This is a genomic window from Deltaproteobacteria bacterium (genome assembly GCA_016933965.1).
Classification (GTDB): domain Bacteria; phylum Desulfobacterota; class Syntrophia; order Syntrophales; family UBA2210; genus JAFGTS01.
Map to the genome: position 1 here is coordinate 1 of JAFGTS010000053.1, position 57,428 is coordinate 57,428.

Below are 57,428 nucleotides of genomic sequence, written 5' to 3' on the forward strand. Positions count from 1 at the left end.
AATAAATGGTCGGGATGGCGCGATTCGAACGCGCGACCCCTGCGTCCCGAACGCAGTGCCCTACCAGACTGGGCCACATCCCGACACTGCTTTCCCTATTAAATTTGGGTGAAAATGTCCACAGAAAAATGGGGGGTACCGAATATTGATCCGGGTTTTTTGCGAAATAGCAAAATGTATTGATAATTGGGCATCACACTGCTATATTTTTCGCCGCTTGAGTGAGGATGAAGAAAACGTGAAGAAATCCAGGGAGCAGGACCGGTGATCATATACGATCTCAGATGCAGGAAAGATCATACCTTTGAAGGATGGTTCAAGGACAGGGCAGCCTTTGAGGCACAGAAGAAAAAAAGGCTGATCGTCTGCCCTGTCTGCGGAAGTCTGGATATCGAGATGGTTCCCTCGACCATCGCCGTCATGGGGAGGGATTCACGGGACAGTGACAAGGAAGGGACAGCCCCGGTGACGCCCGCCAGAGCCCTTGAGCTGTTTAATGAATTCGTCACGAAAAATTTTGAGGATGTGGGGAACCGTTTTGCCGAAGTAGCCCTCAATATTCACCGGGGTAAGGAAAACGAAAGGAATATCAAGGGTGTTACGACTCGCGAGGAAGATGAACTGCTGCGGGATGAGGGCGTAAAGTTTTTCAAGATTCCAATTCCGAAATTCGATAGTTGAAGCGGCCCGGACCATCGCGTGGCGGACCGGTATATTCGCGGAGAAGGGTCGGAGACCGGCCCTTTTTTTATCGGCGGAACAGGGTGCATATGCGGTACGACTCCATTCTCGACATGATAGGGAACACCCCCCTCGTTGAAATCAGGAAGCTGAATCCCAACGAACATGTGAAGATCTACGCCAAGCTGGAATCATGCAATCCCGGCGGGTCCATAAAGGACCGGGCCGCACTGAACATGATCGAGCAGGCGGAGAAGAAAGGACTGCTCACACCGGGGAAGATAATCCTCGAGGCCACCAGCGGCAACACGGGGATCGGCCTTGCCCTTGTCGCCGCCGCGAAGGGGTACCAGGTCACTCTGGTCATGTCCGAAGGGGCGAGCGAAGAGCGGAAAAAGATCACGGCGGCGCTGGGTGCCGAGCTCATTTTTACGCCGGCGCACCTTGGTACCGACGGGGCCATCGAGGTGGTGTACGAGATGCTCCGCGAAAACCCGGAAAAATATTTCGTGCCTGACCAGTACAACAACGAAGATAATCTCATGGCTCATTATTACGGCACGGCCCCGGAAATATGGGAACAGACCCGGGGCGCCGTCACAATGGTCGTCGCCACCCTGGGAACGTCCGGAACGGCCATGGGGCTTTCCCAACGACTCAAGGAATTCAAAAGTGATATCAGGATCATAGGAGTTGAGCCCTATCTGCGTCACAAGATACAGGGGCTGAAGAACATGAAGGAATCCTATCGCCCCGGTATCTTTGATAGAGGACGTCTTGATGAAAAGGTAAACATCCTCGACGAGCATGCCTTTGAGACGGCACGGGAACTGGCGCGTGTTGAAGGCCTGCTCGTGGGCATGAGTTCCGGTGCCGCCCTGTATGTGGCCCTGCAAAAGGCCCGTGAATTGCAGGACGGCGTTATCGTGGTTATTTTCCCCGACAGCGGGGAACGATACCTCAGTACGGAGCTCTTTGCCGGCAAAGAAGAGACCACAGTGCGCCTGTACAACACCCTGGTGCGGAAGAAGGAATTTTTCAAACCCCGCGATTCGGAGAACGTTCTCATACATTCCTGCGGTCCCACGGTCCATGAAATTCCTCATGTCGGGACCTACCGGAGATTCGTCGTGACCGACCTGCTCGTCCGGTATTTGACGTACCGCGGTTACCGGGTCAGGCAGGTGACCAATGTCATCGACATGGCGGACCGGTCCATCAGCGGTGCCGAGCGCTCAGGCATGGAGCTGAAGGATTTCACGGGTCGCAACATGGCCGTTTTCTTCAGTGATGTCGGGAAGCTGAGCATTTCAAACGATACCCTCTACCCCCGGGCAAGTGAACACGTGAACGACATGGTCGCCCTGGCTGAGAAGCTTGTTGAAAAGGGATATGCCTATGAGAAGTTGCGGTCCCTCTATTTCGACATATCACGGCTCGAGGATTACGGTATGCTGTCGAACATCGATCTGAAACAGGTCCGGCACGCAAGTACGACCGACCAGGATGATTATGAAAAGGAAAGTCCCGTTGACTTTACCCTTCTCAAGCGGTCGACGCTGGCGGAACTGAAGAAAGGGATCTATTTCAAGACCCGATGGGGGAATGTCCGGCCGAGCTGGCATCTTGAGTGCGCCGCCATATCCATGAAATATCTCAATGAATCTTTCGATGTTTTCCTCAGCGGAACCGATATCATATTTCCTCACTGTGAAAATGTCCTTGCCATCGGGAAGGCGGCCACGGGAAAGAATATCGCCCGGTATTGGCTGAACAGCGAGCTGGTCATGGTGGACGGGAAGAAAATGTCACGTTCTCTGAAAAACGCCTATACTATCGAGGACCTGGAAAAAATGGGCTATACCGGCAGAGAGCTCCGCTATTTTCTTCTCAGCTCCCATTACCGCAAGCCGCTGAATTTTTCCTTCGGCGCTCTCGACACGGCCCGGAATACCATCAGGAGACTGGATCACTTCATCCAGCGGCTGAGCCACTATTCGCCGGGAAGCGGGCATGCCGATGTGGACCAGCACATCTACGATGTGCGTCAGGGATTCAGGGAAGCAATGGACGACGACCTCAACGTGTCAGGTGCCCTTGCGGCGATCTCCGAGTTCGTTCGTGTCGTAAATATCCCCCTTACCGAGCGTCGACTCGGCGGAGAGCAGGCTGATGAAATCCTCAGGACCCTGGGGCGGATGGACGCCGTTCTGGGGATAATGGATTTCGGGGTACGGAAGATCGGCAGTGATATCGTGAAACTCATCGAGGAACGGGAGGATGCGCGCAAAGACCGCAGGTGGGATGAGGCGGACAGGATCAGGCGTGAGCTCGCCCGAAAGGGGGTCATGGTTCACGATACGCCGGACGGACCCTTCTGGACGCTCCAATAGGATACCCCGCGGCGGGAGAGGGTTCTTTTTCTTCCGGGATACGGTCAGCGTTGCCATGAACGGTTACAGTCACTATAAAACGGCCGCTGTGGCGGCCTGCCTGGTTGTATTCATGACTGCATTCGCGCGGCCGGCCAGCGCGGACATCTTCATGCGTGTCGACGAGCAGGGGACCATCTGCCTGACCAATCTTCCCGGGTCTCCCGATTACCGGTTGCTGATAAAGGAACGGCGTCCCCGGAGTAATGCGTTGCCCGGCACCTATGACGTCATTATTAAGGAAGCTGCAGAGGCTTACCGTGTCGAAGCCCCTCTCCTGAAGGCGATGGTAAAGGTTGAATCCGATTTTGATCCCCGGGCCGTTTCCGCCAAGGGTGCCCGGGGACTCATGCAGCTCATGCCGCAAAATTTTGATATGCTGGGTGTGAAAAACCCCTTTGATCCCCGCGAGAACATCATGGCCGGGACCCGGTATCTGAAAGGCCTGCTCGATCGTTACGAAGGTGATATCGATCTGGCCCTGGCCGCTTATAATGCGGGTCCTGACGCGGTCGACCGGTTCGGAAGGATTCCCCCCATAGAGGAAACGCAGAAATATGTTCAGCGGGTACTGGAATACTACCACCTTTTAAAATAGATGACTTCGCAAAACTGTATCAGGGGATCTGAAATCAGGGATCAGGGATACAAGGGGTCTGCAGGATCAATGATCGGATCATTTGCATACTCACACTTAACGCTTTCAGATATCCTTTTTTAAGCGGCTATTGAAACGGTTTATGGTTTTTCTCCTCCCTTTGTAAAGGGAGGCCGGGAGGGATTTTCGTATGTAAAATCCCCCCAAACCCCCTTTTATCAAAGGGGGGCTTTTCACTTTGTCGCTCTGTCGCTTTGCCCCTCTGCCACTGCTTTCGGGCCGGCGAAAAAGGGATTCGGAACCTGGATTAGAGATTCGAAATTCGGATCTTTCGCTGAACCCTTCACGTCTCTTTTTCAGCGGCTCCTGCCGACGCCGACCCGTTCACAGAATGCCTCCAACGGACACCGGCTGCACAGAGGTGAGAGGGGAAGACAGGTGTTCCTCCCGAAAGCGACCATCAGTGTGTTGTAATCGATCCAGTATTCCTTCGGAAGCTTTGACCTGAGGACATGTTCGGTCTCCTCGGGGGTCTTTGTCCTCACGTATCCCAGGCGGTTCGATATCCGGTGGACATGGGTGTCCACGCAGATACCCGCCCCTCCATAACCGAGTGTGACGACGAGGTTCGCCGTCTTTCTTCCAACACCTTTCAGCGTGAGGAGTTCTTCAAGACTGTCCGGTACCCGGGAGTCGTACTTCTCCATGAGCTCATGGCTGATGTGAAGAATGGTTTTTGCCTTGTTACGGTAAAAACCCACGGGATAGATGGCCTCGATGATCTGCTCTTCCGAAAGTTCCAGCATTTTTCGGGGGGACCGGGCCAACGAGAAAAGGCGGTGCGCTGCTTCCGCCGTTACCTCGTCCTTGGTACGAAGGCTGAGAATGGTGGAGATCAGGATTTCATAAGGCGTTCGCTTCCGTTCGGCGAGGTCGGTGACGATGGGAAGCGTTTTTGACCGCAGGTGTTCTCTCAGGAGGGATATGACAGTGGAAATGTCTGTGTCGTGCATGACTTAAAAAAAGTGCCTGAGTGCCTGAGTTCCTGAGTTCCTGAGTGTGATCGTAATCCGTAATCCCCGTTTCACTCATACCCTTCTTCGTCGGCGAGGATATCCAGGTGCAGGGTGGCGATGTCCTCCACGTCGAGGTTCGGTTCTTCCTGGGTGTCCCTGAAGTCAACGATTTTCAGGTAGCGGTTGCAGACGTTGCAGACATCGACGCGGTAATTCTCCTCACCTTCGATGGTGAAATAGGCCAGGGTCTGCTGGTCTTCGTTCCCGCAGAAGGGACACTTCACCCGCTGGAAATGCCATTCGATCCCGCACTGGCTGCAGAAAAGATAGCGCCACCCCTCTTCGTGTTTGAGTTCCCCTATCTTCGGCTCCCGGCCGCAGATCGGGCAGTATCCTTCCGACCACTGCGCCTTTTTCACGGCCTTGCCGTATTTTTCGGAGAGGTGCTCCAGGTAGGGCCGCAGGCTCTCCTCGATGAGAAACCCGAGGAGATCGAAAAGGGTGGATTCTCCATCATTCTCGTCTTCCTCTTCGACCTCGCAGAGGAAGGACGTGCGGACAAGTTCCGAGAAATCGAGCGATCCCTTCTCGATCCCGTCTATTATCTCCCTGGCTTCTTCCGGGGTGCGCTTCTTGGCAATGTCGAGAAGGGCGAAAAAGTAGTCCTTCGGGCCACTCAGGTCGAACTTTTCCCCGGCAAAATCGACAAGGGGAAGCCCCCCCTTCAGTTTTGCATCAACCAGTTCGTCCTTGACGTTGAAAATGTCGCCGGTGATCTTCCGGCGGTATTCCTCGCGGAGGATAAGGATCTCCTCAAGTATATCCAGCAATTCCACGTAGTGCGGGCTTGAGTTCTTATATCGCTCGATAGTTTTCAATGTTTCCTTCAATATGTGTTTCATTCTTCTACCCCCACGGGTGTGGTTTACGAAAACGAGTCTTCCTCTATATATCCTTTTGCCGGCAACTTCAAGAAAATATCAGAAATGTTTTCATGAAGTAATATTGCAGTGAGAACAGGAAGTTATATCTTTCCGGAGGGTTGTTTCCGAACCGGTTCGTCCTGTGGCAGGCCGGGCATATAAAAAAGGCCTGCCGGATAGCCGGCAGGCCTTTCCGTCAAATGCTCATTGGCTTATCATCAATGATGAGCCGCTCCTTCCCTTTCTTCTCCGAAGACTTCCAGTTTTCCTGACTCTTCCATTTCTCTGAGCCACTTGGGGCACTGCTTTTCACACCATGTACGGGTGACATAACCGGTGAATATCGCCGGCGCGGAGCCGGGAACACCGATGGTGCCGAGGTACAGGTGAATGAAAAAGAAGGGAAAGATGACCAGCATGCCCAGGGCATGGAGGGGATACATCCAGCTCACCAGGATGCGGGGCAGGCTCAGGGGAAACCACATGATCAATCCCGATATGACCATGAGGATGCCAAAAACCGCCACGGCCAGGAAGAACGCCTTCTGCCCTGGGTTGTATTTTCCCGTTTCCGGTGGATTTTCCACGTGCCAGAGGTATCCGCCGGCGCACATGATCCACTCCAGGTCCTCGGGGAATTCAAAGATGCCCGCTTCGCGCCACCATTTGAGGATGGCGAAGAACAGGGCTGGAATGAAGAAGAGTCCCGTGAAGTTATGGACCAGTTTCAGGTTCTTCAATCCTCCCAGGGGAATCGCCAGAAAGTTGAAGGAATGGAACATCATGCCCAGACCCGTTATGATGAGGATCAGGCAGGTGATGGCCAGCCACCAGTGTATGATCCGCTCAAAGCCGTCGCTTACTTTTATCATTCCTTTTTTGGGTATCATCTTATTCACCTCCTCCCTGGCCTGCCTGGTCCCCGCTCGTGTCTTTCGGCCCGTGCAGGATGTAATGCAGGAAGGCGCCGAGAAGGACGCCGCCCGTAGCCAGCAGACTGAGCGGTTTCAGCAGATCTTTCCAGGCAAGAACTGAAAGGGGTACTCTCGGTTTTTCCGGCAGACCCTCGTACAGACCGGCCTTTTCCGGCAGGACATAGATCATGTGAGTTCCCTTCACGTACTTATCGCCGTACACCGACGCATCACCGCCCAGTTCCTTTACTCTCTGGTAGGCGAGTTTGATCATTTCATCCTTGTCGCCGAACTGCAGGGCGCCGGTCGGGCAGGCCTTCACACAGGCGGGTTCCAAGCCGTTGTCGATACGCGAGAAGCACATGTCGCACTTTGCCACCTTATCCGTCGCCGGGTCGTAGCGGGGAATGTTGAAGGGACAGGCGAAGATGCATTCCTTGCAGCCGATGCATTTCTTCTCGTCGAGAGCGACGGTGCCGTACTTCGTATAGTGAAGGGCCCCGCTCGGACAGACCTTTACGCAGGCCGCGTCGGTGCAATGCATGCAGGCTTCCTTCCGGAAGAGCCATTTCACATCGCCGTTGCCGTTGGATACTTCCTGAAAGCGGATCAGCATCCACGTGTTTGGCTGGAGGTCCGGGGGGTTCTGATATGTCCCTCTGTTATAGGTCTGCTTTGCGGGCAGCTGATTCCATTGCTTGCAGGCAAGCTGGCATCCTCTGCATCCGGTACATTTTGAAAGATCGTAGAGTTTGACTTTTTCGGACATGGCTTACACCCCCTTCCTTTCGATATTCACCATGAACGATTTGCTCTCCGGTATCATGGTGTTCGGGTCACCGATGAAAGGCGTGAGCAGGTTGGCCGCGTCGCCCGTGGTAAATATCTCGGGTTTCTTGTCGCCATGGACATATTTTCTCATGGCCGTCGTTACCCAGCCATAGTGCCAGGGGATGCCGACCTGATGAATGACCTGTCCGCCAATGTTGAAGGGTTTGAACCGCTCCGTGACGATGGCCGTGCATTCCACTTCGCCCCGCACCGATCTGACGACGATCAGGTCACCGTTCTTAACGCTTTTCAATTTCGCCAGTTCCGTGCCCATTTCAACGAACATGCCGGGCTGCATTTCGGCGAGCCATGGTGTCCAGCGCGTCATGACGCCCGTCTGCCAGTGTTCACTCACGCGATACGTCGAACAGACAAAGGGAAAACGGGGATCACAGGAGGCCCGTGACGCCGCTTCATCGCCCTTGAGGTCGAACCGGAATATAGTGGGGTTGATGAACTGCGGTGAGAGCAGGTTTTTCTCGATGGGACACTCAAGCGGTTCGTAGTGCTCAGGGAAAGGACCGTCCTTGAGCCCCGGACCGAAGATACTTCCCACACCGTGGGGTTTCATGATGAAGGGCGGCCGGCCGGAACCGGGTGCGCCGACACCGTCGGGGACATCGCCGACCCAGGTGGAACCGTTCCACATGATGACGGGATGTTCCTTGTCCCAGGGTTCGCCTGTTTCAGGATCAACGGAGGCTCCATTGTAGATGATCCTCCTGTTCAGAGGCCAGCACCAGGACCACTCGGAATAGAGACCGACACCGGAACGATCCTTGCCGCCGCGGCGTGCCGCGTTGTTGCCGTCCGCATTGTAGGACTGGCAGTAGAGCCAGTTGCCTGATGAGGTCGAGCCGTCGGCCTGAAGGAAAGTAAAATTAGGAACCAGGTCGCCCTTCTTGAACTGCTGGCCCTTGACCTCCCTGTCCTCCAGGAAGTAGCCGTTGATCTCCCTGGCGATGTAATTCGTATCGAGATGGCGTATCCTTCCGTCGGCGCCCATGGGACCGTAAGGCCAGGTCATCTTGGTGAATGCCTCGGCCAGGGGACCGCCTTCTTTCTCATAGAGTTCCTTTACCTTGAAGTAGAGCTCCGTGATGATCTCGCCGTCGGGAAGTGCGTCTCCTGGCGGTTCGACCGCTTTGTACCGCCACTGCATCCAGCGTCCGCTGTTGGTGATGCTTCCCTCTTTCTCAATGGAAGCCGCGCAGGGGAGACTGAATACCTCGGTCTTGATCTTTGCCGGGTCCATGCCGGGACCCCGCCAGAAATTACCCGTCTCCGTGTCGAATATGTTGACGTTGACCATCCAGTCCAGCTTGGTCATGGCCTGCCTTGTCTTGTTGGAACTGGCACCGCTGCAGGCGGGGTTCTGCCCCCAGGAGAAGAAGCCCGTGAATTTCCCGACGCCCATTTCATCAAAGATATTCAACCATGTATAGGTCTTACCGTCATCCAGCTTGGGAAGGTAGCCGTAAGCCTCTTCCAGTGCTGCGTTCGTTCCGTAATGTGCCCGCAGCAGGCTGGCCATGTACACGGGTGTGTTCTTCCACCAGTTCAGGCTCTTCGGCTCCTTTGTGACCGGGGTGACGGCCTTCAGGTATTCTTCCAACGTTGTCTGCGATCCCGTCGGTGTTTTCAAATAGCCGGGGAGAATGTGGAAAAGCAGGCACTGGTCTGTTGACCCCTGGACGTTTGATTCGCCCCGGAGCGCGTTCACGCCCCCGCCGGTGACCCCCATGTTGCCCAGGAGCAGCTGAATAATTGACATGGTCCGGATATTCTGCACGCCCACCGTATGCTGGGTCCAGCCCATGGCATACATGATGGTGCCCGCTTTGCCCCTCTCGCCGGTCTTGGCGTATTCCTTGTAAACTTCAAGCAGCTTGTCCTTGGGCGTTCCCGTGATGTTCGATACCATGTCCACGTCGTACCGCGAATAGTGTTTTTTCAGGAGCTGAAATACACAGTTCGGGGCCGTGAGGGACGTGTCCTTTACGACGACGCCCTCCGGGTCCGTCACGAAGGACCAGGTGGACTTGTTATACGCCGCTCCCTCGAGGCCCGAGAAGACACCGTTGTTATCGCCGGGCATCCTGAAATCGGGATTTACCAGGAACGATGCGTTTGTGTAATATTTGACGTATCTTTCGTTATAGAGGCCGTTATCCAGGATGTACTTGATCATACCTCCCAGAAAAGCGATGTCCGTGCCGGACCTGAGAGGCGCGTAAAGATCGGCCTTTGCCGATGTCTGCGTGAATCTCGGGTCGACACTGATCAGTTTTGACCCCTTTTCCATTGCTTTAGTGACGTACTTGAAGGAGATGGGGTGGTTCGAGGCGGGGTTGCTCCCCATTGCCAGGATACAATCACTGTATTGAATGTCAATCCAGTGATTGGTCATCGCGCCGCGTCCGAACGACTCTGCCAGAGCCGCAACAGTCGCGGAGTGTCAGATACGGGCCTGATGTTCAATATAAACCAGACCCAACCCCCTCAGAAATTTTTGGTACACGAAACATTCTTCGTTGTCCATGGCGGCGCTGCCCACCGATGCCAGCCCTTCGGTGCGGTTCACCACCTGGCCTTTGTCGTTTTTGAAAACGAAGCTCTCATCCCGACTTTTCTTGATGTTACGCGCAATTTTCTCCAGAGCCCATTCCCAGGTGACTTCCTTCCATTCCGTGGCATAGGGTGCCCGGTAGAGAACCTTGTCAAGCCTGTTTTTGTTCTGGGAAAGCTGGTAGATAGAACCGCCTTTGCTGCAAAGCGATCCTCTGTTGATAGGATGATCCGGATCCCCTTCGGTATTGATTACTTTGCCGTCCCGGCTGGATACGATAATACCGCATCCGACGGAACAATAGGGGCAGATCGTGGTAGTCTCTTTCGCGTACTTTATCTTCAACGGCTGCGCAAAAGCGGAAACGGGCTTCAAGTTGATGCCGATGCCGCCGGCCATCAAAGCAGTACCAGAGATCTTTAGGAACCCTCGTCTGCTGACATCCATAACAACGCTCTCCTTTCTTCAAAATGTTGAACAGAAACTTTTCGTGATTCGCTATTCTTACAAAACGGATTTCGTAATTTTTTTATGAAGATTACAATCCGCGTAACGCGCACCGGGTTACTGTGTTACATGATTTGCAGACGATACTCAGGATAATCGAGAACTATGTACAACATGTGACCGGTAATCATGCCTTTTCACTCCGCAATAGCTTCCCGTGTCCGATGAGCACTGACTTCAATTGCTGACCACTGGTCATAAGTTCATTTTTTCTAGCAACGACGAGGTTCAATGTCAAGACAAATTTCAAATATCAACAGTAATTTCTACCCTTTGTGTCATAATTGACATATGAAGCTATTGAAATGATTATTACCTCGTACTGAGTGTCATTACTGTTTAGGATATCACTATTGCAATATCAATATTAAAGTGATACTTCATCACTATTATTGGTTGGAAGGTAGTGCAACAGAGCAGGCTGACAGCTTGGCTTGTTACAAACGATGGATGTGTTTTTCAGGTCTTTATCGGGGAGAATCGGCTATCAAAATTCATTATAAAGTATGGCTTGAAAAAGACGGTCGTGTTCTTTTCGGCAGGGGACGCGAGGAACTTCTACGAGCCATTGATGAATGTGAAAGCCTCAACGCAGCGGCGAAGAAACTGAATATGTCCTACCGGGCAGCATGGGGTCGTCTAAGGGCGTCCGAAGAACGTCTTGGAGTGAAATTGGTTGAGCATTCGAGAGGAAAGAGCATGAGCTTAACGCCGCTGGCCCGTGAACTTCTGGCTCGGTTCGACCGCCTTGAGAGAGAAATTGAAAGGCTTATAGAGAAAAACGAGGGCGGATTCTTCCAAAAAACTGAAAAGAGCGATCCTCCCGACACCTCGAATACCATATAAATTCCAAGGAATCCTGTAAACCAGGACGGAATCCCTCAATTTTCTTTTTTTCCACCTGTATGTTTTGATACACAGTACAGGGCGATGCCGAAAAGCCCGAATATGTATCCGATGCCGCCCATGATCTCCGTCCAGGAAGGACCGCTTTGACGCGATTCGAGCATGGCGGCGATCAGGGGCTTGAGCCGCGCGTCCAGGGCCTCATCTACGATCGCCCGGATTTCTTCGGGGCCGGCGCAGACACAGGGTCCTTCAGCCGGGCCCTCGCGGGGCGATGCCGTTTCCCCCGCCGTGCCGGCCGGAGACAGACCGGGTTCCTGGACGGTGTCCACTGAGGCCGGGGAAGTGTCATCCCCGGCTGATACGGTACATTCCGCCCGATGACCCATGGATGCGTGGAGGACGATCCGAAGATCGCCCCGTTTCGGCAGCTCGAACACGAATTGTCCTCCGTCGTCGGTCGTACCCTCCAGGATCTTGACGCCCTTTTCGTCAAAAACCTCTACCCGTCCGTTCTGCACTTTCTTTCCGTCTCCGAAGTACCCTTCGGTGTAAACGGTGTTGTTTTCAACGTAGGCGAAGAGGTTGACCTTGTGCGCGAGGGCGGGTGAAAGCGCGAACAGGAAGAACCACACAACGGCGATGATGGTGGCTTGGCAGCCTCGTGTCAGGGATTTGTTCCGTTCCATGTCACATCTCCAGAAGTTCCGGTTTCACCCGCTTCAGAAAGACTAGGCAGAAGGCGGTGATGATCCCCTCAATGACCATTACCGGCAGGTGGGCGATCAGGATGATCTTCGCGGGGGTCAGGAACGCCCGGTCGATGCAGGCAAGGGAGAGCGCGACGAGCAGGGCGCTCACGGCGATGGAGAGAAAACCGCAGAAAAAACCCGCGGCCATGACCGCCCGGGTGCTTCGGGTCCTCACGATCCTCCTGAAAAGGTAGAAACAGAGAACAGCGGGAAGCGCCATATTGACGGTATTGATGCCGAGGGTCGTTATGCCGCCGAACTGGAACATCAGTGCCTGCATGGCCAGGGCCACGGCGATGGCGGGGAATGCCGTCCATCCCAATATGATACCGGTCAGGCCGTTGAGCACGAGGTGCACGCTTGAGGGACCGATTGGAACGTGGATCAGGGATGCTATGAAAAATGACGCCGAAAGAACGGCGATCTTCGGCATATTGTGGGCATCCATTTTCTTGATTCCCACGGCAAGTCCCGCTGCGGTCGCTGCAAACCCCGCCACCAGAACGGGCGCGTTCAGAACTCCTTCGGATATATGCATTCGCCTTATCTCATGTTTTCAAACTTGACCCAGATGACGGCGCCGATCTCAACATCCTTGCCCTTTATCTGGGTATCATCCATTCCCAGCGCGGCGAATCCCCACCATCCGGCGCACGGGGCGGCGTAGGTGAACACCCCGTTCTGATCGGCCTTGATGACCTGGGTTATCAGGGACTCGTTCGGCGCTGTATAGCTCACGCCATCGCTGCCGTTATAGAGCTCCACCTCTACTTCCGCGTACGGCACGGGCTTTCCCTTGATCTTGACGATACCCTGAAAGACATTGCCCGCATAGAGGCCGAAGGGCCTTGTCAGAGGAACGATTTCCGTTTTCAGCCCGATTTCCTCGTCCCAGCCGTCTTCAAGACCGAAGGCACTGAGTATGACCTTTGTATAATGCACGATATAGCAGTCCTCGGCGGGTTCCCAGTAGGGCTTTGGTACCATGAAGAACTGGTACACGCCGGGACGCTTCACGGGGTACGTGACGCTCCAGGATTTTCCACCCATGAACGTCGCGGGCTTCAGGTCATCGAGAATATCCGTCGTTTGGCCGTTGAAGAACACACCAAAGCGGGCCGGCTTCTCAAGGTTCATGCCGGATTGCTCGAAGGGGTGAGCGAACATGGCATGGATCTGGACATTTTTTGCGTCCTCCGATGACAAAACCTGCTTCGTGGGAATAAGCATGCCGAAGTGGGCCGTCGCGCCCGAGACCATGACGAACATCAACGCGGCCGTTAAGAGAATAATGCTGAACATTTTTTTCATGAGAACCTGCTCCTGTTTTTTTTACTCAATGGCATGAAAGTAATATTCGTAACACCATTGAACACAAAAAAAGGGGTCGCTGTCGGTTACCCCTTTTTATTCGTTCTACTCCGACTCTTTTCCGAGACTTGACATGCTCAGCGTTCCATATTTGACACCCTTTACCGAGCGCAAACGGTCCGCAACTTCCTCCACATTCCGAGCCTTCCCCCTGACGACGACCACTTCCAGGCAGTTGTCGTGGTCGAGGTGGATGTGCTGGGTGGAGACGATGATGTTCTGATAGTCATGCTGAATACTGACGAGACGGTTGAGAAGTTCCCGCTTGTGGTGATCATAGACATAGGTGATGGCCCCCGCGACCTCGCTGTCCCCGGCCCATTCCTTCCGGACCAGTTCCGCCCGTATCAGGTCGCGCAATGCCTCCGAGCGGTTCGTGTAATTCTTGTTCCTGATGAGACGATCGAACCGGTCGAGGAGCTTTTTTTCAAGGGAGACACCAAATCGAACCAATTCAGACATAGACACCAGCCGTGTTATGAATATCAGATTTGTAACACATGTTCTTCTTGTGTCAAGAAATAAATAAGACGGCTTCGCCGTTTCCCCTCGATCCCTGATCCCGTAATCCACTAATCCGTAATCCGTAATCCCTTAATCCCGACGCCTACCAGGTGCGCCGGTGGCAGGTGAGGCAGGGTTCGTCCTTCTTCGTGAAGATGCTCCGGCTGACTGATGCCGGGTGCCTTTCCGGGAGCGGTTTCATTTCCGGCGCAAGGACCGTTTTGTTCGCCGCTGCTTCGCCGTCGCGCAGGTCCGTTATGCTCAGGAAGAGCGAGCCGTTACCGTGGCATGCCGTGCACCGGGCGTTCTGCGGTGTTCTGCGGCGTATGGAGTGGGGGGTCGCCGGTTTCCAGGTGGGGGCCCGGTCGAAGTTCTTCAGGCCATCGGGACCGTAAAAATCGAAGGTTCCCTGAGTGACCGGCACGTGCCGGAGGGTCACATAGCGTTCAGGCCGCTCCCTGCATCGCTGAGGGTTCAGGCCGATCTTGAGATCCATCGAAGGGGGGTGGCTTGTGAAGACCGGCATGCCTGAGGGATCCTTGCCTACATGGCAGTTGAAACAATTTTTATAGGGAAGGGCGTGGCATACCTGGCAGCTGACCCTGTTTCTGTGGATGGCATGACAGGTCAGGGCGAAGGGTTCCTGCGAGCTCTTCGGGTCATGACAGGCGGTACACCGCGGGCGGGTTGAGACCCCGTAGCGGTCGACCGTCCCCTGTCCCTTTCCGTGCATTTCGCCGGCGCCATGACAGTCTACGCAGGGCATTCCCGCCCGTTCACTGTGGACGTCCGGCTCCATTCCCGGATTGCGGCCACGGTATTCATCCCCCACCCTCGTTCCATGACAGGCGATGCAGCTCTCATCATCGGACGGTCGCTTCAGGAATCGGTGACCCGCCGCAAGGCCGCCGCCGACCTGGGCGGGACGGCTCACATGGCAGCCGCCGCACGTCGCGTGACAGCTCATGCAGTGCTGCTGAACGGCACCGTCCACGAAGGAAGCCTTTTCGGGGAGCTCATGTTTCCTGATGTCTATTTTCTTTTGGATCCCGGCGAGCGTTGTATGAAGACTTCCGATGCCGAGCCGCGTTATCTCCGCGTGACAGGTGCCGCATCGTTTCGATGGAGCGGGATGGGAAGGGTCCTCGATGAGGCCTTCGTGTGCTTCCCGTGGATCTTGGGTATCGGGATCACCCCCGTGGCAGGTTGCGCAGGAGATTTTTCCGTGGACGTCCTTTTTCAGGAAATCCGTGTCGATCAGGTATTTTCTAAAAGGCTCCACCGGAGCCGCTTCCCCGCCTCACCCCTCTCTGTCGTCATCTGCGGACCGGCAGCCGGTGCCGGCCGATCCATCGGTCTGGACACCAGTCAGGCCCTTCAGCCCCTCCTCGCTGGTGTGGCAGGTGATGCAGCCATCGGAAGCAATGGATACGGACGGTATGGTCATTACGAAAAGAAACAGCAACAACGGCAGTATTATGATGTATGAAGCATCAGGGATGCGGTGTCTCCTTCGTTTCATGCCCCGATCCTTTATGATGATCATCGGTAACCCCCGTCATCCGTCACATGTAGCTGTGCAGGCCGGCAAGAATATAATTGACGCCGAGATATGTGAATATCACGGCGGCGAATCCGATTATCGCCAGAAGGGACATCCTGAGTCCCCGCCACCCCCGGGTGACCCGCGCATGCAGATAGGTACCGTAAATAAGCCAGGTTATGAAAGACCAGGTCTCCTTCGGGTCCCATCCCCAGTAACGACCCCAGGCCATGTCGGCCCATGCCGCGCCCGTCACGATCCCCAGGGTGAGGAGGACGAAGCCGATGGAGATCATTCGATAGGTCACTTCATCAAGGAGTTCCTTGTCGGGGAGCAATGAAACGAAACGGCCGACCTCTTGACGCTTTACAAGATACATGATGCTGGTGGCGAAAGAGATGGCGAAACAGGCATAGGCGAGAAAGGAACTCATTACGTGACTGATCAGCCAGTTGCTTTGCAGTGCCGGGATCAGGGGCTCTATTTCACCGGCGACCCTCCCCGACAGCGACGCGTAGGCAAGAAGCAGAAAGGCAAAGAAACAGGAGACGGCGCCGATCAGACTGCCGCGGTACCGTTTTCTCATGAAAAGAAGCATGACCGTGATGGACCATGAAAAGAATACCAGCGATTCGTAGAAATTTGCCAGAGGGGCGTGGCCGTATCCGATATGGTAGGAATGGACCCACCTGAGAATTATGGCGGCAGTCTGTGTAATAAAACCGATGACGGTGATGACCGCCGCGCCCCTGTTTGTTCTATCGCTCCGGAATATGAAGGCCGTCAGGAACAGGAATGCTGAAAAGAAATACACAAAGGTGACGATGCTGATCAGGTAGGTATCCTTCATGAGATTATGCCAGACCCGCCTTCCGCGCCTTTTCCCGGATCCGCTCCTCAAAGGCGGCCGCGTTTCTGTCCGCCTGTGCCGCCACGGTTATCCGTGATCCTCCTTCACCCGTTTCGACGCGCACCCACATACGCTGCCGGCTCACCATGAGGCTCAACGCAACGCCCACGACGATGAGAATGAAGCCCGCCCTGACGATGTTGACACCGGGATCTTTCCGTATCTGCAGGCCCGAATAGTACAGGCCGTCAAAATCTTCGAAGGTGAAGATGAAATCCCCCGTCGCGCCGGCCTGTGATGGTCTGTTGCGCGGAAGCCAGAAGATCTGGTGGGGGGTTCCGGGTTCGATATACACGGCCAGGACCGCCGGGCCCTGTCCCTCGAAATTGGGAACGAACCGGCCCACCGCGATACTGGCGTCGACGCCGGGAAGAGAGGCCTTCTTCATGGGAAGTACCGTGAGCCGATGGTTCTCGCCGGTCCTCTGATCCCGGGCGTCGATGGTGAAATCTTTGACGGCGGCGAGCTCGTAAGTGGATTGATGGAACTTCAGGCCGCGATAGAAGAGCGGGTGGTTGACCTGAATCGAATCCGAGAGAACGGGCTTTTCATTTTCAAGTATCGTCACGTCCGTTTTGAACACCCGGGGCATTCCCGACGGATAGAAATCCACGGTGAAACGGTCGCAGCGCACGCTGAAATCAAGGGTCACGCCGTCGTCATCACCGGAACGGAAGATCATATTCGATTCCTGCCCCTCGATGAGCGTCATCGAGCCGGTGAAGCCCCAGATCGTTCCGATCAGGGCCCCTCCAAGGATAAGCAGGACACTCAGGTGAACCAGCGGCATTCCCAGCTTCGCCCACCGCCATCGCTCACAGAAGAAGTACATTTTCCCGTCCCTCCGGGTGATCCGGGGAGACGGGCCGAAGGCTTTCAGAAAAGAGATCGTCCGCTCTTCGATTACCGGAAGAGGGTCATCGCTGTGAATGGCGATTCTGGTCCGGGAGTCGGTGAATACCGAGTCGTCCGCCTCGCGTGCTTCACGCGCGATCTGCCGCCGAATCGCCGGGATGCGCTGGATCGTGCAGGCTGTTATGTTCATGGCGAGCAGCACCAGGAGAGAGATGAACCACCATGAATGGTACATGTCGAAGAGATCGAAGAACTCAAGAATGGAGAACATCCGGGGGCTGTACAACGTTTCATACCGTTCAAGCGGCAGGCCCTGTTGGATGATGGTTCCGAAGATGGATGCGACGGCCAGCGTGAGAAAGAGGACGATGGTCAGTCTCACTGAAGCCAGAAAGTTGTAAATGCTCTTACCCATTCCATCCGTTCCCCCGAGTGTTGTGGTGATAATATCCATTTCACACCCTCTGTCAAGGCAATAACAAGAGCGGCGATGATGATCCCTCCGGGAAACCGTTCCGCCACGAACAGGATTGACCGTCCGGGGACAATCATGTAAGAAGCAGATAAAAATGAGGATAGTATATATGTTGCAGACAGGACATATAGCTTCCGCTCTTTTCGATCTCCTTTCTGAACGGGCGGAGAACACGACGATACAGGATGTACGCATCGGGCTTGGGTATGCGGGCGTCAGGATTGCGGAGGGGAGACTGGGGCTGGCGGCGATCCTGAGGAACGAGTTACGAAGGGGATGCTCCCTGCTGGACCGGGCGGGGACTCTTGCCGGGAGCGGCGCGGTGGAGTTGCTGCGTCTGGTCGTCGACGGCCGGAACCCCCTGGAAAAGGCCCTGGGCCTGGCAACGGCCAACGCCCTGTCCGGGCCGGTCGAGGAACCGGAGAGTGATGCCCTGGAGGAAATGAACCTGTCACCCGATGACCGGGTAGCAATGGTGGGATTTTTCGGTCCCCTTCTGGGACGGATACGGAAGCGTGGCGCGTCCCTGGACATTATCGAGAAGGACCCGTCCATGGGGCCTTCATCACCGGTACAGGAACGGCGGAAAATACTCGGTGACTGTACGATCGCCATTATAACGGCAACATCGATACTGAATGATTCCATCGAGGAGATCCTCAACGAGTTGAATTCCCCCCGTCATGCAGTGATCCTGGGGCCCTCGACGCCGCTGTGCCCGGAAGCTTTTCTGGGGACCCCCGTAACGTATCTCGGGGGGTCGGTTCCCCGGGATCCCGAAAAGGTTCTCACGATCATTTCCGAGGGCGGAGGAACGCCCGCCATGCGTCCCTGCCTCAAGTTCGTCAACCTTCGTCTGCAAGGAAGTGATGGGTCGCCGTGAAGGGAACGATTCCGATCCTGTCCATTGTCGGCAGGTCAAATTCGGGCAAGACCACCCTGATCGAAAAACTGGTCAGGCGGCTGGTGGGAGAAGGGTACCGGGTGGCGACCATCAAGCACAACCGGGGTGGTTTCGATATCGATCACGAAGGAAAGGACAGCTGGCGCCACAAACAGGCGGGGGCGAGAATGACCGTGCTCGCGTCACCCGGCAGGGTCGCCGTTATTGAAGATGTGGGACGGGACCTTTCGATCGGTGAACTGCGGGAGCGGTATGTTCATGACGTGGATATCATCATTGTGGAAGGATTCAAGGCGAACCCCTATCCAAAAATAGAGGTGTCCCGTTCGGTGACGGGACAGGAACTGCTCTGTTCCGTCGACGACAACCTCATCGGCGTGGCGACCGACCGGCCCGTTGTTCCGGGGATGACCCGTTTTGATATTGATGACATTGAACCCCTGTTCGAGCATATCGTGGATCTTTTTCTGACGGAGTGAGGTCGGCGGATCGATCATGAGAGAAATAGACTGGATGGAGGTTTTCAAATGGGTGTTCATCGTTCTCCTGGCCGGTTTTATCGGCCAGTTCGGGAAACGGTTGGCCGATCATCTGGTGAAACGGGGAACCCGCCTGAAAAAGGGCTCACAGAAGGAGGGGGGCGAAGCACCAGCTGCTGAGGGTGGGACCATCGAGCCGGCGGAGCAACTCTCTTCACCATCAAAAGCGGTAGAGGGAATATCCCCGGAAGAAGATGTGAAGGCCCGGGCAAAACGGGAGAAAAAGGAAGCAAAGGCCCGGTTGAAGCTCATGAAAAAAGAAGGGGGAAAGACGGATTAGCGGATTACGGATTAAGAGATCGTTATTCGTGATTCGGGAATCGTACTTTGGGAATCGGATAACGAGATCACTCATTGTGTCATTCCCGCGCAGGCGGGGATCCATTGAGTCGATCACCCTCGTCTTTTATGGAATAATAGTCATTCCCGCGCAGGCGGGGATCCATTTTTGTTAAGATTCTGCAGAGATCCCTGGATTCTGGAATGACGGACGTACCATTGGGAAAGGTGAAAGGTTGTTTTTCCGGGCGACGGCCTCGAGGAAAAAGCTACGAATGAGCAGTATGGAAGACAGGAACGGCAGGAAGGAACGGGATATCATCCTTGATTCGATCACCGATGGCGTCTTTACCGTCGATCACCGGTGGCGGATCACCTCTTTCAACCGGGCGGCCGAGGAGATCACCGGTGTGTCCCGGGAGGATGCTGTGGGGCAGCTCTGCAAGGACGTGCTGAAGGCCGACGTCTGTGAAGGGGAGTGCGTTCTGCGACAGACCCTGGAAACGGGGGAGCCCATCGTCGACCGTACCGTTCATATCGTCAATGCCGAGGGAGAGCAGATCCCGATCAGCATTTCAACGGCGCTGCTGCGGGATGCCGACGGTACCGTGATCGGTGCCGTCGAGACCTTCCGGGATATCACCGACGTCGAAAAGCTGCGCAAGAAGATCGAGCAGAAGTATACCTTTGAAGACATCATATCGAAGAACCACCGGATGTTTCAGCTTTTCAGCATGCTTCCCGATATCGCCGAGAGTGAGAGCACCGTATTGATCGAGGGAGAAAGCGGAACGGGAAAGGAGCTCTTCGCACGGGCGGTCCATAATCTGAGCCCTCGAAGGAACGGTCCCTTTGTGACGGTCAATTGCGGTGCCATCCCCGATACCCTCCTTGAATCGGAACTCTTCGGATACAAGGCCGGTGCCTTCACCGATGCAAAGCGGGACAAACCGGGACGGTTCAGGCGGGCCCAGGGCGGGACCATTTTTCTTGATGAAATAGGAGATATTTCGCCGGCCCTGCAGGTTCGCCTTCTGCAGGTCCTTCAGGACAGGACCTATGAACCGCTGGGTTCCGTGGCAAGCGAAACGGCCGATGTCCGGATCATCGCCGCGACGAACAGAAACCTCCAGGAACTGGTGAAAAAAGGGACCTTCAGGGAGGACCTGTTCTACCGGATCCATGTGATCGCCCTGTCATTGCCGCCGCTGCGCGATAGAAAGGAAGACATCCCTCTTCTGATCGATCATTTCATCAAAACCTTCAATTCACTGCAGAACAAGAGGATCGCCGGCATCACCGACGAGGCGCTTGCATGCCTGATGTCTTATGATTATCCGGGCAATGTCAGGGAACTGGAGAACATCATCGAGCGGTCCTTTGTCCTGTGCAAATCAACTCATATACAGCGGGAGCACCTGCCCGAACCGATCTGCAGCACCGGTGAGATCAGCTATGCCGACCATTCCGAGGCCATGTCGCTCGGAGAAATGGAGGCTGTGTTCCTCACGAACGCGCTGCGGAGGAACAACTGGAACCGCTTGAAGACCGCCCGGGAACTGGGCATGCACAAGAGCACCCTCTACAGGAAAATAAGATCGCTGGGCATCACCATACCGGGAAGAAAAATTAAGTGACGAAGGTGGTACTTCACGTGGGGGATACGAATTCGGGGACATACATGGGTTGAGATGGGCGTAATGAATTGATGGCTCATAGTGTGGGATAAAGGTCCATTATGCCCCCGTCATCGCTTTCGGATCAGCGGTTTCCCGCCGCCTCCGACCGTATCGGCCGTCATTCCGGCCGGCCTTTTTCCGGGAGAGCGTTTGGGCTCCGCCTCCCGGGACAGGGATTACATAAGGCAAACCACGAGTGCTGTTAATCAGGGAATCCCTGATTCAAGGGGTGGAAAAACCTGATTGCTGGTGCGGGGCAGGAGGATTCTCGAACATCATATCGAGCAGGCCGGGGCTCAGGTAGAGACCGCCGCACATGCACCGCCGGATCCCCGTTGCCAGTTCCCGGCAGGCGCAGTCCTTCAGGATGTAAGCTGACGCCCCCGCCTCAAGCAGCCGGGACACCAGTTGCCGGTCGTTGAAAAGTGATAGGATCATGACCTTCGTTTCCGGCGACGCTCTGAGAATTCCCCGTACCATTGCAAGCCCGCTCATGTCCGGCATGCTGATATCCATGACAACCGCGTCGGGAAGGTATTCTCCGGCCCGCTGGACCGTCGTCCGCCCGTCCACGGCTTCCGCGACGACGTTCATGTCACTCTCGCGGGTGACAAGCGTCCGAATGCCGTCGCGAACCATCTTCCGGCTGTCCGCTATGAGCAGTGAGATCATAGGGTACATGCTCCGTCCTGTCAGTGCACTTTTCGCGAAGTTCTCATCTATTGGGCTTTTCGATTGCTTCTCTTCCATATCTTCATTTCTTCCGCCCGGCGGATGAGTTCTTCCCTGAACCGCGGATGGGCGATATTGATCAAGGATTCGGCCCGTTCCCAGGTCGACTTTCCCTTGAGCAGGGCGATGCCGTATTCCGTGACGACGTAATGTACGATCGACCGGGGGACGGTGACGATCGAACCGGGCCTCAGGGTCGGTGTGATGCGGGAATGAACCGTTCCGTCACGATCGGTATGGGTCGAGCTGAGGCAGATGAATCCTTTGCCGCCATGGGACTGAAAGGCGCCGAAGATAAAATCGAGCTGTCCTCCCGTTCCGGACTTGTGAGCCGGCCCGATGGATTCGGAACAGACCTGGCTGAAGAGGTCTACCTCTATGGCGTTATTGACGGCAATCACCTTGTCGTTCACGGCAATCACCCGGGGATCGTTCACGTAATTGACCGGATAGGACGCACATGATGGATTATGATCAAGGAAATCATAGAGTTTTCTGGTTCCCATGGCAAAGGTGTAGGTCATCTTGTAGGTGTCTATCTTTTTCCGTGCCCCCGTCGCCCTGCCGGCGCTATACAGATCGACGCAGGAGTCGACCAGCATTTCCGTGTGAATGCCGATATCCCTCAGATCACTCTCGGCGATCATCCGGCCGATCACGTTGGGGAGACCTCCGATGCCGAGCTGTATGCACGCCCCGTCCTCGATCTCAGTCATGATGTGCCGCGCTATGGCATTATCAACATCCGTCGGCTTCGGGGCGGCGATCTCACGCAGGGGCTCGTTTTTACCCTCAACAATATGATCGACACGGGATATGTGTATCGATTCCTGGTTCCCTCCGAGGCAGTATGGCACGGAGTCGCTGACCTCCACCACGATGGTCTTCGCCTTGCTCAGGACGGAGCAGGTCAGGGAATTGCAGACGCCGAAGTTGAAGTACCCCCGGGCATCCATAGGGGCCACCGTCAGAAAGACCACGTCGTAGTCGTGGTATTTTCTGATGATCCGTGGTGCCTGGTGATAGGTCAGAGGCACGTAATAACAGAGATTTTGGTCGTGAAGGCGTCTCGATACGGTCCCGAAGTGCCAGTCTCCCAGGCTCACATGCTCCTGGTGAGGATCGGCCTCGGCGACCTTCGGAGTTTCCGTGAAACAGGTTCCCCGGATTTCGACATCGTGAAGCTCTGCCATACGACGGGCAAGGGCCTCATCGATGGTTTTCGGGAAGAGGATGAATTCACCGTAGAAGATCCGGTTTCCCGAGTGCACCAGGCGTGCCGCCTGTTCCGGTGTAATCAGCTTTTCGCGGTACTGCCCCGTTTCGGCCGTTCGGGTTCCCGGCACCAGTTTCAGAACAGGGGATGCCCCGCCGGGGACCGGTGCCGGGATGTTTCCGAGGTTATTGTTTGTGGTGATGCGTCGCGCCCGTGGGCTGGTTTTCATGACAGGATCTCCTTTCATGCTACCGCGCGATCTCCATGGGAGTGACCATCGTTACCCGGGTGCCGACGTTTGTGATCGATTCAACATCCAGGTGACCGCCGGCATAGGTGATCTCCCTTCGGATCCTGCCAATGCCGGTCCCGCGGGCGAACTGAACGAGGGCTTCTTCATCGCCGGCATCGAATCCCCTGCCCCTGTCTTCCACAACAACCGTCACGTTCCGTCCGTTTGTCCCGGCGGTGACCACGGCCTTCCCCGAGCCTGCATGCTGGGCGACGTTTTTCAGAAGTTCCCCTGTACTCAGGAAGAGCAGATATCCGATCCGCTTGTCCACCGGTATGCGTTCCGTTTCTTTTTTGAATTGCACTGTAATGTTCATGTTCTTTTCACATTCCGCCGCCAGCCACTCGAGGGCCGTTCCCAGTTCCTTGTACACGCAGGATGCCCGCCCCAATTTCCGGATGAAGGCGTTCCTGTCCTCTGTATGGTAGGTGCCCGTGTCGGCCATTTTTTTCATTCTGTCGATCTGGGGCTTCATCTTCATCGGTGTCACCACGGGCAGGTCATCTTCCGCCAGCAGTGTGACCAGTTGCCAGGCGATGTTGAGTGCCTTTCCACTTCCGTTTGCCGGTGTATGCCGTGGTGTTTCGAGGATCGTCTCGAGCCGTTCAACCATTTCCAACGCTTCATTTCTCATCATTGTTCCGTACCTCCTGTTTCCTTTCTTTCAGGGGTGTTGCTGTTTCCTGAAGTCGAGTTGAAGATAGGTCAGGAAGGAAGTTTTTGGTATCGGGACAAACCCGATTCAGGGAGGTGGAAACCCTGAAAGGAAATGGGGAAAATAAAAAGAAGAGGGTGCAGAATGGATGAGACGAAGGTGGGGAAACTGGAAATATCAGGTCTCCAGCGTGGTCAGCCCCTCGCGAATGGCGTATTTCACGAGTTCAGAGAGGGAATGTATGTCCAGCTTTTCCATGATGTTCGCCCGGTGTGTCTCCACCGTCTTGACGCTCAGGTTCAGCCGGGCGGCGATATCTTTCGTGCTGACACCCTCGGCGATCAGCTGCAGCACCTCGCGCTCACGTTTGGTCAATTCCGTAAAGGCCGACCGCTCCGTGCTTGCTGACTTGCTGACAAAGCGCCGTACCACGATATCGGCGATTTTGGGACTCAGGTATATCTGATTATCGACGACGGCTCGGACGGCCCGGGCGAGCTCGTCAAAGGCGCTGTCTTTCAGCAGGTACCCCGATGCGCCGGCCTCGAGCATGCCCGATACGAAACGCCGGTCCGAATGCATCGACAGGGCGATCACCTTTACCCCGGGGGCTTCTTCTATGATCGCCCGGGTGGCGTCAATACCGTTCAGATCAGGCATGGTAATGTCCATAATGATGATATTCGGGTTCAATTTCTTTGCGAGCTTGACGGCCATGCGGCCGTCCTCGGCCTCGGCCACTACTTCCATGTCCCGCTCGTTCTCGATCAGGGTCCTGAGTCCGTCCCTCACTATTTTATGGTCATCTGCCAGGAGAATCGTTATGCTCATCCGCTTTATATCCTTTCTCTTTCGATGCTCTGAACAAGGGGGGAACGACCATGGTCACCCGGGTCCCCTCCCCCTTTTTTGATTCGATGCAGCACTGGCCTCCCAGGTAATCGAGCCGCTCCCGGATGCTGAAAAGACCGAAGCCGCGTGACCAGTCCCGCGAAAAGTCAAGATCAGATTCGTCGAATCCCTTGCCGTCATCCTCAACGCTGAGGATTATGGTGTCTCCCCTTTTTTCCATGGTGATCAGGGCATTCCCGGTTTGAGCATGCTTGACGACGTTCATCAGCAGTTCCTGGGTGCTGCGGAACAGAAAAAAGGAAATATCCTTGTCAATCTCCGATTCGATCTCGCCCAATTCAAGCTGGACGTGGATAGTATACTTTTCCTGGAACAATTCGGCAAGCCATTCCAGCGCTGCTTCCAGGCCCAGGACGTAAAGGACGGGCGGGCTGAGATCGAGCGTCAGCGTCCGGGTGTCGTATATCAACTGGTCCATCAGTTTGATTATGTCCTTGAGAGGTTCCGCGAGGTATGACGAGGCCGCCTGCTTTTCCAGGCTTTCCAGCTTGATCTTCGCCACTGCCATGGTCTGGCTGATACCGTCGTGAAGCGCCGTCGCGATGAACTGACGCTCCCGTTCTTCCGTCAGTGACAGTTCCGATGCCAGGGACCGGAGGTTTTCATGGTATTCAAGAAGCTTTTCGCGGGCCTTCTTTCGTTCCGTTATGTCTTCATATACGACGACGACCCGTTTGTCCTTGATGCTGTCGCCGATGATGGATGCGCTCATCATGCAGATTATGTCGTGGCCGTTTTTATGCCGGCAGGGGAATTCCTCCGTGTGGGTCCTTACCCCGTCACGGATGTTGTAGAACTTTTCTCCCACTTCCTCATACTCGGCGTCGGTTCGATAGAGGCGGCTGCTCTTTTCCCCGATCAGTTCCTCCGGTTTCCAGCCGAATACCGATTGAACGGCATGATTGGCGAATATTATCCGGCGGTCGGCAAGGCCGATGACGGCGTGGGGGATGGCATCAAGAATAGATGCCTCCAGTTCCTCCAGTTCTTCCATGCGCTGCCGGGCCTCACGGATTTCCGTCACGTCCATGACGTTTCCCAGCACCAGGCGTTTCCCGGAATAGGTGATGGGTGTTACCGTTTCCATCATCCACTTGATGTCACCCTTTTTGGTAACGATCCGGTAGGTATAGGGGAGGGACCGCTTGTTTTCCAATGCCCGCTTGAGATTTTCGCTGATCTTCTTTCTGTCTTTCCTGTGGACGCAGAAGAGACTGTCTTTCCCGACCAGTTCGTGGGGCAGGTATCCCGCGTATCGTGCCGCGTTCTGATTCAGGTAGATGAATTTCCGGTTCTCGACGACATAGACGCCTGCCTGCGTCTCTTCGGCGATGGTCTTGTACAGTTCTTCCGCTTGCTTGCGCTCCGCCACGTCACGGAGGGACACGACCCTCTGCATGCGGCCCATGAAAGCGATGTTCTTTCCCCTGATCTCCACCGGAAGGGTTGAACCGTCTTTTCTCAGACACACTGCCTCATAGCACTGTTCGGAGGCGGTCTCGATGTTGTACAGGACGAAATCGCGCCATTCCGGCGCAAAGATGCTCAGAATGTTCATTCCGATCAGTTCCTGGGTCTGGTATCCGGTAATGTCGGTCATGGCCCTGTTCGCCTCCCGGATCACGCCCTCTTCACAGACACTGATACCTTCAAAGGCCGATTCCTGGAGACGGCAGCAGCTGGTCTCGCTCTCACAGAGGATATCCTTTACATCCTCGTATGATTTCACCCGTTTCTCCAGTATCTGTATCCGTTCTTCCAGTTCCTCGTATGTCGGTTTCCCTTTCATCAAAAATCCTCTTCTCCTACTGAGTATGCCTCGTATTCAGTAAGCAAACTTTGTGCCAGGGGGGATAGGATTACGGATTAACGGATTACGGATTACGGAATAGCGGATTAGCGGATTACGGGTTACGAATCCCGATTTTCCGCACTCAGGCACTCAGGCACTCAGGTACTCAGGTACTCAGGTACTTTTTTTTCTCACAGATCCTTCAGCAACAGGTTGGACGGTGATTTTTCGATGGTTTCGCTGAATGAGCGGAGGGTTTCCGACAGAGCCGTGAATTCCCTGGTCTGGGCAAAGGGGATGGTTTCGATCCCCCGGTGCTGCAGCGCGCTGGAAACGGCATGGATGGACAGGGTACTGATATCGAGGGCGGGCTGATAGGCCGGTTCACGGTTGTCGTCCCGATTCGTGCCTGACAGGATATGAGCCTGTTCGAGATCGAAGATGATCTCGTTCACCAGGCGGATCGGTATTTCAAGCTCATGGGATAGTTCGCCGGCCGTCCGGGGTGGCTTCCCCCCGGCGAAATTCTTCACAATCAGATGGGTGATCTGCAGGGTGAGAAGCAATTTCAGGTGTGGGCTGACTTTCAGAGAGTCCGGTTCGAATTCGTAGGTGTCGACATTCTGATGGGCGAATGACAGCTCGGCGCCGATGAGCATGATGAGCCAGCTCAGTTGCAGCCAGACAAGGAAGAGGGGGAGGGCGGCGAAGCTTCCGTATATGGCGTTGTATCGGGCCGCACCGATCTGGAAGGTGATATAGACCCACTGGACGATTTGAAAGGCCGTTCCGGCTGCGATACCTGCCAGAAGGCCCGAGGTGAAACGCACCCTGGTGTTCGGCATGAATATATAGAGGAAGGTGAAGAAGCCCCATACTAGGCAGTAGGGGAGAATTTTGAAAAGGCAGGACAGAACGGGACTGATGTAGCCGAGCAGTTCGAACTTTTCGGTTATCGTCGTGAGCTGCGTTGAAATAAATACGTTGACGCTGCTTGACAGGATGATGATGACGGGACCGATCAACATGAGGGAAAGATAATCGCTGAATCGCCTGCCCATGGATCTGTGCTCTTTTATCCCCCAGATATCATTGAAGGAATCTTCTATCTGCCCCAGCACTTTGATGACGGCCCAGAAGAGTATGATGATACCGATACCCGCAAGGAGACCGCCCCGGGTGCTTTCCAGCAGCGAATGGGAAAAGGTTATGACCTTTTCGAAGATCTCCTCGTGACCGACCAGTTGTTCCCGAAGCTGCTTTTCCAGTATTTTATCAAAACCGAACCCCTTGGCGATGCCGAAGGCCATGGCGGCTACGGGGACGATGGAAATCAGTGAATAAAAGGTAAGTGCCGATGCCCGGAGCTGGCATTTGTCTTCGTCGAACCCCCGAATGGAAAGAATAATGATCCGCAACGTGCGGAGCACGAGGGACCGTTCCCGTGGAAGGCTGGTGAGCTTGATGCTCCAGATGTCATTTTTAAGAAAATCGATCCATGCCTTGATTTCTTTCCACAGTTTCATTGGAGCGAATCCTTTCATGAGGCCTGTTTCGGGCGATTTCAAAACCCGCCTGCGGCTCGGTGGTCTCAGTGGCAGGGGGGCAAAGCGACAGAGTGACATAGTGGAAAATCACAAAACGTGAAACGGAAAAATATCGACGCAACAATAAAGCGATACTGATTTTCCGAATCACGATTCTCGAATCCCGCCCGAACGATGTTGAATGAATGCTGTAAAGTATATCCGTATGTATCAATGAAAGCAAGGGACAATGAACCGGTGGGGAATTATGGAAAAGGAAACGGGGCTGAATGAATATAAAGGGGTCGCATTTGCGCAACCTTCTATGGTAAAAACTGAAGCAGTTGTGCATACCTGTAATACAACGACAGAGGAAAGGATAATTCATAACAAGCTGTATATATTATAAAAAGTTACATTGTGCCGGTAAGTGGAACGGCTGGCACGCATCTTGTTAGAGTGTCATCAGGAGTGTACCGATGAAAATCGCCATACCGGTCTGGAACGATTGTGTCTCAACCGTCCTGGATTTCTCGACGATTCTTGAGGTCATCGACGTTGAGAAAGGCATCCCCCTTCGTCGTGACAGGTTTTCCTTTGTGGAAACGACGGTCATGTCGAAGATCGCGCGCCTGAAAGATCTGAAGGTCGACACGATCCTCTGTGGTGCCGTTTCCCGGCCGCTCTATCACATGGCGGTGGCAGCCGGTATTCGAGTGGTGCCCTTCCTGCGGGGGGCGGTCGATGAGATCCTTCAGGCCTACCTGGCCGATCGTCTGACCGACGCGCAATTGATCCTGCCCGGCTGCGGCTGGGGAAGGCGCCAGGGCGGAAGAGGAGGCATGGGCCGCTGGGGCGGATCAGGCCGGGGAAAAATGAGAAGGGGATGGCTATGAAGATCGTTGTTACTTCCTATGGTGAGGGGCTCTCGGCGAAATTTGACCGCAGCTTTGGTCGTGCCCGCTGGTTTGTCTGTGTTGATACCGATACCGGTGCCGTTGAGGCCCGTTCGAACGTGCAAAATATCGACGCACCCCAGGGGGCCGGGATCCAGGCGGCGAAAAATGTGTCCGAGATGGGCGCCGGGGCGATTCTGACGGGAAATGTCGGACCTAACGCATACAGAACGATGAAAGCGGCCGGGATCGAGGTGTTTGTCGTCGGAAAGGAATGTGAAACGGTAGAGGATGCTCTCGCGGCGTGGAAGGCCGGGAAAGCGGAGGTCATATCGGAACCGACCGTTGAGGGGCATTGGGTTTAGAGACATCGATTATGGTTGCAATAATGCGATCCATCAGGTGGGTGATTGATTCAATAATGCGACCTTTTGCTGCCGAGCGATAGAGGTTGATCTTCTTATTGCATTGTAATAACTGTGTTTTATGGTGTCATCAATCTTGAATGGTAACTGGCATGATTATTGCCGTTACGATGGATATATCCCGTAGGACACACCGGGAATGATGGGTGTTCGTCACAGGGGAAATAATGAAACAAAGGAGGTATGATCCATGCCTTGGGGAGATGGAACAGGACCATGGGGCGGTGGTCCCATGACAGGAAGAGCAGCCGGTTTCTGCGCCGGATACCCTGTTCCGGGATACGCGAACTCTATTCCCGGAAGAGGTTTCCGGGGTGGTGCATATTTTGCGGCTCCCGCGATGAGCTATCCGGCAGCTGGCAATCCTTACGGGGCGGCGGCTTACTATGGTGGATCTCGAAGCCCCTATGGATTTGGTCCTTTTTATGGATTCGGCCGAAGGTTCGGATTCGGTAGAGGCTTCGGCAGGGGCCGGTTTGGCAGAGGCTCCGGATTCGGACGTGGCTGGTGGTGAATTGAGGTGTGTGAAGCTGTCAAATAATGAAGGAGGTACATGACATGCCAGGTGGAGATAGAACGGGTCCCGCGGGAATGGGACCCATGACGGGAAGAGCAGCGGGATTCTGTGCCGGTTTTCCCGTGCCGGGGTATATGAATCCTGTTTTTGGCCGGGGTTTTGGTCGTGGTCGCGGTGGCGGCTGGGGCCGCCGGAACTGGTTTTATGCGACGGGCTTGACCGCCTGGCAGCGGGGTGCTTACGGGTATGCGCCGTATGGCGCCGGACTGCAATTTGGAATGCCCTATCCCCACGCTTCTTACTCACCGTATGCAGCGGGATTTTCCAAAGAGGACGAACTGAACGCGCTGAAGTGCCAGGCGGAATATCTGGAGGATGCCCTGGAGGGTATTAAGAAACGAATGACTGAACTGGAAGAAGAAAACGTGGAAGGATAAAAAAGCAGGAAAAGCGCCGGTACCGTGTACATTCCCGCCTATGCCGGCGCTTTCATGTTCTCAGCGATCGCGAGTACGCATGATTCGAGCATGGATTCATTTGTAAGAGCGGTTTTTTTGTTTTAAAGTGTTCGCGACGGATATACATATAATGGAAAAATGAGGTTATTCACATGAAAATAGCGGTAACAACAGTAGGACCATCCCTTGATGACCAGGTTGAGGCTCGTTTTGGACGGGCGCCGTATTATCTTTTTGTTGACCTGGATACAATGGATTATGAGGCGGTACCGAATCCCAATGTGGCAGCGGGCGGCGGTGCCGGTATCCAGTCCGCCCAATTGATGTCGGAACGAGGTGTAGAGTATGTCCTGACAGGAAACTGCGGGCCGAATGCCTTTCAGGTTTTTTCGGCGGCTGGTGTTCAGGTCGTGGTCGGTGTGAGAGGAAGCGCGCGCGAGGCGGTTGATGCGTTCAGGAAAGGAGTATATTCCGCATCGAATCAGCCGAGCGTGGAGAGTCACTTCGGTATGGGCGGCGGACCCGGCACCGGCATGGACATGGGTGGCGGCCGTGGCATGGACATGGGCGGTGGTCGCGGTATGGGCATGGGTGGCGGCCGTGGCATGGGCATGGGCGGTGGTCGCGGCATGGGCATGGGCGGCGGCCGTGGCATGGGTATGGGAAAAGGCCAGGGAATGGGGCGTGGCATTGGAGGCGGTCAGCCCGGTTTTCCCGATACAGCGGCCGGCCGTTCGGGAACACTGGAAAAAAATGGTGCGCGCTCACTTCAGGAAGAAGCCCGCATTCTCGAGGAACGGCTTGCTGATATCAGGCAGCGGATCGATGCGATACAGAAAGATACAGGTACCGGGATCGCCCGTGTTGATACGCAGAAATGTAATGGCTGCGGTATATGTGTCGAATATTGTCCCGTCGAAGCGATCACGATGAACGACGTGGCGGTGATCGATGAGAAAAAATGCACGGGATGTGAAATGTGCATTGATGCCTGTCCCCTTGCCGCCATTACCATGATATAGAACTTGGATTTACGGGGGAGAAGATAGTCGTTGTCCTTACTTAACGAAGTGGAAAGAGGCATGACAGTGCCTGTGTAGAAGGGAGCAGGGAATCTTGAAGATAGCCGTTGCCAGCGGAAAGGGCGGTACGGGAAAGACCACGATCGCGACCAATCTGGCCCTTGTTCTTGCCGAGGAGGACAGGCGCGTCGAGGTGCTTGATTGTGACGTGGAAGAACCGAACTGTCATATATTCCTGAACCCGGAGATAAAAAGCTCATGGCCCGCGTCGGTCCTGATGCCCGAGATCATCGATGAGCACTGCACGGGATGCGGGGTCTGCGCCGATGTGTGCGAGTACAACGCCCTCGTTGTCGTTAAGGGCTCGGTCCTGGTATTTCCTGAATTGTGCCACAGTTGCGGCGCTTGCTCGCTTCTGTGCCCCGAACAGGCGATCAGGGAGGTCACGCGGGAGGTGGGTGTCATCGAGAGCGGAACATCAATGGATATTTCATTTGTTCAGGGAAAACTGAACATCGGTGAGCTGATGTCTCCCGCTGTCATAAAAGCGGTGAAAGAAACCGCCGGTGACAGTGACGTGGCGATTTACGATTCCCCGCCCGGAACATCCTGTCCCGTTATCGAAGCGGTCAAGGATGCCGATTTCGTTGTACTCGCCACGGAACCGACCCCCTTTGGTCTGAACGACCTTGAACTGGCCGTGGGTATGGTGCGGGAACTGGGGCTTGCCTGTGCCGTCGTCATCAACCGTTCCGATGTCGGTACCGGTGACGTCCGTGACTACTGCGCCCGGGAAGGCATCCCCGTCGTGATGGAGCTGCCCGATGACCGGCGGATAGCAGAGGCATACTCACGGGGCAAAATGATAATTCATGAACTGCCGGAGTATCGCGCTTTGTTTCTCGAGTCCTGGAGGCGTATCGAATCGCTGCTTCCGTCCGGTGACCGGGAAGGCGGGACCGAAGAAAGGGAAACATGAAAGAGATCGTTGTCATCAGCGGTAAAGGCGGAACAGGGAAGACGAGCGTCGTGGCATCCTTCGCCGCGCTGGCCGGGAAAACGGTTACAGCCGATTGCGATGTCGACGCTGCGGACCTGCATCTTGTCCTCAATCCCCGGGTGGAATCGGAAACGGAATTCAGCGGAGGCAAGAAAGCGCGGATCCTTGAGGAACTCTGCATAGCCTGTGACCGGTGCTATGAGGAATGTCGATTCGACGCCGTTTCATATCCCCATGAGATCAATGGCGGGGGTGAACGACATGTTCCCTGCATAAATCCCCTCTTCTGTGAGGGATGCGGATTGTGCGTGCGTCTCTGCCCGGTCGATGCCATTGCCTTTGAACCGGTCGTGAATGGGAAATGGTTCGTTTCTTCAACGAATTATGGTCCACTTGTACATGCCCGGCTCGGTATCGCCGAAGGGAATTCGGGCAAGCTGGTGACTATCGTGCGGCAGGAAGCACGAAAGATCGCCGAAGGGCAGGGTCTTCCCTTTATTATCGTCGACGGTTCTCCCGGTATCGGCTGTCCGGTCATTGCCTCTCTGACCGGCGCGGACCTGGTGTTGATAGTTACGGAGCCGACGCTTTCGGGACGGCATGATCTGAAACGGGTGGCCCGATTGGCTTCACATTTCCGTATTCCTGCCACGGTATGCGTGAATAAATATGATCTGAATTCCGTCCTGTCTGAAATAATTGAAAAGGAAGCCCGCGAAATGGGCGTCACCCCGGTGGGAAGGGTGCGCTACGACCGGGCGGTCACGGAGGCTCAGGTCATGAGGAAGAGCGTGGTGGAATATTCCGATGGACCTGTGTCCGGGGATATGAGAACGCTCTGGAACAATATCGTTTCGGCGCTGTAACGATCGAGGACAACAATTGTGTGTTCCGATACCCATACGTATACGTTCGGACCCGTTCCGTCCCGCCGGCTCGGTCGATCCCTGGGTATAGACTGTGCACCGTTCAAGGTCTGTACCTATGACTGTGTATATTGCCAGCTCGGCCGAACGATCGAAAAGAGGAGCAAAAGGAAGAACTTTTTCCCCCGTAAGAACATTGTTGACGCGGTTCGTCACCGCATTGCCCGGATCCCTTGCCCGGATTACCTGACAATTTCCGGTTCGGGTGAACCGACCCTGTACAGCGGGCTGAAAGGGCTCATCAAAGAAATTAAAACTGTTGCCAATATTCCCTGTGCTGTGTTAACGAATGGTTCGCTCTTTTGGAGCAAGGATGTACGGGATGCGGTGCGCGGGGCGGACCTCATCATACCGTCCCTGGATGCCGGTAATCAGCTGATATTCCAACAAATAAACCGTCCCCACCCTGACATTGCCTTTGATGATGTGTTGCGTGGGCTGCGATTGCTGCGGGAAGAATTTGAAGGTGCTGTCTGGCTTGAAGTGTTTCTGGTGTCCGGGCTGAATGACGGTGATCGTGAGATAGCGGAAATAAAGGAATGTGTGGATCTGATAGCGCCGGATCGTGTGCAGTTGAATACAGCGGTACGGGTACCGGCGGAGCAATGGGTCACGGCTGTTGAGGGAGAACGACTCCAGCAGATCGCCTCTTTCTTTGGTGACCGGTGCGAAGTGATCGCCGATGTGGCCAGGGACCTTGAGCCGAAGGAGTTTACGGCGACCAGGAGTGATGTACTCGAACTGCTCCAGCGGCGCCCATGCACGGTCGATGATATTTCCAGGGGCCTTGCCCTGCATCGTAATGAAGTGGTCAAGTACATTGGTGAGCTTCTCGAGACCGGCGAGATCAGGGGTGAGGAGCGGGGCACGGATGTGTTCTATACCGCACGGTGGAACGAAGGAGAGATTCGGATACAGAGATAGACAAAGAAAGGGGATTTCAGAAGAATGACCGATGACAGGAATACCCGGGACAAAAAGCCGGGAAACGGCGACGGAGGAGAAACCAAAGGCGCCGATGGGTTGAAAGCATATACTGAAAGCGAGGAACTGGCCAATAGAATGGGCCGGATAAAGCACAAGCTCATGATCCTCTCAGGGAAGGGCGGTGTCGGTAAAAGCACGGTGGCCGTGAATGTGGCGGTTGCGCTGGCAATGGAAGGGAAAAAAGTGGGCCTTCTGGACAGTGATTTTCACGGTCCCAGCATTCCGACGCTTCTTAATCTTGAGGGGACCCGCCCCACGAGCGACGGAGAGGGCATCATTCCCGTCAATTTCTCGGAGACCCTGAAGGTCATGTCCATGGGATTCCTTCTTCAGAACCGTGATGACGCGGTCATATGGCGGGGTCCCATGAAGATGAAGGTCCTCAAGCAGCTGCTCAGTGACGTCAAGTGGGGTGACCTTGATTATCTGATCATAGATTTTCCTCCGGGAACGGGTGATGAGCCTCTGTCCATCGCGCAACTCATACCGAAGTGCGACGGCGCGATCATCGTGACCACCCCGCAGGACCTCTCGCTGAACGATGTGAGGAAGTGCATAAATTTCTGCCGGCAGTTGAGCGTGCCCGTGATCGGTGTGATCGAGAACATGAGCGGCCTTGTCTGTCCCAATTGCGGGACCCTCATCGACATCTTCAAGTCCGGCGGCGGTGAGAAAATGGCCCATGAAATGGGCGTACCGTTCCTGGGAAAGATCCCTGTGGAGCCGATGATCGTCGAGGCCTCCGACAGCGGGAAACCCTTCGTCTACCATTACGGAAAAACGGAGGCGGCGAAGGCCTTTTCAAAGGCCATTGGACCCGTCCTGGATCTTGAACGTACCGCCGGGACCGGGCGACCGCCGGAAGAAAAACGGCTGGTCAGACCGGAAAATACGGTACGGATAGCCGTTCCGGTCGTTACCGGCAGGCTCAGCCCCCATTTCGGACACTGTGAAGAATTTTTCTTTTATGACGTAGATATCGATGAAAAGGTCATACGTGCCTGTGAACGGCTTACTCCGCCTCCCCACGAACCGGGTGCACTGCCACGGTGGCTTTCGCAGAACGGAACCGACATTATTATTGCCGGCGGTATGGGGAGCCGGGCCCAGGAACATTTTGAAGAGAGCGGGATCAGGGTGGTCATCGGTGCCCCATCGGAAGAACCGGAACGGATCGTGAAATCATATCTGGCGGGAACGCTCGACTGCGGGGAAAATACCTGTGACCACTGAAGACCCGAAGGAAGCACAGGACGCCGTCGTGCAGGCCATGCTGGGCATGGTGCTTGACCAGGCGCGGCGGATGTACTCCGATACCATCGTCGATTACGGCATCAATCCGGTCCACCACGGCATCCTGGAAGGTCCCGACGGGTACGCGAGGATGACCGGGACCTGAGGCGACACGGTCGAGATATTTCTTCGGGTAAGAAATGACATCATAGAAGAAGTGAAATTCAGCACCGACGGATGCGCCTTCACCATTGCGGCGGCGGAAGCGGCATCCCGGATGGCCGTGGGGAAACGGATCAGGGATTGTTTGATAATCAACCAGAGCGCCCTTCTGGAGCGTCTGGGAAATATGCCGGAGGATCATATTCATTGCGCTCTCCTGGCAGCCATGACCTTTCAGAGGGCGCTGAGAGATCACCGGGAAAAGAAAAAAAGGGGGTAGACATGCCGGCAATCACATTACAGGAAGTCGACAAGGTGGAGATCATCACGCTGCAGGACAACTACGTGGATATAGCGGCCATGGACAACAGCGCCATAGTAGCCCGCGCCATGCCGATCAAGGACGGTGAAATAAAGAATTCCATCCTTGCCGAGCACGGCTTTTCCGCCGTTGTCAAAACGACGACGGAAGATAACGTGAGGACCATGCTGTTCGATTTCGGATTTTCCGAGCACGGAGCGGCCTTTAACGCTCGAACCATGGGGGTTCCCATGGAGGACGTGGAGGTGATGGCCCTTTCTCACGGTCACAGCGACCACTTCGGCGGTTTCCGGGAACTGGTAAAGATGATCGGACGGGACGGCATCGAGCTCGTCGCGCATCCCGCCGTCTTCGCCTATCCGCGGTACCTGAAACTCGGCGAGGATTTCAAGATATATTTTCCCCGGATCGCCCGGGAGGAGGCCGAACAGGCTCATGTAAAAATCGTTGAAACCGCCGAACCCTTCCTCCTTCTTGACGGCAATGTGCTCTTTCTGGGTGCGGTGAAACGGGCGACCGATTTTGAAAAGGGATTCCCCATTGCCCATTATGAAGAGGACGGAACGGAAAAATGGGACCCCATCGAGGATGACACGGCGGTGGTAATGAACGTTCGGGGAAAGGGCCTTGTTGTTCTTTCGGGATGTGCCCATTCAGGGATCATCAACACGGTTCGTTACGCGCAGGAAGTCACGGGGATCGACACCGTGTATGCGGTCATGGGCGGGTTCCATCTGACGGGGCCGCTTTTTGAAGCGATCATCGAACGGACGACGGAAGAACTGAAGAAGTTCAACCCGTCCTATGTCATTCCAACACACTGCACGGGGAGAAAGGCGATCATGCATATCGAGAAGGAAATGCCGGAGGCCTTCGTGCTCAATATGAGCGGGACGACACTGACGTTTTCAGCGTAACGTCGACAGCCTCGCAGAACGACCACAGGCTGCCCCACTTCGTCCTTGTCAATGCGATGAATACTCCCAGGACAGGAGCCGAAGTTCGGGGAGAGGGAAACATTTTCCCGATCTTAGAGGTACTGCAGATATTGCGGGGTGGGATGGCTCTACCGGCGTTCCACTCCGACGATTTCCACCCGCCGGTTCAGAGAACGTCCTTCCTCCGTGTCATTCGGCGCAGCCGGATGCGATTCCCCGAATCCCTTCATGATGAGGCGATTAGGATCGATGCCGATCGTCGATGCCAGGTAGCTTTTGACGGCCTCGGCCCGTTTCATGGAAAGATTGTCGTTGTATCTTTCCGCGCCGGTGCTGTCGGTATGTCCCATCAGCACGACATATACCGAGGGAAGCTCGGTTTTCAGGACCGTTCCCAGTTCATTCAGAAGCATGCGGGCATCGTCTTTCAGCAGTGAAAGGTCAAAATCGAAAAGAACCACCGGTGCCTGGCCGTTACTCATGAAACGTGACAGATCGATATACTCCAGGCCGCTTTCCTCCGGTTGGTCAGGATAGAGCCAGGCATAGGCGCCCTTGTGTCCCAGGGCGGCCGCCGTCTTCATGTCCGCCAGGGCCTGCTCGTTATTAATGACGAAGGCGTTCAGCAGCCCTCGCTCATAATAGGCATCCGCGTTCTGGGAATCCATCTCGATGACGCTTGTGAAATCCCTGATCGCGTTCTCGACATTTGAGGGCTTTAGAAGGGCATTGGATTTGCCTCGCAGGAAAAAGGCTTCCACAAAATTCGGCTCCATATCTATCGCTTTTGTATACGCCTGGATAGCTTCACTGAAGATCTGCTGGTCATAGTAATAATTCCCCATTTCGAACCACTCATCGGCCGTTTCCGCCTGAACAAACGCGGAGACGGTAAGAAAGGCACATACGGTCAGTATGCAGATTACGACTTTTCTCATGGCGCACCTCGAAGAGCCTGCTGTTTTCTGTTACTTGTTTTCTGATGCTGATATTCCGGTAAATTATACCAGTTAAGGCGGTTGGTCAAGCATAATCTCATGAAATACATCTATATTTCCCCAGGAAACCTCATCTTCGGAATACGGCCCCCGTGCTCGCTGATGTGACCAGCCGCGAATACCGTTCAAGATACCCTCCGCCGGTCACCGTTTCTTTGGGAACATATTCTTCTTTGCGACGGTCCAGTTCTGCCGGGTCGACCATCAGCTGAATGTGCTTGTTCGGTATATCGATGCTGATGCGATCCCCCTCCCTGACCAGGGCGATGGGACCGCCCTCGGCCGCTTCGGGTGAAATATGGCCTATTGCTGCACCGCGCGTCCCGCCGCTGAACCGGCCGTCGGTCAGAAGCGCCACCGTTGTGTCCAATCCCATGCCGGCGATGGCCGATGTGGGGGAGAGCATTTCACGCATGCCCGGTCCCCCTTTCGGGCCTTCATAGCGGATCACCACGACATCCCCGGACACGACGGCCCCGCTGAGGATCGATCCGATGGCATCCTCCTCGGAGTCGAAGACCCGTGCCCGTCCCTCGTTGATAAGCATGTCCGGAGCAACGGCCGACTGTTTGACGACGGCTCCCTCAGGTGCCAGGTTTCCCCGGAGAACAGCGATACCGCCCTTCTGGCCGTAGGGATTCTCGATGGAACGGATCACATCGGTGTTCAGAACAGCCGCCGCGGCGATATTGTCTTCGACGGTACCTCCCGTGACCGTCATGCAGCGAAGGTTCACGCGTCCCTTCTTCGACAGTTCCTTCATGACGGCCTGAATGCCGCCGGCACTGTCAAGGTCTTCCACGTGATGCGGACCCACGGGGCTGAGGGAACAGATATTCGGCGTTTCTTCGCTGATCTCGTTGAAGAGGTCGAGGTCCAGCGTGAGCCCCGCCTCATATGCGATGGCGGGAATATGAAGTACCGTATTGGTGGAGCAGCCCAGCGCCATGTCAACGGCGATCGCGTTTTTGAAGGCGTCGAGAGTGGCGATGTCACGGGGAGTGATGTTCCTTTCCACAAGGTGCATGATCTTCATGCCCGCCTCTTTCGCCAATCGACGCCTGGCCGCCTGGACCGCCGGGATCGTGCCGTTGCCGGGCAGTCCCAGACCGAGGGCTTCGGTGACGCAGTTCATAGAGTTAGCCGTGAACATGCCTGAGCAGGAGCCGCATCCGGGGCAGGCACAGTTCTCCAGTTCCGAGAGGTCGCCCGGCGTGGCCGTTCCCGACTTGACCTTTCCCACGGCCTCGAAAACACTGATGAGGTCGACGGGGCGTCCTTTCAGGGAACCTGCCATCATTGGACCGCCGCTGACAACGATGGCGGGGATGTTCAACCTGATCGCCGCCATAAGCATGCCCGGTACGATCTTGTCGCAGTTCGGGATCAAAACGAGACCGTCAAAGGGATGTGCCATGGCCATGATCTCCACGGAATCGGCGATCAGTTCACGGCTTGCCAGGGAATATTTCATGCCCCGGTGCCCCATGGCGATGCCGTCGCAGACTCCAATGGTGGAAAATTCGACGGGGGTCCCTCCCGCGAGGCGGATGCCGGCCTTGACATCCTCTGCGATACGGTCCAGGTGCACATGTCCCGGGACTATCTCGTTCGCCGAATTGGCGACGCCGATGATGGGTCTTGCCAATTCCTCGTCAGTATACCCCATGGCCTTGAACAGCGATCGGTGGGGCGCCCGTTCGAGACCTTTCTTCATTAAGTCACTGCGCATTGTGTTTAATTCCTCTCTTAAAGAATGTTGTCGACTTTGTAAAAAATCCATATGCTACGTTGCGCATTATCCTTCGTCACCGCGAAGTACGAAAAAGTACGCCTCGTTCCTCAGGATTCGCACGCCGTGCCTCTGGACTTTTTACAAAGCCGTTCACTTTACTCAGTATTTTGGACTTTCCGAATCTCGAATCCCCTAATCCGTAATCCGCTAATCCGTAATCTGCTAATCCCCTACTTCTTCCTCCGCTCCGGCCGCATGTCACGCAGGACGGCACCGGCCTGCCACATCTCCATGTTCCTCATTTCTTCCAGTTCGCTGTTGAGGCGCTGGCGGTAATCGGGGGCGCTGTTCGCTTCAAGGACGATCGCCGTTTCTTTTCCCGATCTGACGCTCTCGTACAGTTCATCGAACAGCGGTGCCACGACATCCCGAAACCGGCCCTTCCAGTCGAGCGCCCCCCGTTGGGCAGTAGTGCTGCAGTTGGCGTACATCCAGTCCATGCCGTTTTCGGCCACGAGCCTGATGAGGCTCTGCGTCAGTTCCTCCACTGTTTCATTGAACGCCTCACTGGGGCTGTGACCGTTCTTTCGCAGGCATTCGTACTGTGCCTCCATCATCCCGGCTAGGGCCCCCATGAGCACTCCCCGTTCGCCCGTGAGGTCGCTGAAAACTTCCTTTTCGAAGGTGGTGGGAAAGAGATAGCCAGAGCCGATGGCGATGCCGAGGGCGATGACCCGCTCTTTCGCCTTTCCCGTGTAATCCTGGTGGACGGCAAAACTGGAGTTGATCCCGCTGCCGGCGAGAAAGTTGGTGCGCACTGTCCGGCCGGAACCCTTCGGTGCGACGAGAATGACATCGACCGTGTCCGGCGGGACCACGCCCGTCAGGTTGTTATAGGTGATGGAAAAGCCGTGAGAGAAATACAGGGCGTCACCGTCCCTGAGATGTGGCTTTATGCGCGGCCACAGTTCCTTCTGGCCGGCATCGGAGAGGAGGTACTGGATGACCGTTCCCCGCCGGGCCGCCTCCTCGAGGGGAAAGAGCGTTTCTCCCGGGATGAACCCGTCCGCAACCGCCTTATCCCAGGAAGGGCTCTTTTCCCGCTGCCCCACGATCACCGTGATCCCGTTGTCCTTCATGTTCAATGCCTGTCCCGGCCCCTGAACGCCGTACCCGAGCACGGCGACCGTTTCGTTCCTCAGAACGTTCCGGGCCTTTTCCAGAGGGAATTCCTCGGAAGTGATAACGTCTTCGATGGTACCGCCGATATTCATTTCAGCCATGAGTTTCTCCTTGTTGATTTGTTTATTGTTATAGCGCCACTGTTCCCGACCGCCCCAGGTCTTCCATCCCGATGCCGTCGAGACGGTTCAGAATCCCGTTTATGTCGTCACTGCTTCCCGTAAACTCGGCGATGCAGGACCCGTGATCCTTCTGGATGATCCTGCCGCCGAGACCTTCGATGAGGAATATCACTTCATCTTCGTTTTCATTGTTCAGGGCGGCCCTGATGAGCAGTAACTCCCTCCGGACCGAGCCTTCGCCGTTCATGTGCGTCACCCGGCGGACATCAACGAGTTTCTTCATCTGTTTTTCGATCTTTTCCACCGTCGCCGTGTCACCCCATGTCACGATGGTTATTCTCGTGATGCCCGGGTCCGGCGTGATATTGGCGCTGATGTTCTCGATATTGAACCCGCGGCCGCTGAAGATACCGGCCACCCGGGCCAGCACGTCGGGCCTGTTGCGGACAATAAGTGAAAGTACCTGTTCCTTCGACTTCATGCGTTCCTCGCTTTGTTTTCCGATCAATACAATCGCATCTCCGTGATAGACGCCCCGGGATTCACCATGGGGTAAACGCTTTCCTCCTGGTCGACGGTGAAGTCCATGACCACCGTCTCCCGCAGGGAAAGACCCTGCGTGAGCACGGGTTCCACCTCTTCCGGTTTGTCGGCCCTCAGGCCGACAGCGCCGTAAGATTCGGCCAGCTTGACGAAATCAGGGCTTTTTGTCAGGACCGTATGAGAGTATCGTTTTCCGTAAAAGAGCTCCTGCCACTGCCTCACCATCCCTAGGTGACCGTTGTTGAGGATTATGACCTTGACGGGCAGTCGGTAGTTCACCGCCGTTGCCAGTTCCTGAATGTTCATCTGGATGCTCCCGTCACCGGCAATATCGATGACCGTCCGTTCGGGGAAGGCCACTTGTGCGCCGATGGCTGCGGGAAATCCGTACCCCATCGTTCCCAGGCCCCCCGATGACAGGAACGTATTTGGACGGGTGAAACAATAGTGCTGTGCCGTCCACATCTGGTTCTGTCCCACCTCCGTGGCGATGATGGCATCGCCGCCCGTCAGGTCGGAGAGCGTTCTGATGACCTCCTGGGGCTTTATGGTCCCGTTCCGGCGGAGGGGACGACGTGCCTCTGTCTTCCATTGCGCTATCTCGCCGAGCCAAGCCTTTCGTTCCTCCTCGGGAAGGTAAAAATGGTTGTTCGCAAGAAGCGTGTTCAAAAATGCCAGGGCCTGCTTCGCGTCGCCCACTACAGGCAGTTCCGTTCTGACGACCTTGTCGATCGATGCCGCGTCGATATCTATCTGAATGATCTTCGCCTTGGGCGCGAAGGTGGCTGTTTTCCCCGTGACGCGGTCGGAGAAACGGGCGCCGGCGACGACCAACAGGTCACAGTGACTGACGGCCATGTTCGCCTGGTAGGTGCCGTGCATGCCGGGCATGCCGAGCCAGAGCGGGCTGGTGCCAGGAAACCCCCCGATACCCATCAGTGTGGCGGTAACAGGTATCCGCGCGCTTTCCGCGAACGACCGCAGTTCCTCCGCGGCTTTCGCGCCGATAACCCCGCCGCCGGCCATGATGACGGGCCGTTTACTCTTCTTGATCATCCCGTAGGCCCGTTGGATGGCATCCTGATCGAGGTGCAACGCCGTTTCTTCATCGCGGAACGTGGAAGGCGATAGGGCGGGATAGTCCGTTTCGGCCTGCATCACGTCCTTGGGGAGGTCCACCAGGACCGGTCCGGGGCGTCCCGAACGGGCGATATGGAAGGCCTCATGAACCGTCTGCTCCAGGTCCTCGACACGCCTGACGAGGAAGTTGTGTTTCGTGCAGGGCCTTGTGATTCCCGTGATGTCCGCCTCCTGAAAAGCATCCGTCCCGATGTAGGGTGTGGCGACCTGGCCCGTGAAGACCACCATCGGTATCGAGTCCATATAGGCCGTCGCGATCCCCGTGACGGTGTTCGTGGCACCCGGCCCGGACGTCACCAGGCAGACGCCAACACGGCCTGTCGCCCGGGCGTACCCGTCGGCCGCATGGACCCCGCCCTGTTCATGGCGCACCAGGATGTGGCGGAGCCTTTCCTTGAAGATCTCGTCGTATATGTCGAGCACCGCACCGCCGGGATACCCGAAGATCGTATCCACGTCCTCCGCGATGAGAGATCTGATGAATATCTGCGCTCCTTTCAGCTTCACCGAAGCACCTCCTTGAAGGTTTTTCACGAGTAAAAAAAAACCGTTACCAGGGCCGGTAACGGTTTTTCATTTTCCATGTATCATGAAACGCTCAGACCATTACGCAGCCCCCGTATACAGGGAGGTAATTATCAGTATGCTGATAATAATAGCGATGATCCGAATGGCTGTGTCAGTGCGTTTCATCATTCATCCTCGTGTGGAGGGTACGGCTAACAGATATCGTGCATACTGTCAAGGCAATATTTACCCGGATCGCGGGAGTATGTAAAAGAGCGTCAGAAACAGGCCGGTGTGCCGCCGCCGTGACGGTATTCCGGTCCTTACTCAGTTGGAATAGGTGTTTTCGACCCGCGGCAGGGCCACGGCCCCCGTCCGGGCGATCTGGGTGATGCCCAGAGGTTTGAAGAAGTTCAGCGTCGTTTCCGCTTCCTCTTTGCTGCCCGCGACCTGGAGAATGCAGTAATCCTGTTTCATGGAGATGATCCGGCATCCGAAAGCGCCGATGGCCTGGAGCACCTCAGTACGGTTGTCACTGTTGATGGTGATGCCGATCAGGATCATCTCACGCTGAACGGAGTCGATCCGCTCCAGTTCATGGACCTCGATGACATCAACCAGGCGTTCGAGCTGTTTCCGTACTTTTTCGATAAAGGCGGAGTCGGCCTTGCTTACCGAGGTGATCCGCGAGACCTTCGGAGAGATCGTCTCCGCGACACAGAGACTCTCGATATTGTACCCAAGCCTGCCGAAGACCCCGGACACCCGGGCGAGCACGCCCGGCTTGTTATTGACCAGCATTGAAATCGTATGTTCTCTCACTTCCATGATATCAACCTCTTTCAGTTACTCCTGTGGACCCGCATTACCCACCGGTCCCGTAATCCGTAATCCGTAATCCGTAATCCGTAATCCGTAATCCTTTCCCCCCTCTCCTCAATCCGATCTTCCGTATATCATCTCCATGTTCGACCGGCCCGGAGGAATGATGGGAAAGACATAGGTATCGGGATCGACCATGACCTCGAGCAGAAAAGGTCCCTGCGCCGCGCACATCTCCCTGATGCCTTCTTCAGGGTTCTCTGCGTCGGTACGTGCCGAGGCGATGCCGAAGCCCTTTGCCACGGCGGGAATATTGACCCGGTTGCCCAGCTCGCTGTCGGCGAACCGTGAATCGTAGAACAGGTGCTGTATCTGCCGGATCATTCCCAGGTTGCCGTTGTTGAAGACCACGATCTTTACGGGAATGTTATAGGTGCTGATGGTCGCGAGCTCCTGCATGTTCATGAAGAATCCGCCGTCTCCGGAGAAGACGACCACGTGCTGGTCGGGAGCCGCAATCTGCGCGCCGATGGCCGCCGGGACGCTGAAACCCATGGTTCCCATGCCGCCGCTGGTTATCAGGCCGCGCGGTGTCCGTGTCCGCCAGCAGCGAACGGTCCATATCTGATTGAGGCCCACATCGGTGACGGCGATGGTGTTTTCGGGCATGGCGTTCTGGACCGCCTTTATGAGATCACCGGCGGGGCCGCAGCCGTCGCCGTTGCCCTTGTCCTGTATGATGTTCCGTTCACGATCGATCCTGCAGAGCCATTCCTCCCGCTTCTTTTCCTCCACCAGGGGAAGCAGGGCGTTCAGTGCTTCCCGCAGGTCGCTGATAAGAAAGATGTCGGGTTTGATGATCTTTCCGATGGATGTGGCATCAACATCTATCTGGGCGATGGAGGCGAGGGGGGCGAATTCTTCCACTTTCGAGGTGGTGCGGTCGCTGAACCGGGTCCCCAGAGCCAGGATGAAATCTGACTGGTGAACGATCCGATTGGCAAGGTCGCGGCCGTGGGTCCCGATAAATCCGAGATTATACCCGTTGCCCGAAGCGACGGAGCCCACCCCCATCATGGTGGTTACGAAGGGAATGTGACCTTTTTCCACCAGCGCCGTCAACTCCAGGCAGGCCCCGGCGAGTTTGATGCCCCCGCCGACAATGATGACGGGGCGTTCCGATTTGTTCAGGGAATCGGAGATCTGTGAGATCCGCTTCAGATCGTCCCGGTCCATCGTTTGTTCCTGCTTTTTCCACACCGTTTCCGATGCCTCTTCGCTGCCGTTGAAAGAGCACCGGGCCGCCACTACATCCCGGGGCAGGTCGATCAGGACCGGTCCGGGCCGTCCGCTCTGGGCGATCTCCAACGCCTCCTGCACCGTGGCCGCCAGGTCCTTGACATCATGGATCAGGAAACTGTGCTTTGTGATGGGCATGGTGATCCCGATGATGTCCGTTTCCTGAAAGGCGTCGCTTCCCAGGAGGTTCGAGGTGACCTGGCCCGTCAGGGCGATGAGCGGCGTCGAATCCATGAAGGCCGTCGCGATCCCCGTCACCAGATTGGTGGCCCCCGGGCCCGACGTGGCCATGCATACGCCGACCCTGCCCGTGGTCCGCGCATAGCCGTCCGCGGCGTGGGCCGCCGCCTGCTCGTGACGCATCAGGTAATGACGTATGGGGCTTTTCATCAGGCTGTCGTGGATTGGCAGCGAGTTTGCCCCGGGGTAGCCGAAAATACATTCCACCCCATGATTTTCAAGTGTTTTCAAAAGAATGTCAGCACCGGTGTGTTCCATTGTTCCTATCCTCTTTCGTTCTGTGATAATAAAAAAAGCCGCAATCACTGTCATGGATGCGGCTTTCCGTGGAAACAAAAAAGCCGCGGGTTTTCGGGGCCCGCGGCTCGAATCTGCTTTATCTGTTCATCAGCACGGTCGAGCGGCGGTCCCCGTAAGTACTACGACGAGTACAGCAACGAAAAGGACTGCTACGACCGTAAGATGATGAAACACTGATACTGCTCCTTTAATAAAGTTCAGACGAAGCTAATGAAAAACGGACCGTTTGTCAAGCACGAATTTTGGCGGTCCAAAAAAATACGTGATCCTCTCGGTGCGGGAAATAAAATGGCCGTGTCGCGGGCTTTGCCATCAATCGTGAAACTGCCTGGTACCATCGCGCGGGGGCAAGAACCAGAAAAACCGTCCGGCTTGACAAATCAAAGGAAAAGAGTATTGTTTTCAACACATTCAAAAATATTAAGGGGGGGTAACATGCCGTCAAAGGTCCTGATACTGTTGGGAAGTCCACGTAAAAAGGGGAACAGCACTATCCTGGCCCGGGAAATAGCGCGGGGAGCGCGGTCTGCGAAAGCGACAGTGGAAACCGTTTACCTGCACGGGAAAAACATCGCGCCCTGCAGGTCCTGTTATGCCTGCCAGGGAAAGAACAGCAAAGGCTGTTCCATCAATGACGATATGCAGGAGATCTATGAAAAACTTATCGCGGCCGATGCCTGGGTCATCGCCAGTCCCGTTTTCTGGTTCACCATGTCGGCCCAGACGAAGATCTTCATGGACCGGTGCTTTGCCCTGCTTGCTCATCCGGATCAACCCTTTACGGGGAAACGGATCGCCATTGCCATGACCTACGGCGGCGATGATCCCTTTGATTCAGGTTGCATCAACGCGCTCCGGGCGTTCCAGGATACATACAGGTTCGCAAGGTCCAGGATCGTGGGTATGGTGTACGGAAGCGCCATGGCAGCCGGTGAGATCCGGTCGAACACGGCGCTGATGAACAGGGCCTTTGAACTGGGCCGAAAACTGGCCTGAGGCACACGGACGGCGTGGGCCTTTATCCAAAGACAGTGAGGTGAGCAGATGTCGGTCATCGTATTGGTCATCGGGCTTATCATCCTCGGAATGGCGCTGGCGCTGCTGCTTTCTCCGGCGCTTCTGAGAATGCTTCTGGGAACGTTTATCAGAAACAACTGGTGGAATATTGCCATGATGCTGCGCGTGGTCATAGGGGTCCTGCTCCTGCTGGCAGCCCCCGGAACCCGCGCGCCGGTGGTCGTGCAGGTCATCGGCGTCCTCTTCGTCCTGAGCGGGATCGTCATTCCCTTCATGGGAGCGGCGCGCCTCGGAAAACTGGTCAACTGGTGGCTGGCCCGGCCCGACGGCTTCCTGCGGGCCTGGGCCGTCGCGGCCGCGGTCTTCGGGGCACTGATAGTGTGGTGCGGGATCTGAAAAAGAGATGTCCCTTGCAGCCCTTTGTGACGGGGTGTGGAAAAAAATTTCAAGCATCATAAAATAAGGAGGAAACCATGATATCACGACGTGCTCATAAAAGCATCCTCTGCGTTCTCCTCATGCTTGTCGCAACAACCGTCATTTCACTGGGCGTTCAGCCCCTTCACGCCGCCGGCGGGGAGACGATCATTGAACTGTGGGACACGGTCACGGCGCCCGCCCCGGTGGCACTGCAACCGGTGAAGCTCGACCCGGCGACAACGGCCTTCCTGATCCTGGACATCGAGGAGTTGACCTGTGATCTCGACCGCCGCCCGCGGTGTATCGCTTCCGTTCCCGCGATCAAGCGGTTTCTCGACCGGGCGAAGAGCAGCAACGTCGCCATTGTCTACAGCCTGACCAGAAGGGGGACGAGAGAGACGATCCTTCCCGAGGTGCGGCCCACGTGTGACGAGCCCATCGTCAAGTCCAGCGTCGATAAATTCTATGGTACGGACCTGGAAAACATCCTGCGCGAGCGCGGCATTACCACTGTCGTCATCGCCGGAACAACGGCGGAGGGTGCCGTCCTGCATACCGCGACGGGCGCCGCCATGCGGGGGTTCCAGGTTGTCATTCCCGTGGACGGCATGTCGGCCGCCGACCTCTACGCGGAGCAGTACACGGCCTGGCATATGCTCAACGCGCCGGGCACACGGCAGCGGACGATCCTCACCCGCTTCGGCATGATAGAGTTCTGAACCGACGGGAACCTCGATCTTCTCATGTTTCTGTGACCCGGAGAGACAAGTTTCCGTTTGACGTGCGGGAGAGGTTTCGGTACGGTCAGCCATACTTATTAAACAGGGGATGTCATGCCAACATTGACGGCGAGAGGATTGAAATGGCTCAAGGGGTTCCACTTGATCGCGGTTTCCTGCTGGATCGGGGGCGGCGTTGCCCTGATACTGCTTTATTTCCTGAAAGGCGGTGTCTCCGATGGCGGTGTTCTCTATGGAATTAATAAAAGCATACATCATGTTGACATGGCGGTTGTGGTTGTCCCCGGTGCCTTCGGCTGCCTGGTCACCGGTTTCATATACTCATGCTTCAGTAAGTGGGGATTCTTCAGGTACAAGTGGATGATATTCAAATGGGCCGTCACCGGGGCAGCCATCCTGTTCGGAACATTTTTTCTCGGTCCCTGGGAGACGGCCATGATGGAAATCTCCGGAAAGCTCGGGATGTCATCCCTGAGCGATCCGTCGTACCGGTACAGTGAAAAAATGAACCTGATCTTCGGCACCCTTCAAATCCTCGTGCTGATGGCAACCGTGTTCATTTCAATCTTCAAACCATGGCGGTCAAAGAAATAATGAAAGACACCCTGAAACAAGAGTGTTACAATTCCAGACCATGATTTTCCAAGTGGGTCGATTCCGGGGACACCATTCGTGCAAAGACAGTATCACGGGAATCCGGTGTATTCATGCATGCATTCAGCAGTCTGGTAAATGCCATCCTCGTCATTGTATTGATCTACGCACTGGCCCTGCTACTGCGGCGGAGAGGGACGCTCACGGAAGACCATTCACTGGTCCTTGCCCGCATTGTAACGGACCTGTGTCTGCCGGCCATGATCTTTGTCAGCCTCGCGGGGAAACCGATCCATGCGGACCAGGTCGTTCCGCCCCTGATCATGCTGGGGCTGGAGCTTTCCTGTATCGCCCTTGCCTGGGTCATCAGCTCCCTGCTCAAGTTCAACAGGGCACAGCAGGGAGCGATCATTTTCTGCTCGGCCTTCGGCTCATCGACGTTCCTGGGATATTCGATCATAATGCAGATGTTTCCGCACCGCCCGGAGGCTCTCGGTGAAGCGGTTCTTATTTCAGAGATCGGCGTCGGATACCCGATCTTCATTCTGGGTCCCCTCCTTGCCGCTTATTTCGGTTCGGAAAAAACCGATGTAAGGACACAGTTGAAGGACTCGCTGGATTTTTTCAGATCCCCCGTATTTTTTGCGTTGCTCATCGGTTTTCTCTGGGGGGGCTTTCGACTTCCCGGTAAGGAGAACATCTTTCTGGCTCCGGTCTTCCAACTGGGCGAAGCATTGGCCTCGGCATTGACGCCGCTTGCCATATTATCGGTCGGCCTCATGTTCAAACTGCCTCACATTCGCAAGATACTGGTGTCGCTGGCGATCGTGATCTGCATCAAGTTAATGGTGAAACCACTGTGTGCCGGTTTTCTTGCAACCTGGTTCGGGGTTCCCGAACTCTGGAAAGAGATCCTGGTGCTTTTGGCGGCAATGCCGCCAGCCGTCCTCGGGGTTGTCTTTATCAGGCGGTATGGCGGCGATGCTTCATTGGCGTCCGCGTTGCTGCTGGCTGCAAGCCTGGTGAGCTGCGTGACACTTCTGGGCGTGTTCCGGTTCGTTGGATAGCGGCAAGGAGGCATAAGTATTTTTTAACATATTGAAATTGCAGCATAAAGTCAGAAGGAGAAAATTTAGGGCATTGGAAAGAGCAGGGGTGATATGTACCCCCCGCTTTTTTTAAAGGTGATGTGAGAGGAGGGACGGCTGTGAAAAAGATCGAGGAATATCGGAAGGCCGGTCGGGAGTTGTATGATGCATTGCATCTGTCGACCTTCCCGGTGGCCATCAGATATATCAAGCGTGAACGTGAGATTCCGCAAGGGGTTCTGAGGCCATCGTCGTTCGGGAAGAAAATGGCATTATGCCAGGCGTTTACGCAGTCCCGTCGCTGGGGAACGACGGTGGCGATGACGTCAGACGATAATTTCTGCACGCCGGCGACGGCGATGCACCGGTGGGTTGACATATCAAAAGAGGATCTCATCAAAAGCCAGGTGATCCAGGGCTGGCACAAAAATGCTGCCGCGGAAAAGATGCGGATCTTGTCTTTTTTTGAGTTTCTGGGCCGGAAGGGACTTGAGAAACTGGAGCGGTACCATGGTCTTATCTGCTCACCGCTGCCCGATACGATGGTCGTTCCTGACGTGGTGCTGGTGTATGGGGATGGTGTTCAACTGACCCATATCATTCATGCGCTGAGTTATGAATACAAGTATGTGCCCCTGTCCTTTTTTGAGGGCTTTGCCGAATCCTGTGTGAAGGGCGGTCTGCTGCCCTTTGTGACCGGCCGGCCGCATATCGTTATTCCCGGTGCCGGTGACCGTTCCTTTGCCGGCATAACCGAGCATGAACTGGGCATCGGGGTACCCGCGTCGCTGCTTGCCTATGTGCTGGGTAACCTTTTTAAGACAGGCGGCATGATGAATATCGGCTATCCCCTGAGGCAGATTCTGCCGACGGACCTGAGCGAACATCTGACGCCGGGATTTCAGTTCATGCGCGAGAAAATCGATAAAAAGACGGGCCGGGGGCTCAGCAAGCGTGAAGCGTGAGACGGTAAGCGTGAAGCGAAAATCACCTCTTACGATTTCAGGTGTTCCCGATTCCCGGATTAAGAAGCGTAGCTTTTCAGCCCTGTTACGATGAGGCCGTGAGGTCGATAACGGTGATCTCCGGCGGCGAGAGGAGGCGCATCGGCGGGCCCCAGGTGCCGGTTCCCCGGCTGACGTAGAGGTGCCCTCCCGCCGGAAGTTCATACCATCCCGAGATGCGGGGGAAAAAGCATTTCACGAGCAGCCCGAAGGGGAATATCTGTCCGCGGTGGGTATGTCCCGAAAGCTGGAGATCGAAAAGACCTTCGGAGCCTTCGGCGATGGTGGGAGGGTGTTTCAGAAGGATGGTGAACTGCTGCTGCGGCAGTTTCGAGAGCATTTCCCGTTCCGGTACTGTCTTGTGAAGGCCCATCTGTTTTCCCGTGGGGTCGTCGACCCCCGCGATGGTGACCAGTCCGTCAATGGTCACCGCCTCCGCCCGGAGAACGGTAAATCCCGCCCTGGTCATGAATTCCAGGGAGTTGTTAAGTCCCGCGTAAAATTCGTGGTTTCCTGTGACGGAGTACTTTCCGTAGCGGGGACGCACCTGCTCGAACATCCGTGCCGGTCCCGCGAGATTGTCGATCTGCCCGTCAACGAGATCACCTGTGGATACGATGATGTCTGGATCCGCTTTCTTGACTGCTTCAAGGATGCATTTCAACCGTTTTTCACGGACGATGATGCCGAGATGAACGTCGGAAAGCTGTACGACCCGGATCCGTGGCGTTCCTTCGGGAAGCTTGTCCGTTTCGACGGTGATGTGCTCCGTTCTGATATGGATGGCTTCCCGGTACCCATAGATCGAGAGGACAAGGGCGAGACAGAGGGGGACCAGGAACGCGAACCGCGCCGCGGGGGCAAAGGCTGACAGGTCCCTGCCGAGGATGTGCCCGGCGAGGTCTATGAACAATCGGTACAGATCAACGGTCAGGGAGAGAGAAAAGAAGAGAAAGATGGTTCCCATCCAGGTATATCCGATGCATGCGGCCAGGCGGGCCGGAAGCTCGAACTCATGGCGCTCCAGAACGCGTACCAGCAGGGGAGCGAAGGTCATGAATGCCATGAAAAGTGCCAGAGCGGCCGCCGCCGCGGGTTCAAGGTGAAAGGCGGCCCGCACCTTGAGGAAGGCGTAGACATGAACGGCGCCGTATATACTTACTATGGTGAGCAGGAAAATGATCATCGTCGTGTCCTATGCCGGCAGCAGCGCACTGTAATTCCTCAGCCGTGCCTGCAGGTCCTTCGCATCTCCGACCAGCGAATCCAGGAGTGACCAGAAATCGGGACCGTGATTCTTGACCCGCGTATGGGCAAGCTCGTGGAGAATGACGTAATCGATCAGGTCTTCAGGTAGCCGGACAAGTTTCATGTTGAGACTGATCGTGTTCCGGGCCGAGCAGCTTCCCCATCGCGTTCTCTGATTCCGCAGGGTTACCTTGTTATATATGAAACCATGGGTTTTGGCCAGGACCGCAAGCCGGTCCAGGAGCAGCTTCCGGGCCCCGTTCCTGCCGATGCCGGGACCGAGATCCGCGACTGGCTCGACCTGTTCCTTCATGGCCCGTATGTCAGCCAGGTGTTTTTCTATCCACGTACCTTTGGATGAAACGAACAGCCGTGCCTCCGTGAATGAAACACCCCGAGGAACGGCAACCCGGACGCCTTTCACAGGTCTCACGGTGATGTTGAGGCGGCGCGCCCTTTGACTGTGCTCAAAAAGCACCGGGCCGATACCCGGCATTTCGATGATAAGAGATGATTTCATGTTGTCCTTTTGACTTCTCATTCCATCAGGTCCTGTTGTTGAGATGGTCGGGCAGACGCATGAAGATCACCAGGATGATGATCAGGACGAGAAGCACGGCGAGAACGCGGTACACGTCATTAAAGGCAAGCATGCCGGCCTGCCGGTTCAGCTGTTCGTATATCAATCCCGCCACCCCCCGGTCGGCGATGCTTTCATGGAATCCCCGATACAGCAATCCCTGGGTTGCCTGGTGAGTGGTCCAGGAATAGGGCAGGTCGAAAACGGTCATGTGGTCCGTCAGGCGGAAGTGGTGGAACTGCGACCTTCGGGACAGCAGGGTCGTTACGAAGGCGATGCCGAAACTGCTCCCGAGGTTCCGTACCAGATTAAAGATGGATGTGGCATTCCCCATTTCTTCCTTCGGAATCCCTGACAGGCTGAGCGTCATCAGAGGAATGAAAATGAAGGCCATACCGATACCGAACACTATTCTGGGCTCGACAATGGTCCAGAAGTCTACCATGAGGCTAAACTGTGACGTGATAAAGGCTGCCAGGGCCGTCATCAGGAGGCCGAAGATGATCAGGAATTTCGGATTCGTCTTGCCGATCAGTTTTCCAGCGATGGGCATGAAAAGGAGGCTCGCAATCCCCCCCGGCATGATGACCAGGCCGGCAAGGGTGGCCGTGTATCCCATGAGCGTCTGCACATAGATTGGCGGGAGAATGATATTGCCGAAAAGATTGATAAGAACGAAGAAAAGCACCACGGTGCCCAGGGTGAACGAGTAGTTCCTGAAGACCCGCAGGTTGACGATAGGTTGTTCCGAGAACAGTTCCCGGGCGATGAAGAACACCAGGGCTATCGCCGCCGTGACGGCGAGCCAGGTGATCAGGGCGGAACCGAACCAGTCCTTACCCTGCCCCTGGTCGAGGACCATCTGGAGGCACCCCACACCCACGGCGAGCAGCAACAATCCCCACCAGTCGATCCGGATACCCGTTTTCCTGAGATAGGGGGGGTCCGTGACCGTTATCAGGCAGGCAAGGAACGAAATGATGCCGATGGGGATGTTGACGAAAAAGATCCAGTGCCAGGACCAGTTGTCCGTGATCCATCCTCCCAGCAGGGGACCGATGATCGGTCCGAACATGATGCCGACGCCGAAAACAGCATTCGCCATGCCGTGTTCTTCGGGTGGAAACGTTTCCAGCAGAATGGATTGTGAGATGGGCTGCATGGAACCGCCGCCGATACCTTGCAGTACCCGGAAAAAGATGAGGCTTTCGATGTTCCAGGCCAGGCCGCAGAGAAGTGAACTGAGTGTAAAAAGGAGGATCGAAAAGAGAAGATACCGTTTCCGGCCGAACAGACGGCTCATCCACCCCGTCATTGGGATGATGACGGCGTTGGCCGCAAGATAGGACGTGATGGACCAGGTGGTTTCCTCGATGCCGGCGGAGAGGCTTCCCCGGATGTGATCGAGGGATACATTGACGACGGAGGTATCGACGATCACCATCAGGGTCGGGATCATCACCGTTGCTGCGATGATCCATTTGTTCGCCGGTCCGGCCATGAACGGCTCCCCTGATTATTGTGCGGCGAGGATGGTAGGGATGACCGACATGCCGACCCTGAGGACATGGTTCTTGTCGGTTCCTTCCTTGAGGTTAATCTTCACGGGAATTCTCTGAACGACTTTGACATAGCTTCCCGTGGCGTTTTCCGGCGGAAAAAGAGAGAAGACCGAGCCCGTTCCGGCCATGACGCTGTCCACGATTCCCTCGAAGGTCCTGCCGGGAAAGGCATCCACCCGGATCTTCACCTTCTGCCCGGGCTGTATGTTCCTGATTTGTGTTTCCTTGTAATTGGCCTCGATCCAGACGTCATCAAGGGGCACCACGGACATCAGGGGTTGCCCCGCCTGTATCTGATTTCCCCGTTCCACGGAGCGCCGGGTGATGTACCCGGAAACGGGGGCAAGGACGTGCGTATAATCCAGGCGCAGCTGTTCCTGTTCGAGGAATGCTTTCTTGTCGGTGATCAGTGCCTCCTGGGAGCGAAGGGCCGCTTCGGCCTCCGTCACCGCCGATTGCTGTGTTTCCCATGACGCCCGCGCCTGCTTCATTTGTTCCCGGGCCACGGCGACCTGCGCCTCGGCCACGGCATGAGCGGTCCGGGTCTTTTCCAGTTGTTCCTCGGGGATAGTCTTGTTCTCATAAAGGATCCGGGCGCGCTTCAGGTCCGATCCCGCCTGTTCAAGGGTCACTTCCTGGAGTCGAAGGACCGACTGGGCCGAGGAAATCCGGGATGATACTTCGGCAAGCTGCTTCCGGGCCACATCGATGCGGGAGGACAACTCGTCCATCTTCGATTGTTCCGCCCGAAGGTTTGCTTCCGCCCGGCGAACGCTGAGCTCGTAGTCACTCTCGTCGATGGTCAGCAGGAGGTCCCCTTTTTCAACGAACCGGTTATCGTCAACTGCCACCGAACTGACGGTGCCGGGTACTTTCGCCGCGATGACGTGCAGCCTGCCGGTCACATAGGCGTCGTCGGTGCTGATATGTGTTTCCTGGTAATGGCGGTAGAGAAAAACCGTCATTATGCCGATCAGAGCGATACCACCCAGGAGAAGAAAGGCGAATTTCTTCCGTTGATTGTTCGTGTTGTTCTGATTGGACGACATGGGTTCCCATCCCTTTTTGACTAAAAAAATTTCACCGCACCATAGCCTGTTCGGGAAAATGATTCAATATGAATTGCTGCACAGGGACTTTTTTCGAATCCGTCGAACAATCCGTCGAATATATCTTGACTTTTCTTTTCCCCTGAGGTAAATTCCACCCCCGAAAGTGGGATGAAGACATTTTGAAGTGCAATAGATGGCTGCCATGTTGTTAGACTCCCGGTGGCCGTTTTATTCTGTCATAATGGCAATCCGACTTTGAAATATCCAGGAAAGGAGGATGCCAGGTATGTCAGAAGGTACGGTTAAGTGGTTCAGCGACCGGAAGGGCTTCGGATTCATCGAGATGGAAGATGGTAAAGACATCTTTGTCCATCACAGCGCCATTCAGGTCGACGGCTTCAGGACCTTACAAGAGGGCCAGCGGGTCAGTTTCGATATCCAGCAGGGTCAGAAGGGCCCCGCCGCAAGTAACGTAAAGCCCCTGTAAACGTAAACAGAAAGGCGCTCCTGTGGGAATGCTCCCTATGGGGCGCCTTTTTCATCGACGGGAACGCGACAGCGGAACATGTTCTCATCACTCCTTCCCCAGAATCCCCCGACCAAAGGATAGTATGGCGATATTGCCGGGAATACGGTAATTTTCGTGGATAAATAGATCAGGCTCGGACCTGTATGATCATCAGTGCGATCGTCATTTTCCTGTTTACCTATGCGGGGGTGGCCCTTGGAAGAGTGCCGGGACTGACCCTTGACAGGACAGGGATTGCTCTGCTCGGGGCGATCGCCATGGTGGTTGCCGGTATCGTGTCTATTGATGAAGCGGTTCGATCGATTGATTTTCCGACTATAATACTCCTCTACGCGTTGATGGTGGTATCGGCCCAGCTGCGTCTGGGAGGATTCTATACCTGGTCGGCACTCCGGATTACCGTTCTGCTTGAAAATCCCCGACTGTTTCTCCTTGTCTTGATGGTGGTGAGTGCCGTCTTTTCTGCCATTCTTGCCAACGATATCGTCTGTCTTGCCTTTACGCCCGTTCTCACATGGTCGCTCCTGCGGGCCCACCTTCACCCGCTTCCCTTTCTCATCGGTCTTGCCGTATCGACCAACATAGGCTCGGCGGCAACGGTCATCGGGAACCCTCAAAACATGCTCATCGGACAGATCGGACAACTTGATTTCGCCCAGTTCCTTTTCTGGTGTGCCCCGCCTTCCATCCTCGCTTTAGCTGGAAGTTACGGGCTTATCTGCCTGATATGCCGTGGTGATTTCCATAAAGTCGAAGGGGCGGACCCGGGCGTGGAATGGGGAGGACACTGGCCGGACTTCAACAGATGGCAGAGCGTGAAAGGCCTTATCGCCGTGACTTTTATGGTGGTGCTCTTTTTTTCGCCTTTGCCACGGGAGCTGTCGGCACTGGCGGTTGCAGGATTCCTTCTCTGCAGCAGAAAAATGAAAACCCGCCATATTCTGGAGCTTGTGGACTGGCATCTCATAACGCTTTTCTGCGCTCTTTTCGTGGTTATACAAGGCATTGAGTCGGTACATGTACTGGAAAGGATATTTGCCTTTCTCGGCACACAGGGATTGGATATGGGAAATCTGTCCTTCCTGACGGGTGTTTCAGCGGTCATGAGCAATCTTTTCAGCAATGTGCCGGCGACAATGCTTCTGACGCGTTTCCTCGACCCATCAAATCCACTGGAATGGTATACACTGGCCCTTTCCAGCACCTTTGCCGGGAACCTGATCGTCATCGGCAGCATTGCAAACCTCATCGTCATCGAACAGGCAGCGCGTCATGGTGTGCGGATTTCTTTCGCGGATCATGCACGGGTCGGGATCCCGGTTACCCTCTTTTCTCTCTGCCTGCTTATTCTCTGGATTTATTGGTAGTATCCGACAGGTGCGCGGGAATACCCACTGTAGAGCTGCCGCTTACAGAAGTTCGGCGGTCCCCTCCGAGATTGCCTTCGGTGTTCCCAGGACAAAAAGGATATCACCGGATTCGATCCGATCATCGGCAGACGGATTGTAGATAATTTCAGCGCCGCGGCGGATGGCGAGCACCGATATGCCGTATTTCTTACGCATCT

59 protein-coding genes and 1 tRNA gene (1 of these 60 running past the window's edge) are annotated in these 57,428 nt (G+C 55.4%); 28 read left to right on the plus strand and 32 right to left on the minus strand.

What is annotated here, in order from left to right:
- Positions 1-6: 6 nt before the first annotated feature.
- Positions 7-83: transfer RNA gene (locus JXO48_12175), tRNA-Pro, on the minus strand.
- 181 nt (positions 84-264) lie between these two features.
- Here JXO48_12175 and JXO48_12180 point away from each other — a divergent pair.
- The 3 genes from JXO48_12180 to JXO48_12190 all read left to right on the plus strand — a co-directional run bounded on the left by JXO48_12180 (position 265) and on the right by JXO48_12190 (position 3,711).
- Complete coding sequence (locus tag JXO48_12180) at positions 265-681, plus strand: DUF1178 family protein (protein MBN2284635.1); 417 nt, start codon at positions 265-267, stop codon at positions 679-681.
- A gap of 89 nt (positions 682-770) precedes the next feature.
- Positions 771-3,074 (plus strand): cysteine--tRNA ligase, encoded by a 2,304-nt coding sequence (locus JXO48_12185; GenBank protein MBN2284636.1) that lies wholly within the window; start codon positions 771-773, stop codon positions 3,072-3,074.
- A gap of 55 nt (positions 3,075-3,129) precedes the next feature.
- A complete protein-coding gene (locus JXO48_12190; GenBank protein ID MBN2284637.1) occupies positions 3,130-3,711 on the plus strand; it encodes a lytic transglycosylase domain-containing protein in 582 nt (193 codons plus the stop codon).
- A 356-nt stretch (positions 3,712-4,067) separates the two neighbouring features.
- Here the strand turns inward: JXO48_12190 and JXO48_12195 are convergent, their stop codons facing one another.
- The 5 genes from JXO48_12195 to fdnG all read right to left on the minus strand — a co-directional run bounded on the left by JXO48_12195 (position 4,068) and on the right by fdnG (position 10,411).
- On the minus strand, positions 4,068-4,724 hold the full coding sequence (locus JXO48_12195) for an endonuclease III (protein MBN2284638.1): 657 nt from the start codon (positions 4,722-4,724) through the stop codon (positions 4,068-4,070).
- A gap of 71 nt (positions 4,725-4,795) precedes the next feature.
- Positions 4,796-5,629 (minus strand): formate dehydrogenase accessory protein FdhE, encoded by an 834-nt coding sequence (locus JXO48_12200; GenBank protein MBN2284639.1) that lies wholly within the window; start codon positions 5,627-5,629, stop codon positions 4,796-4,798.
- Positions 5,630-5,868: 239 nt separating this feature from the next.
- Positions 5,869-6,540 carry a formate dehydrogenase subunit gamma gene (locus tag JXO48_12205; protein ID MBN2284640.1) on the minus strand — a complete coding sequence of 224 codons (672 nt, stop codon included), beginning with the start codon at positions 6,538-6,540 and terminating at the stop codon, positions 5,869-5,871.
- Position 6,541: 1 nt separating this feature from the next.
- Positions 6,542-7,333 carry a 4Fe-4S dicluster domain-containing protein gene (locus tag JXO48_12210; protein ID MBN2284641.1) on the minus strand — a complete coding sequence of 264 codons (792 nt, stop codon included), beginning with the start codon at positions 7,331-7,333 and terminating at the stop codon, positions 6,542-6,544.
- Between the two features lie 3 nt (positions 7,334-7,336).
- Positions 7,337-10,411 carry a formate dehydrogenase-N subunit alpha gene (fdnG, locus tag JXO48_12215; protein ID MBN2284642.1) on the minus strand — a complete coding sequence of 1,025 codons (3,075 nt, stop codon included), beginning with the start codon at positions 10,409-10,411 and terminating at the stop codon, positions 7,337-7,339.
- Between the two features lie 510 nt (positions 10,412-10,921).
- On the opposite strand from fdnG, the gene JXO48_12220 reads away from it, so the two are divergent.
- A complete protein-coding gene (locus JXO48_12220; protein MBN2284643.1) occupies positions 10,922-11,317 on the plus strand; it encodes a LysR family transcriptional regulator in 396 nt (131 codons plus the stop codon).
- A 35-nt stretch (positions 11,318-11,352) separates the two neighbouring features.
- On the opposite strand, the gene JXO48_12225 is transcribed toward JXO48_12220, so the two are convergent.
- The 8 genes from JXO48_12225 to JXO48_12260 form a co-directional block, all read right to left on the minus strand.
- On the minus strand, positions 11,353-12,006 hold the full coding sequence (locus JXO48_12225) for a hypothetical protein (GenBank protein MBN2284644.1): 654 nt from the start codon (positions 12,004-12,006) through the stop codon (positions 11,353-11,355).
- A gap of 1 nt (position 12,007) precedes the next feature.
- Positions 12,008-12,607: a cobalt transporter CbiM gene (gene cbiM / locus JXO48_12230; GenBank protein MBN2284645.1), complete on the minus strand. Its 600-nt coding sequence runs from the start codon at positions 12,605-12,607 to the stop codon at positions 12,008-12,010.
- Between the two features lie 5 nt (positions 12,608-12,612).
- Entirely contained in the window at positions 12,613-13,380 is a 768-nt protein-coding gene (locus JXO48_12235) for a DUF4198 domain-containing protein (GenBank protein MBN2284646.1), read from the minus strand.
- A 105-nt stretch (positions 13,381-13,485) separates the two neighbouring features.
- A complete protein-coding gene (gene nikR / locus JXO48_12240) occupies positions 13,486-13,902 on the minus strand; it encodes a nickel-responsive transcriptional regulator NikR (protein ID MBN2284647.1) in 417 nt (138 codons plus the stop codon).
- Between the two features lie 145 nt (positions 13,903-14,047).
- Positions 14,048-15,226, minus strand: a complete 1,179-nt coding sequence (locus JXO48_12245) for a hypothetical protein (GenBank protein ID MBN2284648.1) — start codon at positions 15,224-15,226, stop codon at positions 14,048-14,050.
- Positions 15,227-15,244: 18 nt separating this feature from the next.
- Positions 15,245-15,490, minus strand: a complete 246-nt coding sequence (locus JXO48_12250) for a hypothetical protein (protein MBN2284649.1) — start codon at positions 15,488-15,490, stop codon at positions 15,245-15,247.
- A 19-nt stretch (positions 15,491-15,509) separates the two neighbouring features.
- On the minus strand, positions 15,510-16,337 hold the full coding sequence (ccsB, locus tag JXO48_12255; protein MBN2284650.1) for a c-type cytochrome biogenesis protein CcsB: 828 nt from the start codon (positions 16,335-16,337) through the stop codon (positions 15,510-15,512).
- Between the two features lie 4 nt (positions 16,338-16,341).
- Positions 16,342-17,706, minus strand: a complete 1,365-nt coding sequence (locus tag JXO48_12260; GenBank protein MBN2284651.1) for a cytochrome c biogenesis protein ResB — start codon at positions 17,704-17,706, stop codon at positions 16,342-16,344.
- Positions 17,707-17,836: 130 nt separating this feature from the next.
- On the opposite strand from JXO48_12260, the gene JXO48_12265 reads away from it, so the two are divergent.
- The 4 genes from JXO48_12265 to JXO48_12280 all read left to right on the plus strand — a co-directional run bounded on the left by JXO48_12265 (position 17,837) and on the right by JXO48_12280 (position 21,086).
- Positions 17,837-18,610: a DUF364 domain-containing protein gene (locus tag JXO48_12265; protein MBN2284652.1), complete on the plus strand. Its 774-nt coding sequence runs from the start codon at positions 17,837-17,839 to the stop codon at positions 18,608-18,610.
- Positions 18,607-19,110 (plus strand): molybdopterin-guanine dinucleotide biosynthesis protein B, encoded by a 504-nt coding sequence (mobB, locus tag JXO48_12270; protein MBN2284653.1) that lies wholly within the window; start codon positions 18,607-18,609, stop codon positions 19,108-19,110. The genes JXO48_12265 and mobB overlap by 4 nt, the downstream gene beginning before the upstream one ends.
- A 16-nt stretch (positions 19,111-19,126) precedes the next feature.
- On the plus strand, positions 19,127-19,450 hold the full coding sequence (locus tag JXO48_12275) for a hypothetical protein (GenBank protein MBN2284654.1): 324 nt from the start codon (positions 19,127-19,129) through the stop codon (positions 19,448-19,450).
- A gap of 274 nt (positions 19,451-19,724) precedes the next feature.
- Positions 19,725-21,086, plus strand: a complete 1,362-nt coding sequence (locus tag JXO48_12280) for a sigma 54-interacting transcriptional regulator (protein MBN2284655.1) — start codon at positions 19,725-19,727, stop codon at positions 21,084-21,086.
- A 264-nt stretch (positions 21,087-21,350) separates the two neighbouring features.
- Here the strand turns inward: JXO48_12280 and JXO48_12285 are convergent, their stop codons facing one another.
- From JXO48_12285 to JXO48_12310, 6 genes are all read right to left on the minus strand, one after another.
- Positions 21,351-21,800: a response regulator transcription factor gene (locus JXO48_12285; GenBank protein MBN2284656.1), complete on the minus strand. Its 450-nt coding sequence runs from the start codon at positions 21,798-21,800 to the stop codon at positions 21,351-21,353.
- A gap of 47 nt (positions 21,801-21,847) precedes the next feature.
- Positions 21,848-23,305 carry a butyryl-CoA:acetate CoA-transferase gene (locus tag JXO48_12290; GenBank protein ID MBN2284657.1) on the minus strand — a complete coding sequence of 486 codons (1,458 nt, stop codon included), beginning with the start codon at positions 23,303-23,305 and terminating at the stop codon, positions 21,848-21,850.
- Between the two features lie 19 nt (positions 23,306-23,324).
- A complete protein-coding gene (locus JXO48_12295; GenBank protein MBN2284658.1) occupies positions 23,325-24,005 on the minus strand; it encodes a hypothetical protein in 681 nt (226 codons plus the stop codon).
- Between the two features lie 195 nt (positions 24,006-24,200).
- Positions 24,201-24,854, minus strand: a complete 654-nt coding sequence (locus tag JXO48_12300; GenBank protein ID MBN2284659.1) for a response regulator transcription factor — start codon at positions 24,852-24,854, stop codon at positions 24,201-24,203.
- Positions 24,826-26,724, minus strand: a complete 1,899-nt coding sequence (locus tag JXO48_12305; GenBank protein MBN2284660.1) for a PAS domain S-box protein — start codon at positions 26,722-26,724, stop codon at positions 24,826-24,828. Before JXO48_12305 ends, JXO48_12300 begins: the two co-directional genes overlap by 29 nt.
- 194 nt (positions 26,725-26,918) lie before the next feature.
- Positions 26,919-28,271, minus strand: a complete 1,353-nt coding sequence (locus tag JXO48_12310; protein MBN2284661.1) for a YihY/virulence factor BrkB family protein — start codon at positions 28,269-28,271, stop codon at positions 26,919-26,921.
- Positions 28,272-28,732: 461 nt separating this feature from the next.
- Between JXO48_12310 and JXO48_12315 the strand changes: the two genes are divergently transcribed.
- The 12 genes from JXO48_12315 (at position 28,733) to JXO48_12370 (ending at position 37,118) form a co-directional block, all read left to right on the plus strand.
- Complete coding sequence (locus JXO48_12315; GenBank protein MBN2284662.1) at positions 28,733-29,149, plus strand: NifB/NifX family molybdenum-iron cluster-binding protein; 417 nt, start codon at positions 28,733-28,735, stop codon at positions 29,147-29,149.
- Positions 29,146-29,514: a NifB/NifX family molybdenum-iron cluster-binding protein gene (locus tag JXO48_12320; protein MBN2284663.1), complete on the plus strand. Its 369-nt coding sequence runs from the start codon at positions 29,146-29,148 to the stop codon at positions 29,512-29,514. Before JXO48_12315 ends, JXO48_12320 begins: the two co-directional genes overlap by 4 nt.
- A 250-nt stretch (positions 29,515-29,764) precedes the next feature.
- A complete protein-coding gene (locus tag JXO48_12325; protein ID MBN2284664.1) occupies positions 29,765-30,088 on the plus strand; it encodes a DUF5320 family protein in 324 nt (107 codons plus the stop codon).
- Positions 30,089-30,132: 44 nt separating this feature from the next.
- Entirely contained in the window at positions 30,133-30,528 is a 396-nt protein-coding gene (locus JXO48_12330) for a DUF5320 domain-containing protein (GenBank protein MBN2284665.1), read from the plus strand.
- A 173-nt stretch (positions 30,529-30,701) separates the two neighbouring features.
- A complete protein-coding gene (locus tag JXO48_12335; GenBank protein MBN2284666.1) occupies positions 30,702-31,571 on the plus strand; it encodes a 4Fe-4S binding protein in 870 nt (289 codons plus the stop codon).
- 94 nt (positions 31,572-31,665) lie between these two features.
- Positions 31,666-32,550: an ATP-binding protein gene (locus JXO48_12340; GenBank protein ID MBN2284667.1), complete on the plus strand. Its 885-nt coding sequence runs from the start codon at positions 31,666-31,668 to the stop codon at positions 32,548-32,550.
- On the plus strand, positions 32,547-33,437 hold the full coding sequence (locus JXO48_12345; GenBank protein MBN2284668.1) for an ATP-binding protein: 891 nt from the start codon (positions 32,547-32,549) through the stop codon (positions 33,435-33,437). The genes JXO48_12340 and JXO48_12345 overlap by 4 nt, the downstream gene beginning before the upstream one ends.
- 18 nt (positions 33,438-33,455) lie before the next feature.
- A complete protein-coding gene (locus JXO48_12350; GenBank protein MBN2284669.1) occupies positions 33,456-34,421 on the plus strand; it encodes a radical SAM protein in 966 nt (321 codons plus the stop codon).
- 24 nt (positions 34,422-34,445) lie between these two features.
- Positions 34,446-35,717 (plus strand): P-loop NTPase, encoded by a 1,272-nt coding sequence (locus JXO48_12355; protein MBN2284670.1) that lies wholly within the window; start codon positions 34,446-34,448, stop codon positions 35,715-35,717.
- On the plus strand, positions 35,707-35,883 hold the full coding sequence (locus JXO48_12360) for a hypothetical protein (GenBank protein MBN2284671.1): 177 nt from the start codon (positions 35,707-35,709) through the stop codon (positions 35,881-35,883). Before JXO48_12355 ends, JXO48_12360 begins: the two co-directional genes overlap by 11 nt.
- Positions 35,884-35,898: 15 nt before the next feature.
- Positions 35,899-36,159 (plus strand): iron-sulfur cluster assembly scaffold protein, encoded by a 261-nt coding sequence (locus tag JXO48_12365; protein MBN2284672.1) that lies wholly within the window; start codon positions 35,899-35,901, stop codon positions 36,157-36,159.
- A 2-nt stretch (positions 36,160-36,161) separates the two neighbouring features.
- Entirely contained in the window at positions 36,162-37,118 is a 957-nt protein-coding gene (locus tag JXO48_12370) for an MBL fold metallo-hydrolase (protein ID MBN2284673.1), read from the plus strand.
- 149 nt (positions 37,119-37,267) lie between these two features.
- On the opposite strand, the gene JXO48_12375 is transcribed toward JXO48_12370, so the two are convergent.
- The 7 genes from JXO48_12375 to ilvB (JXO48_12405) all read right to left on the minus strand — a co-directional run bounded on the left by JXO48_12375 (position 37,268) and on the right by ilvB (JXO48_12405) (position 45,985).
- A complete protein-coding gene (locus JXO48_12375) occupies positions 37,268-38,077 on the minus strand; it encodes an OmpA family protein (protein ID MBN2284674.1) in 810 nt (269 codons plus the stop codon).
- 130 nt (positions 38,078-38,207) lie between these two features.
- Positions 38,208-39,869, minus strand: coding sequence for a dihydroxy-acid dehydratase (ilvD, locus tag JXO48_12380; protein ID MBN2284675.1), 1,662 nt, complete (start codon positions 39,867-39,869; stop codon positions 38,208-38,210).
- A gap of 233 nt (positions 39,870-40,102) precedes the next feature.
- Positions 40,103-41,155, minus strand: a complete 1,053-nt coding sequence (gene ilvC / locus JXO48_12385) for a ketol-acid reductoisomerase (protein MBN2284676.1) — start codon at positions 41,153-41,155, stop codon at positions 40,103-40,105.
- 28 nt (positions 41,156-41,183) lie between these two features.
- Positions 41,184-41,684, minus strand: a complete 501-nt coding sequence (ilvN, locus tag JXO48_12390) for an acetolactate synthase small subunit (protein ID MBN2284677.1) — start codon at positions 41,682-41,684, stop codon at positions 41,184-41,186.
- Positions 41,681-43,366 (minus strand): biosynthetic-type acetolactate synthase large subunit, encoded by a 1,686-nt coding sequence (gene ilvB, locus JXO48_12395; GenBank protein MBN2284678.1) that lies wholly within the window; start codon positions 43,364-43,366, stop codon positions 41,681-41,683. The genes ilvN (JXO48_12390) and ilvB (JXO48_12395) overlap by 4 nt, the downstream gene beginning before the upstream one ends.
- 327 nt (positions 43,367-43,693) lie before the next feature.
- Positions 43,694-44,194, minus strand: a complete 501-nt coding sequence (gene ilvN / locus JXO48_12400; GenBank protein ID MBN2284679.1) for an acetolactate synthase small subunit — start codon at positions 44,192-44,194, stop codon at positions 43,694-43,696.
- Positions 44,195-44,302: 108 nt separating this feature from the next.
- Positions 44,303-45,985: a biosynthetic-type acetolactate synthase large subunit gene (ilvB, locus tag JXO48_12405; protein MBN2284680.1), complete on the minus strand. Its 1,683-nt coding sequence runs from the start codon at positions 45,983-45,985 to the stop codon at positions 44,303-44,305.
- A 477-nt stretch (positions 45,986-46,462) separates the two neighbouring features.
- Here ilvB (JXO48_12405) and JXO48_12410 point away from each other — a divergent pair, with 477 nt between their 5' ends.
- From JXO48_12410 to JXO48_12435, 6 genes are all read left to right on the plus strand, one after another.
- Positions 46,463-47,023 carry a flavodoxin family protein gene (locus tag JXO48_12410; GenBank protein ID MBN2284681.1) on the plus strand — a complete coding sequence of 187 codons (561 nt, stop codon included), beginning with the start codon at positions 46,463-46,465 and terminating at the stop codon, positions 47,021-47,023.
- 48 nt (positions 47,024-47,071) lie between these two features.
- Positions 47,072-47,440, plus strand: coding sequence for a hypothetical protein (locus JXO48_12415; GenBank protein MBN2284682.1), 369 nt, complete (start codon positions 47,072-47,074; stop codon positions 47,438-47,440).
- 77 nt (positions 47,441-47,517) lie between these two features.
- Entirely contained in the window at positions 47,518-48,183 is a 666-nt protein-coding gene (locus tag JXO48_12420; GenBank protein MBN2284683.1) for a cysteine hydrolase, read from the plus strand.
- A 114-nt stretch (positions 48,184-48,297) separates the two neighbouring features.
- The gene (locus tag JXO48_12425) at positions 48,298-48,798 is read left to right on the plus strand and encodes a hypothetical protein (protein MBN2284684.1); all 501 of its coding nucleotides are present in this window, start codon (positions 48,298-48,300) and stop codon (positions 48,796-48,798) included.
- A 113-nt stretch (positions 48,799-48,911) separates the two neighbouring features.
- A complete protein-coding gene (locus tag JXO48_12430) occupies positions 48,912-49,865 on the plus strand; it encodes an AEC family transporter (protein ID MBN2284685.1) in 954 nt (317 codons plus the stop codon).
- Positions 49,866-50,014: 149 nt separating this feature from the next.
- Entirely contained in the window at positions 50,015-50,851 is an 837-nt protein-coding gene (locus JXO48_12435) for a DUF169 domain-containing protein (GenBank protein ID MBN2284686.1), read from the plus strand.
- An 85-nt stretch (positions 50,852-50,936) separates the two neighbouring features.
- Here JXO48_12435 and JXO48_12440 read toward each other — a convergent pair whose 3' ends face one another.
- From JXO48_12440 to JXO48_12455, 4 genes are read right to left on the minus strand one after another with little or no spacing between them, the layout of a single operon-like run.
- Positions 50,937-52,076: a metallophosphoesterase gene (locus JXO48_12440; GenBank protein ID MBN2284687.1), complete on the minus strand. Its 1,140-nt coding sequence runs from the start codon at positions 52,074-52,076 to the stop codon at positions 50,937-50,939.
- A gap of 9 nt (positions 52,077-52,085) precedes the next feature.
- On the minus strand, positions 52,086-52,658 hold the full coding sequence (locus JXO48_12445; protein MBN2284688.1) for a M48 family metallopeptidase: 573 nt from the start codon (positions 52,656-52,658) through the stop codon (positions 52,086-52,088).
- A 25-nt stretch (positions 52,659-52,683) separates the two neighbouring features.
- A complete protein-coding gene (locus JXO48_12450) occupies positions 52,684-54,219 on the minus strand; it encodes a DHA2 family efflux MFS transporter permease subunit (GenBank protein ID MBN2284689.1) in 1,536 nt (511 codons plus the stop codon).
- 15 nt (positions 54,220-54,234) lie between these two features.
- Positions 54,235-55,329 (minus strand): HlyD family secretion protein, encoded by a 1,095-nt coding sequence (locus JXO48_12455; GenBank protein ID MBN2284690.1) that lies wholly within the window; start codon positions 55,327-55,329, stop codon positions 54,235-54,237.
- 289 nt (positions 55,330-55,618) lie between these two features.
- Here JXO48_12455 and JXO48_12460 point away from each other — a divergent pair, with 289 nt between their 5' ends.
- Both JXO48_12460 and JXO48_12465 read left to right on the plus strand, forming a co-directional pair.
- Entirely contained in the window at positions 55,619-55,819 is a 201-nt protein-coding gene (locus JXO48_12460) for a cold-shock protein (GenBank protein MBN2284691.1), read from the plus strand.
- A gap of 185 nt (positions 55,820-56,004) precedes the next feature.
- Positions 56,005-57,228, plus strand: coding sequence for an anion transporter (locus JXO48_12465; protein ID MBN2284692.1), 1,224 nt, complete (start codon positions 56,005-56,007; stop codon positions 57,226-57,228).
- 42 nt (positions 57,229-57,270) lie between these two features.
- Here the strand turns inward: JXO48_12465 and JXO48_12470 are convergent, their stop codons facing one another.
- Positions 57,271-57,428, minus strand: the final stretch of a protein-coding gene (locus JXO48_12470) for a cation:proton antiporter (GenBank protein ID MBN2284693.1). The gene runs 1,819 nt beyond the window's last position; only the last 158 of its 1,977 coding nucleotides appear in the window; its start codon lies beyond the right edge, outside the window; its stop codon occupies positions 57,271-57,273.

Bases quoted from the DNA above. Each gene is read 5' to 3' on its own strand.
- JXO48_12210 (MBN2284641.1), bottom strand. From the start codon at position 7,333: ATGTCCGAAAAAGTCAAACTCTACGATCTTTCAAAATGTACCGGATGC.
- ilvB (MBN2284680.1), bottom strand. From the start codon at position 45,985: ATGGAACACACCGGTGCTGACATTCTTTTGAAAACACTTGAAAATCAT.
- JXO48_12200 (MBN2284639.1), bottom strand. From the start codon at position 5,629: ATGAAACACATATTGAAGGAAACATTGAAAACTATCGAGCGATATAAG.
- JXO48_12445 (MBN2284688.1), bottom strand. From the start codon at position 52,658: ATGAAATCATCTCTTATCATCGAAATGCCGGGTATCGGCCCGGTGCTT.
- JXO48_12450 (MBN2284689.1), bottom strand. From the start codon at position 54,219: ATGGCCGGACCGGCGAACAAATGGATCATCGCAGCAACGGTGATGATC.
- JXO48_12265 (MBN2284652.1), top strand. From the start codon at position 17,837: ATGTTGCAGACAGGACATATAGCTTCCGCTCTTTTCGATCTCCTTTCT.
- JXO48_12460 (MBN2284691.1), top strand. From the start codon at position 55,619: ATGTCAGAAGGTACGGTTAAGTGGTTCAGCGACCGGAAGGGCTTCGGA.
- JXO48_12465 (MBN2284692.1), top strand. From the start codon at position 56,005: ATGATCATCAGTGCGATCGTCATTTTCCTGTTTACCTATGCGGGGGTG.
- JXO48_12325 (MBN2284664.1), top strand. From the start codon at position 29,765: ATGCCTTGGGGAGATGGAACAGGACCATGGGGCGGTGGTCCCATGACA.
- JXO48_12415 (MBN2284682.1), top strand. From the start codon at position 47,072: ATGTCGGTCATCGTATTGGTCATCGGGCTTATCATCCTCGGAATGGCG.
- JXO48_12370 (MBN2284673.1), top strand. From the start codon at position 36,162: ATGCCGGCAATCACATTACAGGAAGTCGACAAGGTGGAGATCATCACG.
- JXO48_12185 (MBN2284636.1), top strand. From the start codon at position 771: ATGCGGTACGACTCCATTCTCGACATGATAGGGAACACCCCCCTCGTT.
- JXO48_12225 (MBN2284644.1), bottom strand. From the start codon at position 12,006: ATGGAACGGAACAAATCCCTGACACGAGGCTGCCAAGCCACCATCATC.
- cbiM (MBN2284645.1), bottom strand. From the start codon at position 12,607: ATGCATATATCCGAAGGAGTTCTGAACGCGCCCGTTCTGGTGGCGGGG.
- JXO48_12190 (MBN2284637.1), top strand. From the start codon at position 3,130: ATGAACGGTTACAGTCACTATAAAACGGCCGCTGTGGCGGCCTGCCTG.
- JXO48_12235 (MBN2284646.1), bottom strand. From the start codon at position 13,380: ATGAAAAAAATGTTCAGCATTATTCTCTTAACGGCCGCGTTGATGTTC.
- JXO48_12315 (MBN2284662.1), top strand. From the start codon at position 28,733: ATGAAAATCGCCATACCGGTCTGGAACGATTGTGTCTCAACCGTCCTG.
- JXO48_12310 (MBN2284661.1), bottom strand. From the start codon at position 28,271: ATGAAAGGATTCGCTCCAATGAAACTGTGGAAAGAAATCAAGGCATGG.
- JXO48_12260 (MBN2284651.1), bottom strand. From the start codon at position 17,706: ATGGATATTATCACCACAACACTCGGGGGAACGGATGGAATGGGTAAG.
- JXO48_12330 (MBN2284665.1), top strand. From the start codon at position 30,133: ATGCCAGGTGGAGATAGAACGGGTCCCGCGGGAATGGGACCCATGACG.
- JXO48_12250 (MBN2284649.1), bottom strand. From the start codon at position 15,490: ATGATCATCATAAAGGATCGGGGCATGAAACGAAGGAGACACCGCATC.
- JXO48_12375 (MBN2284674.1), bottom strand. From the start codon at position 38,077: ATGAGAAAAGTCGTAATCTGCATACTGACCGTATGTGCCTTTCTTACC.
- JXO48_12440 (MBN2284687.1), bottom strand. From the start codon at position 52,076: ATGATCATTTTCCTGCTCACCATAGTAAGTATATACGGCGCCGTTCAT.
- JXO48_12295 (MBN2284658.1), bottom strand. From the start codon at position 24,005: ATGATGAGAAATGAAGCGTTGGAAATGGTTGAACGGCTCGAGACGATC.
- JXO48_12285 (MBN2284656.1), bottom strand. From the start codon at position 21,800: ATGATCTCACTGCTCATAGCGGACAGCCGGAAGATGGTTCGCGACGGC.
- ilvD (MBN2284675.1), bottom strand. From the start codon at position 39,869: ATGCGCAGTGACTTAATGAAGAAAGGTCTCGAACGGGCGCCCCACCGA.
- JXO48_12455 (MBN2284690.1), bottom strand. From the start codon at position 55,329: ATGTCGTCCAATCAGAACAACACGAACAATCAACGGAAGAAATTCGCC.
- ccsB (MBN2284650.1), bottom strand. From the start codon at position 16,337: ATGAAGGATACCTACCTGATCAGCATCGTCACCTTTGTGTATTTCTTT.
- JXO48_12425 (MBN2284684.1), top strand. From the start codon at position 48,298: ATGCCAACATTGACGGCGAGAGGATTGAAATGGCTCAAGGGGTTCCAC.
- JXO48_12205 (MBN2284640.1), bottom strand. From the start codon at position 6,540: ATGATACCCAAAAAAGGAATGATAAAAGTAAGCGACGGCTTTGAGCGG.
- JXO48_12430 (MBN2284685.1), top strand. From the start codon at position 48,912: ATGCATGCATTCAGCAGTCTGGTAAATGCCATCCTCGTCATTGTATTG.
- JXO48_12320 (MBN2284663.1), top strand. From the start codon at position 29,146: ATGAAGATCGTTGTTACTTCCTATGGTGAGGGGCTCTCGGCGAAATTT.
- JXO48_12220 (MBN2284643.1), top strand. From the start codon at position 10,922: ATGTGTTTTTCAGGTCTTTATCGGGGAGAATCGGCTATCAAAATTCAT.
- JXO48_12275 (MBN2284654.1), top strand. From the start codon at position 19,127: ATGAGAGAAATAGACTGGATGGAGGTTTTCAAATGGGTGTTCATCGTT.
- JXO48_12195 (MBN2284638.1), bottom strand. From the start codon at position 4,724: ATGCACGACACAGACATTTCCACTGTCATATCCCTCCTGAGAGAACAC.
- JXO48_12335 (MBN2284666.1), top strand. From the start codon at position 30,702: ATGAAAATAGCGGTAACAACAGTAGGACCATCCCTTGATGACCAGGTT.
- JXO48_12305 (MBN2284660.1), bottom strand. From the start codon at position 26,724: ATGAAAGGGAAACCGACATACGAGGAACTGGAAGAACGGATACAGATA.
- nikR (MBN2284647.1), bottom strand. From the start codon at position 13,902: ATGTCTGAATTGGTTCGATTTGGTGTCTCCCTTGAAAAAAAGCTCCTC.
- JXO48_12355 (MBN2284670.1), top strand. From the start codon at position 34,446: ATGACCGATGACAGGAATACCCGGGACAAAAAGCCGGGAAACGGCGAC.
- ilvN (MBN2284679.1), bottom strand. From the start codon at position 44,194: ATGGAAGTGAGAGAACATACGATTTCAATGCTGGTCAATAACAAGCCG.
- JXO48_12420 (MBN2284683.1), top strand. From the start codon at position 47,518: ATGATATCACGACGTGCTCATAAAAGCATCCTCTGCGTTCTCCTCATG.
- JXO48_12280 (MBN2284655.1), top strand. From the start codon at position 19,725: ATGAGCAGTATGGAAGACAGGAACGGCAGGAAGGAACGGGATATCATC.
- JXO48_12345 (MBN2284668.1), top strand. From the start codon at position 32,547: ATGAAAGAGATCGTTGTCATCAGCGGTAAAGGCGGAACAGGGAAGACG.
- JXO48_12410 (MBN2284681.1), top strand. From the start codon at position 46,463: ATGCCGTCAAAGGTCCTGATACTGTTGGGAAGTCCACGTAAAAAGGGG.
- JXO48_12290 (MBN2284657.1), bottom strand. From the start codon at position 23,305: ATGAAAACCAGCCCACGGGCGCGACGCATCACCACAAACAATAACCTC.
- JXO48_12300 (MBN2284659.1), bottom strand. From the start codon at position 24,854: ATGAGCATAACGATTCTCCTGGCAGATGACCATAAAATAGTGAGGGAC.
- ilvC (MBN2284676.1), bottom strand. From the start codon at position 41,155: ATGGCTGAAATGAATATCGGCGGTACCATCGAAGACGTTATCACTTCC.